This is a genomic window from Gordonia sesuvii, assembly GCF_036350415.1.
Lineage (GTDB): Bacteria > Actinomycetota > Actinomycetes > Mycobacteriales > Mycobacteriaceae > Gordonia > Gordonia sesuvii.
Genome location: NZ_JAZDUF010000003.1, coordinates 56,627 through 112,882 on the forward strand (window position 1 = coordinate 56,627; position 56,256 = coordinate 112,882).

Below are 56,256 nucleotides of genomic sequence, written 5' to 3' on the forward strand. Positions count from 1 at the left end.
GCGACGCGGGATGGGAAATGTTGTGCACACGGGCGAATCTCGATACATGAGCACACCAACACCCACCACCGTCCGAATCAACCCATCGGAGTGGAACGCCCAGTTCCGTTTCGACCATGCCCAGTTGCGGCCGGCGCCGCGCGAGGTCCTCACCATCGCCGGCCAGGCCTCCGTCGACGACGACGGCACCGTTCTGCACGAAGGTGACGTCGGAGCGCAACTCTCACTGGCGATGCACCACATCGAGGAAATCCTCGCGACGGCGGACATGACGCTCGCCGACGTCTTCATGCTGACCATCTATTCGACCGACATCCCCGGGACACTCGCTGCCTACGAGGCATTGACCGAACGCCTCGACGCGCACGGCGCCACCCCTCCCGCCGCACTGATCGGCGTGGCCGCCCTCGCCCTGCCGGGCCTCGCCATCGAGATCACGGCGCAGGCCGGGCGCTGACCGTCCGAGGTCTCGATACGTCCTCGGCTAGCGCCTCGGACTACTCGACCAGCGAGTTGGGGACAACCCTTCCGCCAGCCGAGCGCTCCTCCCGCTGGTCGAGTATCGAGACCTCCCTTCCGCCAGCCGAGCGCCCCGTTTTTTCGTTGGTCGAGTAGCGCGAGGCGCTAGCCGAGCGCGTATCGAGACCCAGACCAGCACCCCCCCACTCTCCCAACCCATCTCCCAGGAGCAATCCCATGTCCCTCACCACCCCCGAAGAACACATCCCACCGTCGATCACCGCGGCCGTCGCACAGCTCGACGCCGTCGTCGCCGGCCCGGTCCTGACCCCCGGCGACCCCGACTACGCGGCCGAACTGGCCGGCTTCAATGTCGCCGGCACCCCCGTTCCGGCGCTCGTCGTCGGCGCCAGGTCTGCCGCGGATGTCGCCGAGGCGGTCCGATACGCCCGGGCCAACGGCATGCGCGTCGGTGTGCGCTCCACCGGACACGGCCCCGTCATCGAAGGGCAGGGCTATCTCACGGTGACGACGTCTCGGATGACCGAGATCCAGGTGGACCCGGTCACCAAGACAGCCCGGGTCGGAGCCGGCGTGCGGTGGCGTGACGTGATCGCGGCGACCGCACCGCACGGCCTGACCGGACTGGTCGGTTCGTCGTCGTCGGTCGGAGTGATCGGCTATACGCTCGGCGGCGGCCTGAGCCCGCTGGGGCGACAGTTCGGCTTCGCCGCCGACCGGGTCCGGCGCATCGAGGTGGTGACGGCCGACGGCACCATCCGTACCGTCGACGCCGGCGCCGGATCCGACCTGTTCTGGGCGCTGCTCGGCGGGCGGGACGGCTGCGGCATCGTCACCGCCATCGAGTTCGACCTCGTCGAGCTCGCCACGATCTACGGTGGCGGCATCTTCTTCGCCGGCGCGGCCGCCGCGGAGGTGCTCCACGCGTGGCGGGAGTGGGCACCGTCGCTGCCCGACGCCGCAGGTACTTCGGTCGCGGTCCTGCGCCTGCCGCCGGACCCGACGCTGCCGCCGCCGCTGCAGGGACAGACCGTTGTGCACCTGCGCTTCACCTACACCGGCGACCCCGCGGTGGGCGCCCAGCTGCTCGCCCCGATGCGCGACGTCGGCCCGGTGCTGCTGCAGAACGTCGACGTGATGCCGGTCGCGGCGATGGATGCGGTGCACATGGACCCGCCCGGCCCGTTGCCGAGCATGGAACGGGGATGCGGCGTGGCGGATCTACCGGCACAGGCGGTCGACGCTCTGCTGACGGTGGCCGGACCGCAGGTCCCGAGTCCGCTCGCCATCGTCGAGATCCGGTTGCTGGGTGGCGAATTGGCCAGACCGCAAGGACTGGCAAACGCGGTGACCGGTCGTGGAGCCGCCTACGGGCTGCTCGCGGTCGGGGTGCCGGCCGGCCCGCTGGGCGATCAGGCGGCGGCGCACGTCGCCGCGGTCAACGGTGCGGTCGCGCCGTGGGCAACCTCAGGCGTCCTCAACTTCGCGGGCCAGACCCCGGCCGCCGAACTGGCGACGCTGTGGTCTGCCGACGATTGGTCCCGGCTCACCGAGATCCGGCAGCGGCACGATCCGGAAGGGATGTTCTCGCGGATCGGGTGAACCAACTGCGGATGGGTCGCGGGATGTCCCGCGGCCCCTCCGCATTAGCCCCGGCAAGTCTCCCACTTATCTGGGATGGACAGATGACCTGCAGAAACGGAGAATCATCGCATGACGCGAAGTCTGGCTGCCGAGCGGGTGCGCAGCGATGTCGACGTGCTCGCCCGCGCCGGACTCGACGTGTGTGACTTCATCGGTGAAGCCGTCGAATCACTCACCCGAGCGGTCCCCCACGCCGCGGCGTGCATGGCCACCGTCGACCCGAACACCCTGCTGCTGACCGGCGCACGGAAATACGGCAGTCTCCTCGGCCGCAACGACCACGACGACGAGTGGGGCCTGATCGAGTACGGGATGACCGAGTCGTCGTCGTTCCGGGAACTCGCGATGTCGGGCGTCGACGCCGTCGGGATGCACCAGCTGACGGCAGGCGAGCCCCAGCGCTCACACCGGATGGGCGAGTTCATGGCGCCGATCTTCGACTTCACCGACGAGGCACGTGTCATCCTGCGCGACGGCGAGCAGGTGTGGGGTGCCCTGGCGATCTTCCGGGAGACCGGCGCAACGGCGTTCACGACCGACGAGGTCGACTTCCTGCGCACCGTGTCCCAGCCGTTGGCGAGAGGGGTGCGCACCGGCCTGCTGGCCACCGTGATCGCCGAGCCGCAAACGCAGCCCTCCGGCCCGAGTGTGTTGATCGTCGACGGGGGCGATCAGGTGATCCAGATGAGCGCAGGCACGGATGATCGTCTCGACGACCTGTTGGCGGGCAGCAACAGTGGCGCCGCGACGTCGGTCATCACCGCTCTCGTCGGCGCGGCCCGCCGCTACGGCCGGGGCGAGACGGATGTGCCTCCCCGACTGCGGGTTCGTGGCGCGTCCGGTATGTGGCTGGTGGTGCACGCCTCTCCGTTGTCGAACACCGACGGCCGCATCGGCGAGGTCGTCGTCACCATCGAGGAGGCCCGGCCGCCGGAGATCGTGCCCCTCGTGGTCGCGGCTTTCGGCCTGACCTCCCGCGAACGCGACGTCACCCAGATGGTGCTGCAGGGCGTGGCGACCAAGGACATCGCCGCGACTCTGCATGTCTCCGCCTACACGGTGCAGGACCACCTCAAGTCCATCTTCGACAAAGCCGGCGTGCGCAGCCGCCGGGAACTCATCGCGCGCGTCTACTTCGACCAGTACGCACCCCGGATGAACGAGCCCCTGCTGCCGTCGGGGTCGTTCGGCGCCACGCCGGCGGGATAGCGCACAGCCGCCTCGCGCCCCCGCCGAGAGAAACCCCGGATCCCGCCGACAGAACCCGGAATCTCGTCGAGAGAACCCGATAATGCGCCGACGGAACCCAGAACTTCGTCGACAGCATCGCGATCGACCGTCGCCTCCGCATCGAGAGTCTGCGGTGACGCCATCTGCGCGGGCACATCGGCGCGGGCTGAGGATTCACTCAGGCGGACAACGGTTCTGTCGGCGCGATCCGGGGTTCTGTCGGCGCGATCCGGGATTCTGTCGGCGCGATTCGGGGTTCTGTCGGCGCGGGTCAGCGGACCATTCGAACGGCCAGGTCTCCGTAGGCGCGTCCCAGCACGACCGGATCGCGGTGGGTGCGTGACGGGAACCATCGGCACACGTCGACGCACAACGACGACAACGCGAGGACGGCATCGTCGGCGGCACCGACGGTGAACTCGCCCGAGGCGACCCCGCGTCGCACGATCTCGGCCAGCACCTCGGTGGTTTCGCGCCGGATGGCCGTGATGGTCCGGTAATGCTCGCGGGTCAGGCCGTGTAGTTCGTACTGCACCACTTTCGCGAGCTCGTGGTGCTCGGCCTGCCATCGCGCGAACTCGTCGACGACGACGCGCAACCGTTCGCTGTCAGGCAGGTCAGCGTCGTCGACCGCGCGCATCGCCGCCAGGACCCCTCGGTGACCTTCCAGAGCGATCGCGTACAGCAGCTCTTCCTTCGACCGGTAGTGCGGGTACATGGCAGCGGCGCTCATGTTCAACCGCTTCGCGATCTGCCGGGTGGATGTACCGCCGTAGCCGACCTCGGCGAACGATGCGATCGCCGCCTGCCGGATGCGCTCGGCCGCGGCGGACTCGCCGGTACGCGTCGCGGCCATCTGACACCTCCCTCGACCTCGGTCCCATTGACCGGATCACCCCGCACGGTGCATCATAAGCGAGCGCTTAGAAATGAGCGACCGCTTAGCTGACGAAGGAGTCCCATGGCCGCCCCACTCTCCCGTCGCGACCTCGAGTTCCTGCTCTACGAATGGCTCGACGTCGAGGAGCTGACCACCCGTGAGCGGTTCCGGGAGCACTCCCGCGAGACCTTCGACGCCGTACTGGACCTCAGCGAGGACCTGGCCACCAAACTGTTCGAACCGGTCAACAAGCTCGGCGACCAGAACGAGCCGTACGTCGGCGACGACGGCAAGGTGGTGCTGCCCGACGAGGTCGAGAGCGGCATCAACGAGTACGTGAAGGCCGGTCTGATGGCGGGCTCCTTCGACGAGTCGCTCGGTGGCATGCAACTGCCCACTGTGGTCAACCGCGCGTCGAGCGCCTGGTTCCAGGCGGCCAACGCGGCGATGTCGTCGTATGCGTTCCTGACCGCGGGCAACGCCAACCTCCTCGCCGAGTACGGCAGCGACGAACAGATCGACACCTGGGTGCGGCCGATGGTCGAGGGTCGTTTCTTCGGCACCATGTGTCTGTCGGAGCCGCAGGCCGGGTCGTCGCTCGCCGACATCACCACCAAGGCGGAGCCGCAGGCCGACGGCACCTACCGGATCACCGGCACCAAGATGTGGATCTCCGCCGGCGACCACGAACTGTCCGAGAACATCGTTCACCTCGTCCTCGCGAAGGCCCCGGGCGGCGGCCCCGGCGTCAAGGGCATCTCACTGTTCGTGGTGCCCAAGTATCTCGCCGACGGCACCCGCAACGACGTCGCGCTCGTCGGACTCAACCACAAGATGGGCAACCGCGCGACGACCAATACGCTCCTGAACTTCGGCGACGGAACCCACTCCCCGACAACCGAATCCGGCGCGGTTGGATACCTGGTAGGAGAAGAGCACCGCGGCCTCTCCTACATGTTCAAGATGATGAACGAGGCCCGGATCGGCGTCGGATTCCTTGCCACCTCACTCGGATACGCCGGCTACCAGGCCTCCCTGGAGTACGCGAAGGTGCGCACCCAGGGACGCCCCGTCGACCAGAAGGACCCGACGTCCAAGCCGGTGCCCATCATCGAGCACGCCGACGTCAAGCGGATGCTGCTGGCCCAGAAGTCCTATGTGGAAGGCGCTCTCGCGCTCGGGCTGTACTGCAGCAAGCTCGTCGACATCCAGCAGACCAGCGCCGGCGACGACAACGCGCGCGCCGGCCTCCTGCTCGACGTCCTCACGCCGATCGCCAAGAGCTGGCCGTCCCAGTGGTGTCTGGAGGCCAACAGCCTCGCCATCCAGGTGCACGGCGGGTACGGCTACACGAAGGAATTCGACGTCGAGCAGTACTACCGCGACAACCGGCTCAACCCGATCCATGAGGGTGCGCACGGGATCCACGGACTCGATCTACTCGGCCGCAAGGTCGTGATGTCGGGCGGCGCCGGATTGACGCTGCTGACCGACACCATCGGCGATACCGTCGAGCGCAGTTCCGCCGACCCCGCCACGGCCGAACTCGGTGTGCAACTGCGCACGGCCGTCGACCATCTCGTCGCCACCACCGCCACCGCCTGGTCCACCGGCGATCCGGCTGTCGCGCTGGCCAACGCCACCGCCTATCTGGAGGCCGCGGGACACATCGTGATCGCCTGGATGTGGCTCGAACAGCTTCTCGCCGTGGGTGATCGGACCGGCGACTTCTATGACGGCAAACGGGCCGCGGCTCAGTACTTCTTCCGTTACGAACTGCCGAAGACCCGCACGCAGTTGGACCTGGTCGCAGCGCTCGACCGCACCACCCTCGACACCGACCCCGCCTGGTTCTGACCAGCACAGGTGACCACCCCAGGAGACAGAGGAGTTTCATGTCCGTGATGGATCTGTTCGACGTGACTGACAAGGTCGTCGTCGTGACCGGCGCGTCGTCGGGTCTCGGCGTCGCGTTCGCCAAGGGCTTCGCCGAGGCCGGCGCCGACGTCGTGCTGGCGGCTCGTCGCGCCGAGAAACTCGCCGACACCGCGGCGGCAGTGGAAGCCCTGGGCCGCAAGGCGCTCAGCGTTCCGGCCGACGTCGCCAACCCCGACCAGTGCCAGGCGGTCGTCGACGGCGCGATGGAGACGTTCGGACGCGTCGACATCCTGATCAACAATGCCGGTGTGGGCACGGCGTTTCCGGCGACCCGCGAGACGCCCGAGCAGTTCCGCTCGGTCATCGACGTCAACCTCAACGGGTCGTACTGGATGGCGCAGGCATGCGGGCGCGTGATGCAGCCGGGCAGCGCCATCGTCAACATCTCCAGCGTGCTCGGCATCACCACCGCCGGCCTTCCCCAGGCTGCCTACGCCGCGAGCAAGGCCGGCGTCATCGGCCTCACCCGCGACCTGGCCCAGCAGTGGGGTTCGCGAAAAGGTATCCGCGTCAACGCGATCGCCCCCGGGTTCTTCGAGAGCGAGATGACCGACACCTACCACGACGGCTACCTCGAGAGCCAACTGCCGCGAGTCCTCCTCGGCCGCATGGGTCAGGGTGAGGAACTGGCCGCGACCGCGATCTGGCTCGCCTCGGCCGCATCGGGATACGTCACCGGCCAGACAGTCGCCGTCGACGGCGGCGTGACCGTCACGTAGACACCACCGATTCACGACAGGGCGTCGGGAGCTACCGGAACCGAGAGCTACAGGAGCACAATGCGTTACGTCGCGATCGGCGACAGTTTCACCGAAGGTGTGGGCGGCGACATCGCCGGTGACCAGGTGCAGGGGTGGGCCGATCTGGTCGCGGCCGGCCTGGCCGCCGAGTACGGCGGCATCGACTACGCCAATCTGGCGGTCCGCGGCCGGCTGCTGGCGCCGATCGCCACCGACCAGATCGACGCCGCGCTGGCGCTCGATCCCCTGCCGACCCTGCTGACCTTCAACGGCGGCGGCAACGACATGCTGCGCCGCGGGATCGACCTCGCCGGACTGATCGACCTCACCCGGACCGCCGTGCAGCGCTGCCGCGACGCCGGGATCGAGGTCGTGTTGCTCGCGGGCGCCGACCCGTCGGGAGGCCTTCCGTTCCGCGACACGATCCGCGCACGCGGCGAGTACCTGACCGCTCAGATCTCGTCGCTGGCGTCGGCCGAGGACATCACCTTCGTCGACATGTTCCACGACGACGAGATCCGTCGCCCGGTGTACTGGTCCGACGATCGGCTCCATCTCAATCCCATCGGACATCAGCGGGTCGCCGCACAGGTGCTGCGGACACTCGGCGTGCACACCGTTCCGGTTCCCGAGCGCCCAACCGTGACGTCACGCGTCCCGCGGGCGGTCGACGATCTGCGGTTCGTGCGAAGCCATCTGACGCCGTGGATGATCCGCCGGCTGCGCGGGCGGTCGTCCGGGGACACCCGGTCGGCCAAGTACCCCGATTGGGTGACGATCGACGCCGCGTCGGTCGGCATCGGCGGAGTGGATTCGTAGACTGTCGGGTGCCATGGCATCCACACCTGCGCTGCTGCGCGAACCCGCCCATCAGGTCGACCCACGCGCCGTCACCATGTGGCGGCTGACGCCCTTGCTCGCCGGGCTGCCGATCCTCGCCGCGTCCGTGGTGGTCGCAGCGCTCATCCCGTCGCCGCAGCGGTGGATCGCATTGGGCGCCGCGATTCTCACGGTCATGCTCACCGCGTTCTACGTGCTCGTCGTACCGGCCTGGCGGTACCGCTTCCACCGCTGGGAGATCAGCGACGACGCGGTGTACACGCAGGCGGGCTGGTTCGTTCGCAGCCGCGTGATCATCCCGATCGCCCGCATCCAGGTGGTCGACACGGCCGCCGGCCCGATCGAACAGCTCCTCAACCTCGCCACGCTCACCGTCACCACGGCATCGTCGGCGGGCACGATCCGGATCGTCGGCCTCGACGCCGATGTGGCGCGCCGGACAGCCGCCGACCTCACCGAACGCACCCAGGCCCACGACGATGACGCGACCTGACCAGGCCACCGACCGGCCCGACGCCCCCGAGCAGTGGCACCGGCTCTCGCCGTGGATGATCGCGGTCAAACCCATCGAGCAGCTGCCCCAGCTCATCCCGTTGCTGATCGCGATCGTCTTCGCCGGTCGCGGTGCGCCCGACCTGGCCATCATCATCGGCATCGTGGTGGTCGCGCTGGTCAGCGTGGTGCCGTGGCTGGTCACCCGCTACCAGGTCACCGACGAGCACGTACGGGTGCGATCGGGGGTGCTCACCCGGAAAGTCGCGACCGCGCGCCGCGACCGCATCCGCAGTGTCGACCTGACCGCGTCACCGGCCCACCGCATCGTCGGGCTCACGAAGGTACGGATCGGCACCGGCGGCGACAAGGAGTCGTCGGTGGTGGAACTCAACGCCATCCCCACGGCCGAGGCGAACGTCCTGCACGGGAACCTGATGGCCACCGCGGCCCGCATCACCGCGCGTGACGCCGAACCGGAGGGTGCCCCCGTCGAGACGACGCCGCCGCAGGAACTGGCCCGACTGCAGCGGTCGTGGCTGCGGTACTCCCCGTTCTCGCTGACCGGATTCGCCGCGGCCGCGGCGATCGGCGGTCTCGCTGCCCAGGTCGCCAACGAAGCAGACCTCTACGAGCGCAGCGCCTCGGTGGTCTCTGACGTCGGCGACCGCTTGCAGGGCGTACCGGTCGCCGCGCTCGTCGTGGCGACCGTGGTGGCAGTTCTCGCGATCGGCGCTGTCCTGTCCGTCGGCGGATACCTGTTCTCCTACTGGAACTTCACCCTCACCCGCAATCTCGACGACGGGACCCTGCGGATCCGCCGTGGTCTCCTCACGACGAACGCGACCAGCCTCGACGAGAACCGCATCCGCGGTGTGCACACCCACGAGCCGGTGCTGATGAGGCCGTTGCGCGGCGCCCGTCTGTACGCGATCGCCACCGGGCACGACAAGCATCCGCTGCTGTTGCCGCCGGCCCCGGCCGCAGAAGTCGTCCGGGTGGGCCGACTCGTCGCCCACCCGACCGACTTCGGGGTGGGCGACGAGCTGACCATGCCGTTGCGGCGTCACGGTCCCGGCGCGTTGTCGCGGCGGATAACGCGCGGCCTGTGGGCAGGCGTCGTCGTCGCCGCGGTGGCGGCGGTCCTGGTGGCCGGCCCGTTGACCTGGCCATGGCTGGTGCTCGGCATCCTGATCGCAGCCATCTCCACCATGCTGGGCGTGGTCCGGTACCACCACCTCGGCGTCGGACTGACGGACCGGTCCGTGGTGATCAGTCCACCGCGGATCGCCCGCCACCGATATGTGGTGGACCGTGCGGGGACCGTCGGCTGGGCATCGCGCGCATCGTTCTTTCAACGTCGTCGGGGCGTGGAGACCCTGTCCCTGGCGACCGCGGCCGGTTCCGAGTCGTACGCGATGGTGGACCTCGAACCCGCGGCGTCCACCGGGGTGATGAGTGCCGTCTCCCCCGACCTGGTCGCGCCGTTCCTGGAGCGCACCCCCGACTAGATTTCGACGGGGACTGCGCTCAGCGGGTCCCGAATCCCCAGCGAATGGGTCGGTCGACCAAGTTTTTCGAGACGATTTCGCGAATCAGTCCCAGACCCCTGCGCAACAGTGGTACACATCACATCAGTCAGAGCTGACTGGTTTGTGAAGGGACGGGGAACCATGGACGAGAACCAGAGCGCTTTCTCCCGACGATCTGCGTTGAAGGGCGCAGGTGCCGCGGCGGTGCTCGCCGGGACCGCGGTGACGATGCCGAATGTGTCGGCGCCATCGGCGCGGGCCGTACCGCCGCCACCGGGTCGAGCACGAGGACGGGAGGTCGCCATCTTCGGCGGCGGGATGTCCGGACTGGCGGCCGCCCAGGAGCTCATCGAGCGCGGATTCCGGGTCACCGTGTACGAGCCTTCCTACCTCGGCGGCAAGGCGTTCAGTCACGACGTTCCCGGCACCGCGCGCGGCGGACGGCTGGCGTTGCCCGGCGAACACGGTTTCCGGTTCTTTCCCGGGTGCTACCAACATGTTCCGGACACGATGGAGCGGATCCCGGTCGCCGGCGGCGGCAACGTCCGCGACCGGCACCTGATCAATGTCGAAACCGCCGTCATCGCCTTCGACGACGCCGGATACGCCCCGACGACGGCCCCGACATCGCTGATCGGTTTCGCCGACCATGCGCCGGCGATCATGTCCCTCGACAATCTCCGCAACGCACTGACCACCGGGTTGCGGTTCATCGTCGACGTCCCGCCACATGAACTCGCCTACTTCGTCACCCGTGAACTGATCATCGCGACGAGTTGCGAGGAACGACGACTCGGCCAGTGGGAGAAGCAGTCGTGGATGCAGTTCGTCAAGGCCAACGGCAAATCGCCTGCCTACCAACGCTATCTGGTCGGCGCCTTGACGCGCGCACTCGTCGCGGCCAAGTCGCACACCGCATCGGCGCGGACGATCGGCCAGATCGGACTCGCCCTGGCCACCTCGGCCACCGGCCTCATCGGCCAGTACGGCACGGATCTGGTGAGCGGCGGCGTCGACCGAATCCTCAACGCGCCCACCAGCCATGCGTGGATCAATCCGTGGGTGCGGTACCTGCGCGGCCGCGGCGTGCAGTTCGTGATGAACGAGGCGGTGGCCGACTTCTCCGTCTCCGGTGGCCGGATCTCCGGTGCCCGACTCGCCTCGGGTGCCACGGTGACCGCCGACTGGTACATCGCGTCGATGCCGATCGACCGGCTCAAGCCGCTCCTCACACCGTCGCTGGTGAACGCCGACCCCTCACTGGCCGGCATCCGTCGCCTGCAGGACGACTGGATGGTCGGCATCCAGTACTTCCTGTCCCGGCGAACCGACCTGCCGCCCAGCCACATCGCCGCTCTGGGCACGCCGTGGGCGTTGACCGGGCTCTTCCAGGCGCGGCCGTGGAACGTCGACTTCGCCAAGACCTACGGCGACGGCCGCGTCCGGGACTGTCTGTCGATCGACATATCCGAGTGGGAGAAGCCGGGCATCCTGTACGGCAAACCCGCCAAACGCTGCACCAAGCGCGAGATCGCCGCCGAGGTGTGGGCACAGATGAAGCGGGCGATGAACTCCGGCGGCAAACCCGTCCTTCGGGACGAGGAGATGGTCACGTGGTCGCTCGACCCGGGCATCACGTGGTCGCCGCAGATCGAGAACGCAACACCCTTGATGGTCAACACCGCTGGCTCGTATCAGCATCGCCCCCAGGCGTATACGAAGATCCCGAACTTCTTCATCGGTGGCGACCACGTCCGCACCAACATCGACCTCGCCACCATGGAGGGCGCCAACGAAGCGGGCCGCCGTGCCGCCAACGCGATTCTCGCCGCCGCGGACAGCCCCGCCGCAGCAGCGCCGGTGTTCCCGTTGTGGGAACTGCCGATGCTCGATCCGATCAAAGCCGAGGACCGCAATCGCTATCGCGCCGGCCTGCCACACTTCCTCGACTTCTGACCGGCGCACGGTGGCCCCGGCCGGTCGGGACAGTAGGATCGCCGGGTGAAGCCAACGTCGCAGGAGTCGTCGCGTGACGTCGCGGCCACGCAGGATCGCGGTGACCGCACGCGTACCCGCATCCTCGACGCCGCGATCCGGGTCCTCGTCGACCGCGGCTACGCGCAGGCGAGCACCCTGGCGATCCAGGCCGAGGCGGGGGTCAGTCGAGGGCGCCTCCTGCACCACTACCCGTCGCGCGACAAGCTGTTCATGGCAGCCGTCGATCATCTCGCCCGCACCCGTATCGCGGAGATGCCTTCCCAGGTCGAGTGGCCCGCCGATCCGGCCGAACGGATCGGCCCCGCCATCGACCTCGGCTGGACGACCTTCCATCAGCCCTACTTCGTCGCGTCGATGGAGCTGTGGATCGCCGCACGAACCAACGAACAGCTGCGCGGCGCCCTGGTACCGACCGAGCGACGACTCGGGCCCACTGTCCGGAGTGCCGTCGCCGGCTTCCTCGGGACCGAGTTGACCTCGCGCCCACGGTATCCCGAGCTGTACCCGCTCCTGCTCTCGAGCATGCGCGGCGTGGCCACCACCTACCTCATCGACCGTCGCGATCCCACCACGGATCCGCACCTGGACCTGTGGAAGGCGATGACCCGCACATACCTGCTCTGAACTGCGGTCAGGGCAGAATCGTCACCGTCGTTCCGACGTCCACCCAGCGATAGAGTTCGTCCATCGCCGGCCTCGGGACGTGGATACACCCTCGTGAGCCCTGGGTCTGATACCGCGCCGTGTCCCCGTAGGCGAACTTCTGCCACGACGAATCGTGGAAGCCGTAGTCGCCGAAGAACGGCAGCCAATAGTTCACGAACACCCGGTAGTCGGAGCCACTCAGATGACGATCCGTTTCCCGGCTGTTGATGTGCCAGGTGCCCAGCGGCGTGCCGTCGCCCAAGCCCACGCGCCCGGTGGTCACCGGTGAGTAGCCGACCGGGGTGTCGTACTCGCACAGCGCGAGGCTCTGCTCACCGAGACTCACCTTGACCAGGCGCGGGTCGGCGTTGCCGTCGCAGTCGACCACGGTGGCCATGGGGATCGACCCGACCGAGCTGGTCTCGCCCGGGTCCGACTCCTGATCGTCGGCTCGGGTCTGCCCCGCCGTGCCCGCTAACTGCGACAGGACGAGAACGGTGACCACGACCGCAGCGAGCACCAGGACCAGCGTCCAGGCATTGTCCTTGGCGCCGATCAAGGTTCGGGATCGAATCGTGTTGGCCCAGTTCATAGTCGATGTGTCAGTCGGCAGTTCGCGACCTGCCTGCCTCCGCGAGGCGCAAGCGACGTCCGGTCGCCCCCCCACGCTACCGCTTGATGGCGTCGATTCCCGACTCGCACTCCGGTCATGGTCTAATGACAATTGTTTCCATTTATGAGGTAGTCGAATGAAGGTGCGCTCGTCGATCCGATCGCTGAAGAACCAGCCCGGCTCGCAGGTCGTCAAACGCAAGGGGCGGATCTACGTCATCAACAAATCGAATCCACGTTTCAAGGCTCGTCAGGGCTGAGGCCTCGGGCGAGGTCGTCCGAGTTCCGGAGCCGGAACGCCGCGGCCGGAGTAGCGTTGTCGCCAGTCGTGCCGAGCTCGTCATCGATCTTTGTTCAGGAGGACACCAGTGCCCATTCACGGATTGTTGGCCAAGGCTGGATCCACGGTCGTCACCGGTCTGGTCGGAGCCGCCGCCTACGATGCCGCACGCACCGTGATACGGAAGGCCCCACTGCGCGAAGGTGCGATCATCGCGACGACCTGGGGTATTCGTGGGACCCGCAGGGCCGAGGAGGTCGCCGAGTCGGTGCGCCTGAACACCTCCGACATCGTCGCCGAGGCCAAAGGACGGCTCGGTGAGGAGTCCACACCACCCGGCGCGGCAGTCGCCCACGACCACGAACACTGACCGGTGAGCGTGACGACACCCGCCGGACTCGACGACTCGGATTCCCCTGCCGGACACATCGTCACACGCTCGGATGCGGCCGGCCGGCTGCGCGTGACCGTCCCGTGGCTGCGCACTCCAAACCGGCGTTCGGCAGACCTGCGAGCGGTGGCCGTCGAGGAGAGCGTTGCCCGCGTCAGCGGCGTGCGTGCCGTCCACGCCTACCCCCGGACGGCCTCGGTCGTCATCTGGTTTCGCGAGGGCACCGACCGTACCGCGGTCGTCCACGCACTCGAGGCCGCGACTCTCGCCGACCCCGACAACCTTCCCGACCGCGCCCCGCACTCGGCGGAGATCACCAACAGCGACCTGCTGCGTATGGGCATCGGCGCGGGCGCACTCGTCCTGCTCGGCGTGCGCCGTTACGTGTTCCGGCACCCACCCCTGCTCGGGCCTGCCGCCCGCACCGCGGCCACCGGAATCACCATCTTCTCCGGCTATCCGTTCCTGAGGGGTGCGCTGCGTTCCCTGCGCGGTGGACGTGCGGGCACCGACGCGCTGGTGTCGGCGGCGACCATCGCCAGTCTGCTGCTCCGCGAGAACGTGGTGGCGCTGACGGTGTTGTGGCTGCTGAACATCGGCGAGTTCCTCCAGGACCTGACGCTGCGGCGGACGCGCCGTGCCATCTCGGACCTGCTGCGCGGCACCCAGGACACGGCATGGGTCCGCATGGACGACGGCACCGAGGTGCAGGCACCGATCGATGCGCTGCACGTCGGCGACCACGTCGTCGTGCACGAACAGGTCGCGGTGGCGGTCGACGGCGAGATCGTCGACGGTGAGGCGGTGGTCGATCAATCGGCACTGACCGGCGAGAACCTGCCGGTGTCGAAACGTGTCGGCGACCGGGTACAGGCCGGTTCGGTGGTGATGACCGGTCGGATCGTGGTCGCCGCGGACGCCGTCGGCGCCGACACCTCGATCGGTCGCATCATCACCCGCGTCGAAGAGGCACAACGCGACCGCGCGCCGATCCAGACCGTCGGAGAGAACTTCTCGCGCCGTTTCGTGCCCGCGTCGTTTGCGCTGTCCGCGCTGACGCTGCTGGTCACCCGGGACCTGCGCCGGGCGATGACGATGCTGTTGATCGCCTGCCCGTGCGCGGTCGGCCTGTCCACGCCGACGGCCATCAGCGGCGCGATCGGCAACGGCGCCCGCCGCGGCATCCTGATCAAAGGCGGTTCACACCTCGAGGAATCCAGCCGCATCTCCGCCGTCGTCTTCGACAAGACCGGCACCCTCACCGTCGGACGCCCGATCGTCACCAACGTGGTGTCCTTCTCCGACGAGTGGCAGCCCGAGCAGATCCTGGCCCACGCAGCGAGTTCAGAGATCCACTCCCGACACCCCCTTGCCGAGGCGGTGATCCGGTCCACCGAGGAACGCCACATCGAGATCCCCACGCACGCCGAGTGTGAAGTGATCGTCGGACTCGGAATGCGAACGCGGGCCGATGACGGACGGGTGCTGCTGTTGGGCAGTCCCTCGCTGCTGGAGAACCACGGCGTGACGATCGCCCAGGATGCATTCGACTGGGTGGACAAACTGCGCAGGAACAGCGAGACACCGCTCTTGCTCGCAGTGGACGGGGACCTTGTCGGCCTGATCAGCCTCTCCGACGAGTTGCGGCCCGAAGCGAGAACAGTTCTCGACGCCCTCCGCGCCGACGGAGTCACGGAGATCGCCATGCTCACCGGCGACCACCCGGTGACCGCCGCGACCATCGCCGAAGCGCTCGGCATCGATCGCTGGGCTGCGGAGGTCACCCCGGACGACAAGCTCGCCGTGGTCCGCGAACTGCAGGCGCTCGGCCACGTCGTGGCGGTGGTCGGCGACGGCGTCAACGATGCGCCCGCACTCGCCGCCGCCGACATCGGTATCGCCATGGGCCTCGCGGGCACCGACGTCGCCGTGGAAACCGCGGACATCGCGCTGGCCGGCGACGACCTCCGCAAACTGCTCGACATCAGGGACCTCGGCGGCCACACCGTCGAGGTGATCCGCCAGAACTACGGCATGTCGATAGCGGTCAACTCGATCGGCCTGGTCATCGGCGCCGGCGGCGCACTGTCGCCCGTCCTCGCCGCGATCCTGCACAACGCGTCGTCGGTTGCCGTGGTGCTCAACAGTTCTCGACTGATCCGCTACCGGGTCTCGTAGCGGTGGGCTATCAGCGTCTGCCGCGTCCTGTGTGTTGATCAACTATCGCATGACATCAGGTCGTTCGGATTCTTGGCGTTCCGTCAACGGAAGTCGTCGCACAATCGACCGAAAACAGCGCCCAGTCAATGAGATTCGGTACCCACTCGAGCGAAATCGGCGCCCACTCGACCGGAAGTGGCGCCCACTCGACGGCTAGGAGCAGCAGTCACAGTCGCGGCCCGTGACGTCGCGGCCGATGGCCGGCGCACAGCATGCATCACCCTTCCAGGCGTTGACGCCCTCGCGGAGCGCGATCCCGGCGATCACCAACGCCGCAATCGGGTCGGCCCAGGACCACCCGAGCAGACTGTTGAGCAGCAAACCGATCAGCAACACTGCGGACAGATAGGTGCACAGCAGAGTCTGCTTGGAGTCGGCAACCGCCGTGCGTGATCCGAGTTCCCGACCGGTTCGGCGTTCGGCCCACGACAACACCGGCATGAAGACGACACTCGCCGCAGCCAATGCGATCCCGATCGACGAGTGCTCGGCCTCTCCACCGAAGCCGAGGAGGGCGAGAATCGAATCGACTCCGACGTACAACGCCAGCGCGAAGAACGAGAACGCGATGATCCTCAGAGTGATCTTCTCGCGATGCTCTGGGTCCCTACCGGCGAACTGCCAGGCAACGGCGGCCGCGGACGACACCTCGATGACCGAATCGAGGCCGAAGCCGATGAGCGCGCCCGACGACACCCGCGCTCCCTCGGAAAGCGCAATCACCGCCTCAATGACGTTATAGGTGATCGTGATCGCGACGAACCATCGAATCCGACGCTGCAACAACTGCCGACGGTCGGCGCTGATAGTCGGGCTGCCGACCGAGGGCATTCTCAATTCGGACGCCATCAGCAACAATCCTCGTCATCGGCGTTGTCACAGCAGGCGGGGTCCACCGCCAGCACCAGCCCGAGCAAGTCGTCGAGCGCGTGCGCGATTCGCTGGTCGGCCAGTTCGTACCGGGTGCGGCGCCCCTCCGGTACCGCGACCACCAGACCGCAACCACGCAGACAGCTCAAATGATTCGAGAGCGACTGCCGCGTGACGCCGATCGAATCGGCCAGTTCAGACGGGTAGGCCGAACCGCTCCGCAGGCGCAGCAACACCTGCGTACGGGTCGCATCCGACAGAGCGTGGCCGAACCTCGTCAACGCATCCCGGGTGGCGACGACTGTTCCCATACATCGAACAGTACATCCAATTATGGATTCAGAAAATCGTGTACTCCGTGCCGACGACTGCGTCGGGAACTCTCATCGCAGAGGTTGCGTAATTTCCCGGGACACGATCCCGAGGTCGAAATCTCAAAGATCGCCGCCGCAGCCTCAAATACCATGGGCTCCATGACCTCGGCCCAGTTGCGCGCCTTCGTCGCGGTTGTGCGGACCGGGTCGGTCAAGCAGGCGGCCGCCGAGCTCGGCCTGACCGAGCAGGCGGTGTCCATGCACGTCGCCCAGCTCCGCAAGAGTCTGGGCGATCAGCTCTTTCGCCGGACGCACTCGGGGCTGGCCTTCACGCCGGGCGGATTGCGACTCGCAGCACGTGCGGTGGAAATACTCGGGTTGCAGGATCAAACGATCAGCGAGGTCGAGGCCGCCGCGGGTGGTCGGCGCACGATCCGGCTGGCGGCGTCGAGCCTGTTCGCCGAACACGCCGCCGGCGGTCTGATCGACCTGTTCACCAAGCGTGCGAAGGACCTCGAGGTCGAGTTGACGGTCCAACCACCAGACCGGTTCGCCTCCCTGCTCGCCGCCCGAGCGGTCGATGTCGCCATCGGCCCGACCCCACTCGAGTCGGAGATGGCACCGCACGGTCCCGCACTGGCCGTCAAGGAGTTCCTGAGCTACGACGTGGAGGTCATGGCCGCGCCGTCCCACCCGCTCGCCGACCGGCGCGTGAGCCCGGAGGAACTCGCCCGCACACCCTGGAATCTCGGCCCATCCGCAGCCGGCAGCCGAGGCGCGATACCGGAGATGCTGTCCCGCCTCGGGGTCGCCGAAGACTGCCAGCGCATCTTCCAGAGCGATGCGGCCGCATGGGAGGAGACCCAACGCGGCACCGGCCTCACATTGGCCCTGACGTTCGCGGTGAACTCCGACCTACGTAGCGAACGGCTCACCCGGGTGACCGGAACCGGGGTGCATCGCCGCGAGACCTGGAGCGCGATGACCCTCGCGCACGATCCCACGAGCACGGCGGGCGAGCTCATGCGGTTCGTCGCGACTCCCAAGGCGATGCAGGCGATGCTGCGCGGATCGGGCGTTCCGGTGAAGAACTTTCGGCCGGCCGTCTATGTCACGCTGTGGAACTGAGGCGATTCGCGATCATCTCCGGCGTAGCTCGGTGATGGCGGTGACCACGCCCGCCAGATCGTGGACGGTGGCGGCGGGCACCATCCGATCGCAGTACGGCAGGGCGGCGGCCATCCCGCCCACCAGGGGTTCGTATCCCTCCTCGCCGGCCCGCGGGTTGAGCCAGAGCACCGCGAACGCGCGCCGCGCGATGCGCGACATCGCCTTGTCCATCCGCGCCGGATCATCGGAATCCCAGCCGTCGGAGGCGATCACGCAGACAGATCCGCGCAAGGTCTGGGCATGACGCGAGGCAACCAGCGCATCGAGGCTGGCCGCGATCCTGGTGCCGCCGAACCGGTCCACCACCTTCGCCCCGGCTTCCTCGATCGCGTCGTCGACCGACGACCTGGCCAGGATCGGCGTCATCCGGGTCAGTCCGGTGCCGAATACGAAGGTCTCCCCGCGTCCACGGCGCGACAGGGCTCGCATGACGTGCAGATACGCGCGCGTGTAGGCCTGCACGGATTGCGACACGTCGCAGATCATCACGACGCGTCGGTCACGGGGCGTCGGTCCCTTGTAGACCACATCGGCGACCTCCCAACCGGTGTGGCGCGAGCGCGCCAGAGTCCGGCGCAGATCGATGCGCCGACCGTCGGCGAGCGGTCGCTCACGACGGCCCCGGCGCCGCGGCCAAGCGGCGATCGCGCTGTCCAGCCAGGCCTCGACCTGGCGGAGTTGATCGGGGTCCAGCCGATCGAACGGCAGTCGGGAGATCGACTCGATCGAGCTCGGCCTCGGGATCCAGACCGGCGCGCCGGCCTCGTCGTCGACGGAATCGCCGTCGGCCGACATCCGGGGCAAGGTCGCCCACGGCAGTTCCTCCGACTCCGCCTCCTCCGAGTCTGCCGCGGCACCGCCCCGGGCGCCGGTCGCCGCATGCTCGAGACCTCCGCGTGGAGCAGACGCCGAGCCGCGCATCGCGACCGGATCGAGAGAGAACACCGCATCGTCGAACACCGCCGCGAACACCGCGTCGAAAGTTCGGAGATCGGATCGTCTGCACACCAGCGTGATTCGCGCGCACCAGTACAGCGTTCGCCGGTCGGACACCCGGCCGCGAGGCAACTCGTCGAGAGCGCGGCAGAACACTGCCGCATCGGAATGACCGACGGGGACACCTGCGGTGCGGAGTCGGTCGGTGAATCCGGCGGCGAACGCGGCGCGATCCACCCGGGCCAGAACCGGTGCGCCGGTCATGGGGTCACCGCACGTCCCCGCTCTCGAGCGCGCCCACCAGGGTGTCCCGATCGTCGGGGGTCTTGACCAGCGTGCCGAGCGCCGGTGCGACGGCAGCTGGGACCAGTTCGGCGACTCCGAGAGTGATGAGAGCCGACACCCAGTCGATCGCCTCGGCGATGCCCGGCGGTTTGTCCAGGTCAAGTCCGCGGACTCGACCGACGAACACCGAGGCGTCGGCGATCAGACTCTCGGGTGCGCCGCGCACGGTCCGCCGCAGGATCGCGGCCACCTGCGCTGCACCGGGATAGGCGATCCAGTGATACAGGCAACGACGCCGCAGGGCCTCGTGCAGTTCGCGACTGCGGTTGGAGGTGAGCACGACCAGCGGACGCCGCTCGGCCCGAATCGTGCCGATCTCGGGGATGGTGACCGCACCCTCACCGAGGAACTCGAACAGCAGCGCCTCGAATTCGTCGTCGGCACGGTCGATCTCGTCGATCAGCAACACCGGCGGTCGCGGCCCACGGTGTCGGATCGCCGCCAACAGCGGACGTTCGGACAGATACTCGGGCGCGTAGAGGTCGGCGTCGGCGAGTGCGTGACCACGGGTCTCGGACATCTTGATGGCCAGGAGTTGACGCTGATAGTTCCATTCGTACAGGGCATCGTGGGCCCCGAGGCCCTCATAGCACTGCAGGCGGATCAGATCGGTGTCCAGAACCGTCGCGAGAGCTGTGGCGGCCGACGTCTTGCCCACGCCCGGTTCACCTTCCAGCAGAATCGGCATCCCCATCGATGTCGCAAGGAACAGCGCGGTCGCCAGTCCCTCGTCGGCGAGATAGTCGACGGCATCGAGATCCCGCGTGACCTGCTCAGGCGAGTCGAACAGCCGGGCACCGCTCATCGCAGACGCACCTCGGCGGACCGCTCGACAAGCCTGCGGTAGTCCTCTTCGGTGTCGACATCGAGTGGGGTGTCCTCGTCGATGTCGACGGTGACGAGCGCGGGACCGGCCGCGTCGATGAGCTTCCAGACCCCTTTGTCGCCATGCAATTGCTCGATGTCGGGAAAGATGCTGCGCCCCAGCCAGAACGGATGGCCGAGACCGTCGCGATAGCGGACGGCACCGAGGCGCGTTCCGGGTGCCGCAGCCAGCAACGCCCGAACCGCTGTCCGGCTGATCCCGGGCTGATCGCCCAGGAGCAGCACGGCGCCGTCGGCGGCGGGGTCGAGGACTCCGACCGCCCGGCGGATCGACGACGAGCAGCCCGATCGATGAACATCGTTGCGCACCACGGTGACACCACGCAGATCCACCTGCTCGACGATGCCGTCGGCGAACGCGCCGAGGGTGACGATGATCTGGTCGAAACCCTGGTTCCGCACGGTGTCGAGCGTCGCACCCAGCAACGTCGTCCCCGCATAGGGCAGCAACTGTTTCGGACGCCCCAGGCGACGGGATCCGCCTGCCGCGAGCACCACGGCGCACACCGGTGCTGTCATCGGGCCGCCTGCAGACCACCGGCGGAACGGGCGATGAAGGTGTCGCGGCATCCCGTACAGCAGAACCAATGTCGGCCGGTGTCGTCGACGTGCTCCGGGGTGTCGTCGGCGACGAGGATGGTCATCCCGCAGATCGGGTCGATCTCCCGCCGCGCCGCCGCGCCCGACCCGGCGAGCCCGTCACGGCGGACGGCGGCCACCAACTCCGCGAACACCGACAGCGCGATCTCGGCCGGGGTGCGGGCACCGATGTCGAGGCCGACCGGCGTGTGCACACGTTCGCGCTCTGCGGTCGTCAGACCCATCGCGTCCAGCACCGCGGCGCCACGCTTCCGACTGGCCACCAACCCGACGAACGGGACGCCGGAATCCAAAGCCCGGCGGATCATCCCGCTCTCGTCTCCACCATGGGTCGCGACGATCGCGGCGACCGCACCACCGAACCCATCACGATCCGCACCCTCGAGCTCATCGCCGCCCACCTGGGCGATGTCGAAACCCAGCAGCCGCCCCTGGTCGACGACGCCCCGAGCGATGGGTGTGTCCCCGACGACGTGCACGACCGGCGGTGGTAGCACCGGTTCGATGAAGATCTCCAGGGCCCCGCCGGACAGGCAGGGATTGACCGCCACTCGCGCGCCGGGTGCCTCGGGGTAGGGCTCGGCGTCACCCGGCAGAATCCGCAGCAGGACCCCGTGGCCCTCGGTGATCGCGTCGACGGCGGCGAGGCGCACCGACTCCGCCGCACACTGACCGCCGGCGAAGCCGTCCATCCGACCGTCGGCTGTCACCAGCGCATGATCACCCGGATGTGCCGACGTCGGCTGCGCAGCGCGCACCACGGTTGCGTGCGCGAACGGAATCCGTTGTCCCGCGTAGTCGGCGGCCAACTCGGCCAGCGATCTCCGATCGTCGGGTGTCATGACGGCTTCCTCTCGTCGCAGTTCACGCGCGGGTCGGGGTCAGATCGGCGGCCGCGCCCGTCCTTGCATCGCCTCCCACACCCGTGATGGGGTGAGCGGCATGTCGGCGTGCCGGATCCCGTAGGGCGCCAGCGCGTCGATCACGGCGTTCACCACCGCCGGTGGTGAACCGACCGTCGCCGACTCCCCGACCCCCTTGGCGCCGATCGGATGATGCGGCGACGGTGTCACCGTGTACCCCGTCTCCCAGTGCGGCACCTCGAGAGCGGTCGGGATCAGATAGTCCATGAGCGAGCCGTTGAGGCAGTTGCCGGACTCGTCGAACTCGATCACCTCCATCAGCGCCATCCCGACGCCGTCGGTCAATCCGCCGTGCACCTGACCTTCGATGATCATCGGATTGATCCGGGTGCCGCAGTCGTCGACGGCGACGAACCTGCGCACCTTCACGACCGCGGTGTCGGGGTCGATGTCGACCACGCAGATGTAGGCACCGAACGGGTACGTGAGGTTGGCCGGGTTGTAGACCACCGATGCGTCCAGCCCGCCCTCGACACCGGGCGGAAGATCACCGGCACCGTGTGCGGCCATCGCGATCTCCGCGATCGTCACCGACGTACCCGGGTCACCCTTGACCCCGAAACTCCCCTTCTGCCACTCGAGGTCGGCCACCGACACCTCGAGCATGCCCGACGCGATGAGTTTCGCCTTGTCCCTGATCTTGCGTGCGGCCATCGCCGCAGCCGCGCCGGACACCGGGGTGGACCGACTGCCGTAGGTACCCAATCCGAAGGGCGTGTTGTCGGTGTCGCCGTGGACCACGTCGATGTCGTCGGGCGCGATGCCGAGTTCCTCGGCGACGATCTGCGCGTAGGTGGTTTCGTGGCCCTGCCCCTGCGACTGCACCGACAGCCGAACCACCGCCTTGCCCGTGGGATGTACACGCACATCACACCCGTCGGCCATGCCCAGACCCAGGATGTCCATGTCCTTGCGGGGGCCGGCGCCGACCGCCTCGGTGAAGAACGCCACCCCGATGCCCATCAACTCGCCGCGCTCGCGTTTCGCGGCCTGCTCCGCAAGAAGTCCGTCGTAGTCGGCGATCCGCATCGCCTCGGTCATCGCCGCGTCGTAGTCACCGGAGTCGTAGACCCACCCGGTCTTGGTGGTGTACGGGAACTGGTCGGGTTGGATGAAGTTCTTGCGCCGCAGGGCGATCTGGTCCATGCCGAGTTCGGCGGCGAGACAGTTCACCAGGCGTTCGACGAAGTAGACCGCCTCGGTGATCCGGAACGAGCACGCGTACGCCACGCCGCCGGGCGCCTTGTTGGTGTAGACCGCGGTCATCGCGCAGTGCGCGGCCTCGAGTTGGTAACTGCCGGTGAAGACTCCGAAGAAGCCGGCGGGGTACTTCACCGGCGCGGCGACACCGTTGAAGGCGCCGTGATCGGCGAGCACGTTGCTGCGGATGGCCAGGATGCGGCCGTCGCGGGTGGCGGCGATCTCGCCGCGCATCACGTAGTCGCGGGCGAATCCGGTGCTCGTCAGGTTCTCGGTGCGGTCCTCCATCCATTTCACCGGCTTGCCCGTCACAATCGACCCGACGACCGCGCAGACGTATCCCGGGTAGATCGGTACCTTGTTGCCGAATCCGCCGCCGATGTCCGGGGAGATCACCCGGATCTTGTGTTCGGGGATGCCGGCGACGATGGCGTACAGGGTGCGGTGGGCGTGCGGCGCCTGCGAGGTGGACCAGAGGGTGAGCTTGCCATCAACCCTATCGAAATCGGCCACCGCACCGCAGGTTTCCATCGGCGCGGGATGCACGCGCGGGTAGACCATGTCCTGGGTGACGACCACCTCGGCCTCGGCGAACACGGCATCGGTGGCCGCCTTGTCGCCGGTCTCCCAGTCGAAGATGTGATTGTCGGTCTTGCCGTCGAGGTCGTCGCGGATCACCGGCGCCGAGGGTTCCAGGGCCTTGCGCACATCATGCACCGGGTCGAGGATGTCGTAGTCGATGTCGATGAGTTCGAGGGCATCCCGTGCCGTGTAGCGATCTTCGGCGACGACCGCGGCGACCTCCTGCCCCTGGAAGCGGACCTTGTCGGTGGCGAGCACCGCCTGGACGTCGCCCGACAGCGTCGGCATCCAGTCCAGGCCCAGCCCTTTCAGCGTCTCCCCGGTGATGACGGCCTTGACCTTCGGCAGCGCCTCGGCCGCCGTGGTGTCGACGTTGACGATCCGGGCGTGGGCCACGGGCGACCGCAGGATCGCCATGTGCAGCATGCCGGGCAGCTGGACGTCGTCGACGTATCGGCCGAGGCCGCGGATGAAGCGCGGATCCTCCTTGCGGAGCATCCGCCCGTAGCCGACCGGTTTCTGGTTGTTGTCGACGAGATCCGCCGCAGCGGGTTCGGGAGGTGTCGTGAGAGTCATCGGACCGCTCCTTCGGTATCGGCTGCGTCCCCGGCATGCCGGGCCGCCCACTGCACCGACCGCACGATGGTGGTGTAGCCGGTGCAGCGGCAGATCTGACCGCTGATCGCCTCCCGGATCTCGTCCTCGCTGGGATCGGGGTTCTCGTCGAGCAGTGCCCGCGCGGTCATCAGCATGCCGGGTGTGCAGAAACCGCATTGCAGCCCATGGCATTCCATGAATCCCTGCTGCAGCGGGTCGAGGGTGGTGCCCTGCTCCAGCCCCTCCACGGTGCGCACCTCGTGCCCGCCGGCCATGACGGCGAGAACGGTGCACGACTTCACCGGCCGCCCATCGATCTGCACCACACACGTGCCGCAGTTGCTGGTGTCGCAGCCCCAGTGGGTCCCGGTGAGAGCGAGATGGTCACGGAGGAAATGCACCAGCAGCAGGCGCGGCTCGACGTCCCGGGACACCGATTCGCCGTTGACGGTCATCGTCACTTGCATCGAATTCTCCTCTGGGTCAGGGCTGTCGGGAGTTCAGGTTCCGGCGCCCGCGGTGGCGTCGATGCCGAGTCGCCGGGCACTGCGCCGCAGCGCCCGGCGGGTCAGTTCGTCGGCGAGATGCCGTTTGTACTCGACGGTTCCGCGGCCGTCGGTGACCGGCTCACATGCCTGCGCGGCGATCTCGCCCGCGCGGGTCCACGCGTCCTCGGTCGGCGGCCGACCGCGCAGCGCCTCCGAGATCGCCGGAATCCCGGTGGTGTTGGCGCCCACCGCCGCCAGCCCCACCCGGGCATCGGCGACCACGCCGTCGGCCAGCCACAAGGCCGCACCCGCGGCGACGACCGCCCAGTCCCCGGCCCGTCGTTCCACCTTCTCGTAGGCGCTCGAGCCACCGGCCCGGATCGGAATCCGCACCTCGGTGAGCATCTCGTTCTGTTCGACCGCGGTCTCGTACGGACCGCGATGGAATTCCTCCATGGTGACCACTCGCTCGCCGTCGGCGCCGCGGATGACGCAGCTCGCGTTGAGGGTGGTGCACACACTGGACAGATCCTCGGAAGGGTCTGCCTGACACAGCGATCCGCCGAGAGTCCCGCGATTGCGGACCACCGGGTCGGCGATCACCTTCTCCGCGTCGCGGAAGATGGGGAAGGCCTCGAACAGTGGTTCGTTGGCCAGGAGTTCGCAGTGGCGGGTCAGCGCGCCGATACGCACGTCGTCGTCGGTGAAGCGGATGTAGCCGAGTTCGTCGTGCAGGTCGTTGATGTCGATCAGGTACTCGGGGGTGGCCAGACGCAGCTTCATCATCGGCAGCAGGCTGTGCCCGCCGGCGATGAGCCGCGCCTCGTCGCCGAGCCGGCCGAGCAGTCCGATGGCGTCGTCGACACTGGTCGCGCGCTCGTACTCGAAGGGTGCCGGAACCTGCATGATGTCTCCTCTAGGGCGAGCTGACGGGGCTGCGGACGACGTCGGGATGGATGTGGTCGGCGAGGCGGGTGAGGTTGATCCCGCTGCCGCCGCGTCGGACGGCGATGATCTCGGCGACGATGGAGACCGCGGTCTCGGCGGGGGTCCGTGCGCCGAGGTCGAGGCCGATCGGCGAGTGCAGCCGAGCGAGGTCGGCCTCGGTTGCCCCGTCGTCGCGTAGCCGGCGCAGGCGGTCCTCGTGGGTGCGCCGCGAACCCATGGCGCCGATGTAGACGCCCGGCGGTGTCTCGAACGCCGCCCGCAATGCCGGTACGTCGAACTTCGGGTCATGGGTGAGCACGCAGATCGCCGCCCGCGAGTCGACCCGGCCGGCCGCCAGTTCGTTGCGCAGGTAGCGATGGGGCCAGTCCACGACGACCTCGTCGGCGGCGGGGAACCGGTGCCGCGTGGCGAACACACCGCGGGCATCGCACACGGTCACGTGGTAGCCGAGCGCGGCACCCGCCTCCGCGACGGCCGCGGCGAAGTCGACCGCTCCGAACACGATCAGCCGCGGCGGCGGGGCGAAGCTGTTGACGAACACCGCGATGTCCTCACCTGTCCGGAGCCCGCCGGCGCCGTACCGCAGCGTCGTCGACTCCCCCAGGTCCAGCAGACCCCGCGCATCCTCCGCCACCACGCGGTCGAGGTCCGCGTCGCCGAGCGTGCCGCCCACACCGTCGGGCGTGACGACGAGATGACCGCCCACCGGTGGGTCCGCGTGCGCCGAGGAGGTCACGGTCGCAGTCGCCACGGGCCGTCGTGCCGCGACGGCGTCGGCGAGCTGGTCGAGTGCGGGCCAGGTCGTCGCGGTCACCGGTTCGCAGAACACGTCGAGGGTGCCGCCGCAGGTGAGGCCGACGGCGAAGGCGTCGTCGTCGGCGATCCCGTACCGCTCGGCGGTCGGCCGTCCCGTCCGCATCGCCTCACCGGCGAGTTCGTACACGGCCCCTTCGACACACCCGCCCGACACCGACCCGACGACCGTGCCGTCCTCCAGCCGCAGCATCGCGGCCCCCGGCTGCCGCGGGGCCGATCCGAAGGTCGCCACGACGGTCGTCAATCCGACCGTCTCGCCGTTGCGCCAGCGTTCCACCAGCACGGGCAGGACGTCTTTCATGTACACATCCTCGATTCAGCGGACAGGGCTGTGTTCCGCATCACAGGGCCGTGATGGTGTCCAGTCTGCGCCGGTTCCGCCCGGCGTCAACCCAAACCTCAGTATTCGCTGAAGTCAGGGCACCCTCATCGGGTTCGGCACCGATCACAACGCCGACAGGAGACGGTCGACGAACGCCGCTTGGGCGGGATTGAGCGCCGAGCGCGCGGTCGCGGGGTCGACCCACTCGGCGCGATCGATCTCGGGGAACTCCTGAAACCGTCCGGACCGCGGCGGCCACTGCATCTCGAAGGTGTTGCTGACCAGCGTCTTCACGTCGAAATCACCTTCGATCGCGAACCCGGTGACCACCTTGCCGCTCTTCAGCGTCACCTCGCCGAGTTCGATGACCGGCCCGTCGGGCGGCGGGCTGCCCATCTCCTCGGCGAACTCACGACGCGCCGTCGCCAGCGGTGTCTCGTCGAGTTCGTACAGACCTTTCGGGATCGACCAGGCGCCCGCGTCCTTGCGCGCCCACAGCGGCCCGCCGGGATGCGCGATCAGCACCTCGATGCCGCCGTCTGCGCCACGGTCCGGGCCCCCGTCCACCCGCCGATACAGCAACAGACCCGCACTTCGCCGACTCGTCTGACGTGCCATCGCACCATTGTGCGCGCGCCGGCGCGACGACGTGCCGCACGATATATCTTCGCCGAAACATCACCGTCATACGATTGCGCCACAACGGAAACGACCGGCTCGTACACACTGCATATGGCGGTTCTCGACACGATCAAGCGCGGCAAGACGACACCTCATCCGGTGGATGAGATACCGCCGTTGGCCAAGCTCCTCCCCCTTGGTATCCAGCACGTTCTCGCGATGTACGCCGGCGCCGTCGCGGTGCCGCTGATCGTCGGCGGAGCGATGGTCAGCGCGGGTCAGCTCGAACAGGGGGACATCGTCCACCTGATCATGGCCGACCTGTTCGTCGCCGGTATCGCGACGATCCTGCAGGCGGTCGGTTTCTGGCGATTCGGTGTGCGGCTGCCCCTGATGCAGGGCGTCACGTTCGCCGCCGTCGGGCCGATGATCACCATCGGTCAGAGCCACGGCATCACCGCGATCTACGGATCGGTGATCTGTTGCGGCCTGTTCATGATCCTGGCCGCACCCGTCGTCGGGAAACTGATCCGGTTCTTCCCGCCGCTGGTGACCGGCACCATCATCCTCATCATCGGCGTCTCGCTGATGCGCGTCGCCGCGGGCTGGTTCGGCGGCGGCACCGCGGCCGGCGAGGACTTCGGCGAACCCAAGGCCATCGCCTTCGGCTTCTTCACCCTCGCGGTGATCATCGCGCTGGAACGGTTCGCACCGGGCCCGATCAAACGCGTCTCGGTGCTGATCGGCCTGGTCGTCGGCACGCTGGTCTCGCTGCCCTTCGGGATGGCGAACTGGGATGCCGTCGGCGAGAACCCCTGGATCGGCATCCCCCAGCCCTTCCAATTCGGTGCGCCGACCTTCGAGATCTCCTCGATCATCGCTCTGATCATCGTGGCGCTGGTGATCATGACCGAGACGACCGGCGACATCGTCGCGGTCGGTGAGATCGTCGACAAGAAGATCACGCCGCAGAAACTCGCCGACGGTATGCGCGCCGACGGCCTCGGAACAGTGCTCGGCGGTGTTTTCAACACCTTCCCGTACACCGCGTTCGCGCAGAACGTCGGCCTCGTGGCGATCACCGGCGTCAAGACCCGTCACGTCGCCACCTGCGCGGGCATCATCCTGGTGATCCTCGGACTGCTGCCGAAGATGGCGGCCGTCGTCGAAGGCATCCCGATGCCGGTGCTCGGCGGCGCCGGTGTCGCGCTGTTCGGCATGGTCGCCGCCAGCGGTGTGCGGACGCTGAGCAAGGTCAAGTTCAACAACACCAACGTGCTGGTCGTGGCCATCTCGGTGGGTGTGGCGATGCTGACCGAGGCGAAGCTCTACTACACCAACCGCGACCTGGGCGACGCGCCGGTCAACGTGTCGCTGGATCTGTATCACCAGTTCCCGGACTGGTTCCAGACCATCTTCCACTCCGGCATCTCCGCCGGCGCCCTGACCGCCATCCTGCTCAACCTGTTGCTGAACACCCGCAGCACCTCACCCGACCCGGTCGACTACCACAACACCGGCGAGATCGAGGTCGCCGACCCGACCGGTGCGAACCTCGCCGCCTCGGACTCGATCCGTGCCGCCGCGTTCGATCCGCGCGACGCGCTCGCCGCCGCCGACCCGGATTCGCCGCCGGACACCCTGCGCTACCTCGCCGAACACGATCCGGATCTGCATCCGTTCATCGTCACCAACCCGTCGGCGCCGAAAGACCTGTGCGACTGGATCAAGGAGCAGGGTGACCCCAAGGTCCTCCGCTTGTTCGAGACGTGGGACTCGCACACCGACGGCGGGTTCACCAGGCGCGGTTCCTGACCCTGCTCGGGTAACCCCTACTCGGGTAACCCCTATGAGGGGCCATCTCGGTTTATCGTTGGTTCATGTCCGACAGCCCCCGCGACGATCACCATCCGGCCGACGCCCTCATCGACGACGACCCGGACAAACCGCACGAGTACCCGCACGACTCGGCGTTCGCCTTCGGTGACGCCAAGGCCATCGGCGAGACCGCCCGGATCGCCAAGGAGAAGGCGATCTACGAGGCCTCCCGGCACGGCCACGACATCAATCGGGGCCACGCGGTGGGCGGCACCGACGGGTCGACCGACGGACAGTAGGCGTGGAGGTTCTGAGCAGCCGGGTCCTGCTGCGGTCGGCCGATCCCGAGCGGCTGCAGACGTTCTACCGACACCGGCTGAAGCTCGCCGTGGCCCGGGAGTATCCGGGTGGGGTGGTGTTCCATGCGGGCAACGGGCTGATCGAGGTGCCCGCACACATGAGCGACGACGTGGGGACCGGCGGAGGCGCCGACGCCGCGCTGTGGCTACAGGTCCGCGACATGTCGTCCGCAGAAACCGAGCTCCGCGCAGCCGACGTCGACATCGTGCGGGAGGCCCGCACCGAACCCTGGGGCCTCGTCGAGATGCACATCGCCGACCCCGACGGCCGGACGATCATCCTCGTGGAGATCCCCGCCGATCACCCGCTGCGGCGGGACACCCGGTGACCGCGGCGACCCGGTGACAGCAGGCACGGTGACCGGGCGATCGACCATGACAGACTGGACCGCATGAGTATCTGGGGTGCGCCCACCGTGACGTCGCCGGTCGAGGCCACCGTGGAGCTGCCCGGCTCGAAGTCGATCACCAATCGGGCGTTCATCCTGGCGGCCCTCGCGGACGGTCCCTCCACCGTGCGCGGCGCGCTGCGCAGCCGCGACACCAATCTCATGCTCAGCGGGCTCAGCGGCCTCGGCACCGGTGTGCAGGTCGATCCCGACGACGAGACCACGGTGCTGATCACCCCCCGGACCATGCGCGGCGCCGACGTCTATTGCGGCCTGGCCGGCACCGTCATGCGGTTCCTGCCGCCGGTGGCCGCCTTCGCGACCGGAACCGTCACGTTCGACGGCGACGAACAGGCCCGTACCCGCCCGCTGTCCACCATCCTCGACGCGCTGCGCGACCTCGGTGTCGCTGTCAGCGGAGAACGACTGCCGTTCACCATCGACGGCACCGGCGCCGCGCCCGGCGGCGAGGTCACCATCGACGCGTCGGCGTCGTCGCAGTTCGTGTCGGGTCTGCTGCTGTCGGCGGCCCGATTCGACGACGGTGTCACGGTGCGCCACGTCGGCCCGCCGGTCCCGTCGATGCCGCACATCGACATGACCGTCGACATGCTGGCCGAATCGGGTGTCGTCGTGCAACACCCGAACCCCGAGACGTGGCAGGTGTCGTCGTCGACGATCGCTGCGCTTGACCGTGACATCGAGCCGGACCTGTCGAACGCCGCAGCATTCCTCGCCGCCGCAGCCGTCACGAACGGGTCGGTGACGGTGCCGCGCTGGCCGTCGGCCACCACCCAACCCGGCGCCCAGATCGTCGACGTCCTTGCCGAGATGGGTTGCGCCATCGATCATTCCGGCGGCGACCTGACCGTCCGCGGCCCGGAGAAGTTGACCGGCATCAACATCGACCTGCGTGCCATCGGCGAGTTGACCCCCACCATCGCCGCGCTGTGCGCGCTCGCCGACGGCGAGTCGGTGTTGTCGGGTATCGCGCACCTGCGCGGCCACGAAACCAACCGCCTGGCCGCCCTGACCACCGAGATCAACCGGCTCGGCGGCGACTGCACCGAGACCGACGACGGACTGCGGATCGCACCGGCGACCATGCACGGCGGGGTGTGGGAGTCCTACGCCGACCACCGGATGGCCACCGCCGGAGCGCTCGTCGGCCTGGTGGTGCAGGGTGTCACCGTCGCCGATGTGGAGACCACGCAGAAGACGCTGCCGGACTTTCCGGGCATGTGGCAGAAGATGATCGGGCATCCCTGACGTGAGCCGGCGCGCCTCGAGCTACGACGAGTCCGACGTCCGGATACGTCCCGGCAAGGGCAGCCGACCACGCACCAAACAACGACCCAGCCATGACGACGCGGTCGACGCCATGGTAATCTCCGTCGACCGCGGCCGCTGGGGCTGCGTGCTCGACGGTGACCCCGGTCGACCCGTGGTCGCGATGCGGGCTCGTGAACTGGGCCGGACGCCGGTCGTCGTCGGCGACGAGGTCTCTGTCGTCGGGGATCTGACGGGACGCCCGGACACGCTGGCGCGAATCGTGCGAGTGGCCGACCGTACGACCGTGCTGCGCCGCACCGCCGACGACACCGACCCGTATGAACGCATCGTGGTGGCCAACGCCGACCAGCTGCTGATCGTCACCGCGCTCGCCGACCCGCCGCCGCGGACCGGGTTCGTCGAACGCGCCCTCGCCGCCGCCTACGTCGGCGGGCTCACACCGATCCTGTGCCTCACCAAATCGGATCTGGCCGACCCGGCCGAGTTCGCCGGCGCGTTCGACGACCTCGGGCTGCCCATCGTCCTCGCCGGGCGTGACGACCCGATCGATGCGGTCAGCGAGATCCTCGACGGACACGTCACGGCGCTGATCGGGCATTCCGGGGTCGGCAAGTCGACATTGGTGAATCGTCTTGTGCCGGAGGCAGAACGGGCCACCGGCGAGGTGTCCGGCGTCGGCAAGGGGCGCCACACGTCCACCCAGTCGGTGGCCCTTCCGCTGCCCGGTTCGCGGTCGGCGGAGCAGGGATGGGTGGTCGACACTCCGGGCATCCGGTCGTTCGGCCTCGCACACGTCGGACCCGACGACATCGTCGACGCCTTCGACGATCTCCGCGACGCCATCGAGGAATGTCCGCGTGGCTGCACACATCTGGGTCCGCCCGCCGATCCGGAGTGCGCGCTCGACGAGCTGAGCGGCGCGTCGTTCCGTCGCGCGATGGCCGTGCGGCAACTGCTGCTCGCGGTGTCCGGACAGGTTGCCGAGGAGACCCAGATCGCCACCGATCAGCCGACCGAATAAACCCGAGCCGCAGGTCACTAGCCGCTGGGCGAGGACATGGCGAGACCAGCCCACGAGGAGATCCGATGGTCGCGCGTTGCCGCGGATCTCACAGTGCCGCGTGTAAATCTCCGAACATGTCGACCAGAGGCGCCAGCTCGGGCACGGCGGCCGCCTCCTCCAGCGCAGTCTGCAGTGCCTCGTCGTAGGCAGGACGGGCCTGCTCCAGCAGGCGCTGACCGTCGCGGGTCAACTCGGTGTAGATCCCCCGCCGGTCGTCCACACAGATGAACCGCGCCAGCAAACCGCGCGTTTCGAGCCGATTCACGAGACGGGTGGTGGCGCTCGTCGAGAGCGCTGTCGCGCGCGCGAGTTGCTGCATTCGCATATGCAGTTCCCCGTGCTGGCGGCTCAGGACATCGAGCACGCTGTACTCGACCACGGACAGGTTCGTACCCGATTGCAGAGCAGCTTCCAGCTTGTCCTCGACCAGGTGGTGAAACGCAGTCAGCGCACGCCATCCCTGTGCGCGCACCTCAACCGCGTCGTCAGAGAACGCCATTCGCGACTCCTTTCGCCCGATGGCCCATCATACGCAGGCGAAAGCCCACCGATCGGCCGACGCGAGGTCACACCTCGCTGAGCACGGGATAATCGACGTACCCTGCAGCACCGCCACCGTAGAAGCTCGACGGATCGGGGGTGTTCAACGGCGCGCCGGCGGCAAGGCGCTCCGGCAGGTCCGGCGTGGCGATGAAGTCCCGGCCGAATGCCACTGCGTCGGCCACACCATCGCGCAGCATGCGTTCCGCGTCGTCAGAAGACATCTCCTCGTTCGCGAACACCGGGCCGCCGAACGTCTCCTTGATGCGCGGCAGGACACTATCCGCTGCTTCGATCTCGCGGATGAACAGGAAACCGACGCCCCGATCACGCAACTCGGCTGCGACGTGCGTGAAGAGCGCGCGCGGGTCGCTGTCGCCCATGTCGTGCTCCTCGCCCCGCGGCCGCAGGTGCACACCCACATTGTCGGCGCCCCACACAGAGGCGACCGCGTCGACGATCTCGAGCAGGAATCGCGATCGGTTCTCGATGCTGCCGCCATAGTGGTCGGTCCGCTTGTTGGTGCTGTCCTGGAGGAACTGGTCGATGAGATAGCCGTTGGCTGCGTGCACTTCGACGCCGTCGAATCCGGCCGCCTTGGCATTCACCGCACCACGGCGGAAATCATCCACGATGGAAGGGATTTCGGCCGTATCGAGCGCACGAGGCGTCGGGTATGGCCGGTGCGGACGCAATTGCCGGACGCGTCCGGCCGCCGCGATGGCGCTGGGCGCCACCGGGAGTTCGCCGTCGAGCAATTCGGGATCCGAGATGCGACCGACGTGCCACAGCTGCAGGAAGATGCGCCCTCCGGCGGAGTGGACGGCGCTGGTGACCTGTCGCCACCCCTCGACCTGCTCGTCCGACCAGATCCCCGGCGTGTTGCGGTAGCCGACGCCTTGTGCGCTGACCACCGTCGCCTCACTGATGATGAGGCCGGCTCCGGCTCGCTGGGCGTAGTAGGTCGCCATCAGCTCGGTGGGTACCCGCCCCTCCCCCGCGCGGCAGCGGGTGAGGGGGGACATCACCACACGATTCGGCATGGTCATGTCGCCGATGGTCAGCGGGACGAACAGTTCCGACATCGATTCGGTCTCCTGACGTTGGTTGTGTCGACGCACCACTGGATCGAGGTGAGTGATGCGTACGTGGTGCGGGCGCTGGCGCACATTTAGTTGCACGCGCCTGCTATATCGTTTCATAGCGCAATAGAGGGCGCAAGCAACTACTTTGCGACTGCGGCCACGCAGGCGCCGTCAGACGATGCTGCCGATCGAGCCGCCGTCGACTCCGTAAACACTCGACGTGACATACGACGCGAGGTCAGACGCAAGGAACACCACGACATTCGCCACTTCGTGAGGCTGGCCGATCCGGGCGAGGGGTAGAGCTCGAGACCGCATCTCGGCCTCGATCGATTCGTCGCGCGAAACCTGATGAATGGCCGCGAAGGTATCTGCCAGCCCTCCGGGCATAGACCACATCGGGGACATCGTCGCACCGGCCGCCACGGCGTTGACCCGGATATACGGTCCCTCGGACTTTGCGAGCGACGTGGTGAACGAGAGGATCGCCGCTTTCGAGGCCGCGTAGTCCGGTCCACCAACAATCGGTTGACGGCCCAGGTCCGAAGCGTTGTTGACGATAACCCCCGACTTCGCCTCTCGCATGCGCGGCAACAGGTGGGTGGCGGCACGCACCTGACTGAGAAAGTTCAACTGCAGGGTGTCGACCCAATCCTGATCTGTCAGTGTGTCGAACAGACCGAGGCTTCCCGCACCCACGTTGTTGAACAACACATCGACGTGGCCGTCGTAGGGCGCAAGGGCCTCGTCGATACCGGTGGTGACGCCTTCCGATGTCGCGAGATCAGCGACCGCAAAACTCATCGACGCGCCGAGTTCATCGGCGAGTTTCTCCAGTCCCGCCGCATCTCGGTCGACGACGGCGAGCTTAGCGCCTTCGGCTGCGAACGCACGCGCGCTCGCAGCGCCGATACCCGAGGCGCCGCCGGTGATGACGACCACCTTGCCGCCGAGTCCTGTCTCCATGATGAGACCCTTCTTTCCTAGATTGGTAGAGCCCGATCAGATCGGGGTTGGTTGGTAGGCCAGCAGCTTCCACTCGCCGTCGAGTACCTTCCACACGGCGAGGCACCGGTTACGAAGTACCTTCTCGACGCCCCCTGCGGTGATCGCCGCGTTCATCTCTCCGACCACCAGTGCGACGTCGCCGACGATGCGGATGAAGTCAATCGGATGATCGACCTGGTGGTAGACGTAGAATCCCTTGCTGCACTTGTCCATATAGGACTCGAGCGTGTCCGTGGCACCATTGGAGTGCGTGTAGACCAAACTCGGATGGGCGAGCGCCGCGAACGAATCGAAGTCGCCTGAGGTGATCGCGTCATATCGCCGGTCCTCCAAGGACCGGATCAGCATGTCGGTCGTCGTCATGCGAGATTCTTCTCTGCTGCGCTGAGGACATCCCGGGTGGCCGCCGCGGTGCGCTGCACCGCTTGCTCGACTGGCAGCCGACGTTGCGCCTCGGCGATGATCTCCACGCCCCAATGTCCCTTCCAGCCGGCGCGAACCATTTCCTCGACGAAGCGGACCGTGTCGAGTTGGCCCTCGCCGGGGTTCTGCCGACGATCGCATGTGTCATCCCACAGGGTGCCAACCGGTTCGGCAGGGGCGTCGTCCAGTTCCACGACGAAGACATGCTCCATCGGAAGAATCTCCGGGAGGCGGCCGAAATCCGTTCCGCCGCGGGCCACATGCCAGGTATCCACGACCAGTCCCCCGTGCCGGTTGCCGACCGTGCGGATGAAGTCGGAGCCAGCGTCGATGGTCGTGATGTTCGACATCGGCATCGGCTCCAGAGCGACCCTGACGCCGTGGCTTCCCGCCACATCTGCGAGTACGTCGAACTTCTCGGCGAACACGTCCAGCGACACACTGCCGGTGGTGGCCCCGAAGGACTGCAACTCCGCGCCCGTCTTGACCGTGCGGGCACCGAGGATCGCCGCGGCCTCGAACAACTCGTCACGCACCCGGTCCGACTCTCGCTTCACCTCACCGTCGGCCCACCAGTTGGTGATGAACTCGAGTTCGACGATCGTGATGTCGTTGGCGTCGAGTATTTCCTTGAGTTTGGGTAGGCCGATACCAGCACCGATGGTCGTGAGGTCCGCGTGCACAAGGCCCACTCCCTGCCAGCCGGCCTCTGCCACGGCTTCGATGCGCCGACCTATCTCCACCGGGCTGGTCTCGTCACCACGCGCGGGAGCTGCGTCGCCCGCCCATGTCCAGCATGTGGCCAGGATGTCCTTGTTGATGGTGGTTTTCATGGAGCGCTCTCCTCGAGTTCGGCGGAAATCGCACGCGCAGGATCGGGATCGTCCGGCGCGAGCATGACTTTCACATGGGTGGTGGTGTCTTGGGCGGCGGCCAGCGCTTCGACTCCCCGCGACAGCGGGAAGACCTCCGACACGATGGCGGACAGGTCGATACGGCTGTTGCGCACATGACGAATCGCCGCCGGCCAGACCGCGGCGGGCGCACCGACCGATGTCCGGACCACAAGGCCGCGTTCCTGAATCAGGCCGAGTCGAGCGGGTACGGCCTGCGGGCGGGAGACCCCCATGAGGATGACGCGGCCAAGATTGGCGGCGCCCTCGAGGGCGTTCGCCTGCGCGTAGGCGTTTCCTGATGCCTCCACGACGAGATCGGCATCGGGACGACCATCGACCGCGGCGGCCAAGTCGGGGACCTCCCCGACGAGCGGGTCGATAGCACCTACCGCACCGAGGTCGAGCGCCCGTTGGCGACGGAGGGGGCTCGGGTCGAACACGATCACCTGTGCGCCCGCGTGACGGCACTGCATGAGGGTGGTGAGCCCGATCGCGCCGAGACCGTGGACGTGCACGGTGTCGGCGGCGCTGACGCCGCCGGCCGTGGTCAACGCCTGCAACACGCACGCGAACGGCTCGATCACCGCGGCACTCAGCATTGACGTGACGTCCGGGACATGAAAACACATAGCCGCAGGTACGGTGAACACCTCAGCCGCAGCCCCGTCGTGAGTGACTCCGAACCAATCGTTCCCGCCCAGATGACCATGTCCCAGGACACGGTCACCCCGACGAAAACCCGTGACGTGCTCACCGACCGCCTCGACCACTCCGGACCATTCGTGACCCAACGAATGGGGGTAATTGATCCGAAAGGTGTCGGGCAGACGCCCGTGCAGGATCTCCGCGTCGGTGCCGCAGATCCCGACGAACGCCAGACGCACGCGCAGATCGACGGGGCCGATGGGTGCAGGAGCCTGCCGATGGACGAAGGGTTTCACCGTCATCTGGTCACGGCCAACGCTGAGCGTCATGACGCCGGTGTCCGCAACCTCTTCGTCGAGCGTCGACGCTTCCACGCTGCTCATTCGGGCTCGCTCCCGCAGAACGCCGCCTCGAGCAGCCCGACGAGGTCGGACTCGGTGACCGGGCGCGGATTGCTGTAGGGCGCGTCTACCGCTTGACGGACCACCTCGTCGATGCCGTCTTCGGGCATCCCGATCGCTGCGAGCGACGGCGGCACATCCAGCGATCGTTCCAGCTTGCGCACGGCAGTGGCAGGCGAATCGCTCCCGGTCGCCTTCTCCATGGCCCGCAGCGCATCCGGTGACGACTGTAGGTTGAATGCCATCACGTACGGCAACACGATCGCATGCGTCTCGGCGTGCGGGAGGTCGAAAGTGCCTCCGAGAATATGGCAGAGCTTGTGGTGTAACCCCATGGTGGTGGCGCCGAGGACGGCCCCACACAACCACGCCGCGTACAACGCGTCCGAGCGTCCGGTGGCATCGGCCGGGTCGCCGGCGATTCTGGGAAGCGCCTTCAGCATCTTCGCGACCCCCTCGGCCGCCATCAGCGAGAGGACCGGCGACGCGTCGGGGGCGTACAACGCCTCGACTGCGTGAGCGACTGCGTTGAGTCCACTGGTCACCGAGATGCCAACCGGCAGACCAACGGTCAACGTGGGGTCGTACACCACCGATCGCGGTAGGACGCGCAGGTTGCGGCCCGTTCTCTTGACCGACTCCTCTGTCATTCCCCAGATGGGGGTCATCTCCGAACCCGCGTACGTGGTAGGAACCGCGATGATCGGGAGATCCGAGTCGAGCGCGATCGCCTTACCGAGCCCGGTTGTCGAACCCCCTCCGGCGCAGATCAGTGCGTCCGCCCCGACGCGGGCAGCGTGCTCGCGTGCCGCGGTCACGGTGGCCACCGGGACGTGCATGGCCGCGTGCGGATACACGCCGGCCCCTGCTCTCCCTAGAAGGCCATTGACCTGTTCGCCCAGGTCGGCTTGTTGCGGTGTGGTCAGGACAAGTGCGGTCGACGCACCCAGCGCCCCCAGTTCGGCCGGGAGTTCCTCGAGCGAGTTGTCACCGAAACGAACTCGCATCGGTAAGGCTTCGTACAGAAAGTGATCCATCAGGTGTCGTCACCGCTTTCGTCGTGCAATGTGATGTCGATCTGCGCTTCGACGAACGGTTCGACGAGACCGCACGGATTGTCGGTGCCGGCCGGCCGAGGAGTGAAGTCGCGCACGAGTGAGCTCTTCACCGCGAACACCGCATCGCTACCCAGGTACCGGCTGTGCTCGACGAAAATGTGAGTGGTCAGCTCGCGGAATCCCGGTGCACCGACGATGAAGTGGATATGCGCGGGACGGTACGCGTGGCGGCCTGTAGCGGCGAGCAGTTCCCCGACCGGCCCGTCGGTGGGGATCGGGTAGTGCGAGGGCACGACAGACTGAAAGTGGAACCGACCGTTCTCGTCAGCTGTGAACAGGCCACGCCCGTTTCCTTGCTGCTGGGATTCGGGCTGCTGCACGTCGTAGAAGCCCTCCGCGTCCGCTTGCCACACGTCGATGACCGCGGATGGCACTGGAACGCCCTGCTCGTCGCGGATGGTGCCGTGAACGACGCATTTCTGGCCGCTACTGTCGGGCGAGATGTTCTCGCCCAGAGCTCGTCTCGGCGAATCGATCATATGGAAAGGGCCGAGGACGGTGGAGTCGGTGGCTTCGGGAGTCTCGATGTCGTTGAGTGTCTCGACCAGCATCGACACTCCCAAGACATCAGAGAGCAGGATGAACTCCTGCCGCACGTCGTCGCATTTCTGACCCGTGCGGGTCAGGAAGTCGATCGCGGTCTCCCATTCCTCCAAACTGAGGTTGACGTCGACGACGAAGTCGTGGAGGTGCCGGGTCAGACTCTCAAGGACATGTTTGAGCCGCGGGTTCTCGGTGTCGGCGAAGCTGTCGACAACGGCCTGAGCCAGGGAATCCGGGCGCATGAGGTCAGTGGTCACGTTGCACCTCCAGTCGGCTGCGGCCGTGGGGTGGGCTGGTAGGCCAGCAGCAGCCAAAGCCCATTCTCGCGGACCCAGACGGCAATACAGGTGTTGTCGATGTTTTTCCTCCGGCCCCCGACGGTCAACTCGGCGCGCATTTCCCCGATGACCACCGCGGTGTCTCCGGAGATCACCACATCGGCGATCGGGTGCTCGATCGAGTGATAGTCGAGGGCACCGCTGACGAGCTTGGCGAGATATTCGTCAAGGGTGTCGCGTCGGCCGTCCGAGTGGGCGTATGTCAGGGCTGGGTGGGCAATCCGCCGGAAGGCGTCCTCGTCCGCGGCGATCGCCGCTGTGTATCGATCGTTCTCGGCGGCCACGAGACTGGTGATGTCGGCGTCACTGCTGTTGAGGGTGCTGGTCACGGGTGTCTCCTGAGTTCGAGGTGCCGGGGTGATCACGCGGAGGAGCCTTCCGCCCCGGTACGAAAGTCGAATCCGGTCGTGAGCCCACCGTCCGCGATCACCGTCGTTCCGAGCAGCGCCGACGATGCCGGGCTGAGAAGGAACAGCGCGGCACGCGCCACCTCGTCGACACCGGTGATCCGGCCGCGGGGTTGGCGGGCCTCGCGCGTAGCGAGGAACCTGCCGGGATCATCTGCAGAGGCCAGGTGGCGTTCGAAGAGTCCAGCACGCATCGGCCCCGGGGCGAGCACATTGAACTGGACGTCGGTGCTGGCGTAATCGAGTGCCACGGTGCGCATTGCGGCACTCATCGCCGCCTTGCTGGAGGCGTAGGCGGCAAGCTGCTGTTCACCGAAGTCAGCATCGATGCTGCTGACTGCGACGACTGCGGCGTGTGGTGCCTGCACCATGACGGGCAGCAACGCACGCAGGGCGAGGACGTTCCCCAGGACGTTCACCTCCCAGCTGTCGCGCCAGGTGGCCAAGTCTTCGTCGAGGAGGGTCCCGACCCTCAAGACGGCGGCCGAGCCGACGTAGCCGATGCTGCCGGACGGGTCGAGAGCGCTACGCACCTTTTCCCACGTTTCGGCTTCACTCACGCTGCCCTGAACATGCTGATACTTGTCGTGCGCCTCGTGGTCGGGGGCGTTGAGATCCACTCCGATCACGGTGGAGCCGCAGCGAAGCAACTGTGTGCTGATCTCGTTTCCAAGGCCGCTGGCGGTTCCGCTGACGACCACGGTGTCAGGCAGGTCGATGGTCCAGAATGTCACGGGGTGCTCACTTTCCGACCGCTTGGTCGCATGTGTTGATATTGGATTCGGTGACCGGCCGTGGATCGAGATATTGCACGTTCTCGACCTCTTGTCCGGCCAGGATGTTCTCAGCGGCGCGAGCCGCGAGATCTGCATCTTCGATCGGGCTCTGCAAGACCGTCGCGTACTGGCTGCCGGCCTTGATGTTGGTGTAGCCCTCGATCGAGCAGTTGTGCCCGACCATCACCAGCTTCGACGGGTCGATGCCCTGGCGCTTCGCGGCGACCAACGCACCAGCCATCATGTTGTCGGCCTCGGAGTACATGCCTTTGATGTCGTCGCCGCGAGTCTGGGTGAACAGGGTCGCCGACGCTGACGTCGCGATTGTTTGGTCCCAGTTTCCCGGCTGGCTGCCGACCACCTTGATTCCGGGGGCCAGCTTGGCCAGTTCGTCCTCGAATCCCTTGAGGCGGTCGATGGTCGGTGGGGCGCCCGGCGGCCCCACGAGAGCCACGATGTTTCCGGAATCGCCGTAGCCCTTGGCCTGGAATCCCCCGACCAAGGCACGGGCGGCGGCCCGTCCGTTCGCGATGTCGTCGGGTCCGGTGTACGCCGTCCACAGACTGGTGTCCTCTGTCTGCGGGTACGAATTGGTGACCACCACCGGAATACCGGACCTCTTGATGCGGACCAGGGACGGGATAATGGCACGGGAGTCGGCCGGCCACACCACGATGGCATCCGGTTCGGTGCTGATCGCCTGTGTCACCTGCTGCGCCTGCTCTGCTGCATTGAACTCGTTCACGACCACTCGCAGATCGATTCCGGCGTCGGCCATCGCTGCTTTGAAGGTGTCGGTGTGTTTCGCGCAGTAGTCGCAGGTCTGCGAGACCGTCAGCAGGACGACCTGCTTACGCTCATTCTGTGCGGCACCAGCATCCTGGCTGCAGCCCACCACAATCGCGGCGACGAGCGCGAGGCACCCCAGTGCCAGTACAGACCGACTTCGCTTAAGTAGTTGCATGATGAACCTTTTCGATCTTGGTGGAGACTTGTTCCAGTGCGCGCCCGACCAGCCGGTCCAGTGGCACATCGAGAAGAAGAATGGCCAGAAGGATCACACCGGAGACGAGTTGGACTGCGGCCGTGGGGGCTCCGTGGTAACTCATGGCGTTGCCCAGGACAGCGAGGAGCAGCGCGCCGGCCACTACACCACTGAGCCGACCTTTGCCGCCACTCAGTGCGACGCCGCCAATGATCGCCGCGGTGACCGTTTGAAGGAGGAAGTTGAGATTGCTGCCGGGCTGGCCTGCGGCCAGCGACAGCGCCTGCAGCGACCCGGCCACACCTGCGAGCACGGCACTCATGATGAACACGGTGACCATGGCGCGGCCGGTCGGCAGGCCGGAGAATCGAGCTCGATTGATATCGCTGCCGACAGCCCGAACGGTCATGCCGAACCAGGTGCGGCTCATCACGAGCATGACGGCGGCGATCAACACCAGCGCGACCAGGCTCCGTGGGGAGAAGATGCCGCCTACCGGACTGTCGAGCCACAGACCGAATTGATAGTTGGGCATGGTCACCACGTCACCGCCGGTGACCCAGTACCCCAAACCGGTTGTCATGACCAGTGTCCCGACAGTGACGGCGAGCGAGGGAACCGCAAACCGCCACGTCAGATATCCGTTGAGGACTCCGACAGATGCCGCGACGATCAACGCGACGATGATGCCGACCGCGATACCGGCGCTCTGACCCACCTTGACGGTGATGAGACCGGCCAGCGGCATCACGCCCGCGATCGATAGATCGAACTCACCGGCGATCATGACCACCGCAAGACCTCCTGCCACCAATGCGAGTGTCGAGAAGCTCTGCACAAGGGCGAAGATGTTGCCCGGGTTGGTGTATCCGGGTGTGACAGCGATAGCGACGATCAGCGCGAGCAGCGCGGCGCCGAGCGCAATCCAAGTTCGGACGTTCCAATAGGTATTGACCATGAGGGTCACCGCTTTCCGGCAGCTGCAGACTTCGTGGTGGCTCCGGTGACGACGACCGCGATGAGCACCAGGATGCCCTGGAAGATGAGTTGGTCTTCATACGAAAGACCCATGAGGACAAGCATGTTGGCGAGCAGGCCGACCAGAAGGGCGCCGACTGCCGCGTTCATGGGGTTGCCACGCCCGCCTTTGACACTGATCCCGCCGACCACCACAGCGATGATGGCGTCGAATCCGTAGCTGGCACCCAGGGTCAGATTGCCCTGCCCCGATTCAGATGCGAGTAGCGCACCGGCCAGTGCGGCAAGGGTGCCCGATATCACGAAAGCCGAGAGGACTCGCGGCCAAGCGCGGAGTCCCGCAACCGCTGAGGCCCTTTCGTTCAGGCCGATCAGTGTGATGCCGCGACCGATCGTCGTATAGCGATGGAGTACGGCGGAGAGGCCCGCCACCGCAACGAAGATCACCACCTCGAGTGGGATCGCGCCGAAGATCATCGAGGCAAATACCGACGAGTCGCCTTGACCGATGACGTTGAGTCCGCCGGTGACCAGTTGGGCGACACCCAGAATGATCGCCGCGGCCGCGATGGTTGTGACGATGGGATTGGTCTTCGCGACTCCGACGAGGACGCCTTGGACCACGCCCGTCAGCGCACCGAATACGAGAGACAGCCCCATGGCGGTCCACGGCCCGAGGTGAAGAGTCCCCGCAAATATGATCGCCGACGTGGCGACCACCGCACTGAGCGACAACGAGAACATCCGTCCCACGATGGTGATCATGCTCATTCCGACGGCGGCGATCCCAACCAGCGAGACCGACAAGAACAGTGCACGAAGGTTGTTAGCTGTGGCGAATCCGGAAACGAACAATGACGCAAGGACGAACAGAAGGACGGTGAACGCGACGATCACGGCCGGGCCGGTGAGGTTCGGCATCGAGACTCGCACTCGTGGTCGAGAGTCGACCTTGGCGGGACCGACACTCGCGGCTTTCGCCGGATTGAGTTGCGATGAGGTCATGCTGCTACTCCATGCAGGATTTCGGACAGCAGCGCGGCGTCGTCGACGCTCCTGATGGGACGATCGCCGACGACGCGACCACGAAACATTGTGATGACCCGATCTCCGAGCTCGCGAAGTTCGACGATGTCGCTCGAATAGACGATCACGGCCACGTTCTGGTGAGCCAGTGCCCTGATCACCTTGTAGATCTCGGCACGCGCCCCCACATCCACCCCTCGCGTCGGTTCGTTGAGTACCAGCACTCTGGGCGAGGTTGCCAACGCACGAGCGATGGCGATCTTCTGCTGGTTACCGCCGCTCAGTGCACCCACGGGCATGCCAACGCGCTCAGTGTCGAAAGCGACCAAACCTGCGTACTCTGTCGCGAGCCTTCGCTCGCGCCGCGCGCTCAGCAATCCGCGGCGTGACACCTTCTCCAATGCTCCGGAACTGATGTTTCCGGTCACTGATGAGTCCAAGAAGACTCCTTCGACGGTGCGGTCGGCGGACACGTAGGCAATGCCGTCCGCTTGAGAAGCGGGCCGTGAGTTCAGATGCACTTTCTCGCCATCGATGGCGACGGTGCCGGACGCAATGTTCACGAATCCCGCGAGCGCTCGAATCACTTGGTCCGCACCGGAACCGATCTGACCGAACACGGTCAGGACCTCACCTGCGCGGATCTCGAACGACACGTCGGTGAACTGATGCGCCGCGCTCAGACCGTGGACCCCGACCCGCCGGCGGTCGCTCACCGGCGGCAACCCACCAACCGGTTCCGCTGCAACGGAGGTGTGTTCGTGACCGAGCATCATAGTCACGACTTCGTTCATGGTGAAGTTCGCCGTTGGCGCGGACGCGACGACCGTACCGGACCGCATGATCGTGATGCGATCGGCGAGCGCGAACACCTCGCCCAATCGGTGGGTGATGTACACGATTCCGTGTCCCTGCTCCACGAGATTGCGGACGACTCCGTGAACGCGCTCGATCTCGATATCGGACAGGGTGGCCGTAGGCTCGTCGAGAATCAAAACCTTGGCGTCGGCGTACAGCCCACGCGCGATCTCCAGCAACTGTCGTTGAGCGAGCGGGAGCGCTTCGACCGGCATATCAAGATCGAGATCGCCAAGACCTGCCGACTCAAGCGCCGATCGGAGACCCGGCTCGAGTGCTCGATGGTCAACGAAGACCCGGCGGTTCTCGAAACGGCTGATCTCCATGTTCTCGCGCACCGACATCTCCGGCACCACGGACAGTTCTTGAAACACCATGGCCACATCGAGTTCTTGGCCGCGCGAACCGACCAACTCACCTTCGTCGGCCGAATGAACACCTGCGATGACTTTCATCAGCGTGCTCTTGCCCGCCCCGTTCTCACCGAGCAACGCGTGCACCTCGCCCGCGTAGAAATCGATCGAGACATTCTCGAGGGCCCTGGTGCCGCCGAAGGTCTTGCTGATCCCTTTCACCTGCATCAACGGGGCACTGTCGACCACTGTCCGTGACACATCTATCTCCTGACTTCGAGGTGTGCGCCGCATCACTTGCAAGCGCTCGCATACAGAGTGGCAATGCAAGCGCTTGCTGTCAAGTCCCGACCCGCTGCGCATTTGGCTTAGCGAACAACCTGGGCCAATGCCATTCGAAGAGACAACACCATCGAAAACCGACGGAACGACTGCATGCGCTCGCAATCCTCTTGCATGTCTCATATGCTGGGTGACGAACGAAAGTGACACCGACAACATGGAGGAGTTTCATGCGCGCACGACTGGAGGACGTCGCCAGACTTGCCAACGTCCATCCCGCCACGGTGTCGCGCGCGCTCAACGAACGCACCCGAAACCTGGTCAGTCAGGAGACGCTCGATCGCGTCCGGAAAGCCGCCGAAGAGCTGAACTACCTACCCAACAGCGTCGCACGAAGCTTGGCGTCAGCGCGAAGCTACTCGATCGGAGTGATCATCGGCGATCTCGCGGTCCCACTCTTCGCCCAAATGCTCCGAGGAATCGACGACATCGCTTCTGCCGCAGGCTACTCAACGCTCATCGTGGACACCAACAACGACCGCGAGCGCGAGATCACCCATCTTCGTAATCTCGAGGCCCGCAGGGTCGATGGCCTCATCGTCACCACTTCGACCGTGGGCGATCCGGACGGCTCGAGTCGCTTCACCAAGGTGGCGCCGGTCGTGAACCTCCTGCGCGCATCGGAACTCGCTTCCGAACCGGAGGTGATCAGCAATGACGATCTCGGGATGCACCAGATCATCGATCACCTTGTTGAATTGGGCCATTCGCGCATCGGGCTGATCGCCGGGCCGCCCATGGTCAGCACCGCCAAAGCACGCGTACGCGGTTACCGGGCCGCGTTGCTGGATCACAACGTGCCAGTGGATGAAGATCTCGTAGTCGCCGTCGACCACATCGATGCCGCGCAGGGTCGAAAGGCTGCCGGACACCTGATCGAGACCACTGACTGCACAGCAATCGTCGGATTCAACGACCTTGTCACTTTTGGAGTGCTCAAAGAGCTCCGCGAGCGCAACATCGATTGCCCCCGCGGGATAAGCGTCGTCGGATACAGCGACGTCCCGACCGCCGACTTGGTCTATCCACCCCTCACGACCGTCGCCGTCGACCACTACGCAATGGGAGCAGAAGCGGCACGCATGTTGCTGAGAGTTCTCGACGAACCCGAGCACAGGTCAGCGCCCTCCGTGCAGTTCCCTGCCCGGTTGGTCATCCGCGAATCCACAGGGCCACGCAACATCGGCTCACGTCCTCCGATCGCCGCCCGACATCCCTCCGAATCCCCCGGTCCGGATTAGCCCTCTGCGTTGGCCGCGACACCGTGACGACTTGCCTGGTCGAACGTAGGTCGCCACCACGCATGCACTCCCGCCGACCACACCGCACCGTGAATCGACTCAGCGATCCACCACCGTCGTCTCGAAGAAATACCGATCCGCGCGATACGCGTGCCGACCGACCTCCACGACCTTGCCGGCGTCATCGAACGCGGTGCGCTGCATGGTCAACAACGGCGCGCCCGGCTCGTCACCCAGCAGTGCGGCTTCCTCTTCGTCGGCTGCTCGTGCACCGATACGCTGACGGGCCAGCCGGATGTGCACACCGCGGCTGCGCAGCCCCTTGTACAGACCACCGTCCTCGAGTTCGCCTGCGGGCGGGCAGATCTCGGCGGGCAGGTGATTGATCATCAGTGCCAGCGGTTCACCGCCGGCGCGGCGCAGGCGCTTCACCGTGACCGCCTCCGCGCCGACCGGCAGACCCAGTTCGATGCGCAGTTCGTCGTCGGGGGTACCGATGCGGTACTCCAGCAGCTGGGTGGTGGGATGCATTCCGGCCGTCGACAGGTCGTCGTAGAGGCTGGTGAGTTCCACGGAACGGTGGACCGGGTTCTGCACCACCTGGGTGCCCACCCCGCGCTTGCGCACCACGACACCCTTGTCGACGAGTTCCTGAATCGCCTGACGGATGGTGGGACGAGACAGCTTGAGCCGGCCGGCCAGGTCGAGTTCGTTCTCCAGCCGGTCGCCCGGCGCGAGATCGCCGCGGACGATCGCAGCCTCGATGGCCTGTGCGAGCTGGTGGTAGAGCGGGACCGGAGTCGACCGGTCGAGCTCGACCGGAATCTGCATGATCTGGGCCGCCATCGTGTCAGTATGTCATAACAAAATGCGGTCGGCGTGGATTCGTCGGCTGCACCATCCGATCAGGAGACCGACTCGGCCACCGATCCGCCGGCGTCCCGGCGGCGCGACAGCGCAGCGGTCGTCAGCCACGCGGCGATGACGCCGAGCACCGCGGCCGGCACCGCATCGAGCCCGACCGAACCGGTCAACAACATGCTGAAGAGCAACGCGCTGAACACGAATCCGGTCCCGGCAGTCATTCCGGCGGCCGCCCCGACCGCCAGCGCCCAGGTGATCGAGCAGTCGAACAGCAAGCAGCCGATCGACGCGATCGCCACGCCGATGAAGATCGCCGGGAACACCGGACCACCACGGAATCCACAGCCCAGGCACACCGCATACGCGATCGCCTTGAACGCGATGATCACCACGAGCGCGCCCACGCCCGTCTCGGCCAGCACCATGGGGACCGCGCTCTGGCCGGAGAACAGGACGTCGTCGATGTCGGCGCCGAGAGCGCGGGCGGTCAACGCCAGCAGCCCCACCGCCAGGCCACCGAGCACGAGCAACCCGTAGCGGCGGCGCTTGTTCTTCGACGCCGCCCGGTCGACGAACTCGCCGGACTTCTTGACCTGGAACATGATCAGACTCGCCAGCACACCGACGACGATCGCCAGCAGCAGATCCACCACCCGGGTACCCACGTAGTCCGGCATCTCCGGGACCGCCATCGACATGACACCCAGGCCGCCCCAGTCACCGAGGCCGATGAAGACGACGTAGCCGACGGCAGCGGCCACCAGGCCGGGCAACAATGCGGGCAACAGCGCGGCACCGGCGGCGAGACCGGCCTCGAGCAGCAACAGGCCGGCCACGAGCGGCCCGCCGAACAACGCCGACACCGCCGAGAACGACCCCGCGGTCGCGAGCACCCGTTGTCCCTGCTCGGGGATGCGGACGAACGGGACCACGACCATGCCGACGGCCGAGCCGAGCGCGATGAGCGGCGCTTCGGGGCCGAGCACCGCGCCGAACGCGAGCGTGCCCAGTGCGGCCAGTGCGATCCCGGGGGCGTACTGCCACGGGGTGGGGGTCACGCCGACGCCGTCGAGCGGTGAATGCCCGCCACCACCAGGCAGAAACGCGGTCGCGGCCGCCACCACGATGGCGCCGGCCAACGGGAGGCCGAGCACCAGGTACCAGGGCGCCTCGTCGGCACCGAGATGCCGCGGCAGCTCCGTCCACAGCAGCTCCTCGAGCCAGTGCACCAGGCCGAGGAATCCCCACGCCAGCAGGGCGGCCGGGATGCCGATGACGGCGCCGAGCCCGATCAGCTTCAGGTAGACGACGCCTTCGGCGCGGTCGGGGTGCAGCTCGGCGGTGGTGCTGGGGCGCATGCTGTCCGCGGACACCGCCGACTGGTCGGCATCGTGATGGTCCGCATCGTCGGTCGAGCTCATGCGGCTGTCCCCTTCCCCGAGCAGTTGTGCGGCCGACTCACTGTATCGGCGATGGCGGTCCCGGGCGGCGCTGCAGCCTCGTCGTCAGCCTGCGGGCAGGTTGTGGGGCGTGATCACCTGGATTCCCGACGTCGTCGGCCGCTGATCTCCCGGTAGCGCACCGTGATACCGCATCACCAGCTGCGCGATCTGGCGCATGTCCGCGCGCAGGTCGTGGTGCAGGACGGCGGTGAGGTGCCCACTGAGCAGCAGGGTGCGATTCGCGTCGCCGAGGTCGTGGCCGATGAAGACCTCGCAGGACCGGCCGGCGGCAGCGAACGCCTCGACGATGCCGCGGTTGCCGCCACCGATCGAGTACACCGCGCCCACCGACGGATTGGCGGCGAGAGCGCGTGCGGTCAGCGGGCCGCAGGTCTCATCGAGCCCGTCCGAGTCGGTGACCTCGATGATCCGGCGGTGCGGGTCGTAGGTTCGCATCGCCGACCGGAAACCCATCTCGCGTTCTTCCTCACCCCGGAACATGGCGCTGCTCGTGATGACCAGGACGTCGGTCTTCGTGTGCCGCAGCCATTGGCAGATGAGGTACGCGGCGGTGGCCCCCGCGGCACGGTTGTCCATCCCGACGTAGGCGATCCGGGTGCTCATCGGGACGTCGGTCACCAGGGTGATCACCGGAATCCGCGCGGCGGTGAGCCGACCGATCGCAGCGGCCACCTCCGGAGTGTCCGGTGCCTTGAGAACCACTCCGTGACTGCCTTGACGGGCGATCACGTCCAGTTGCGCGATCAGTTCGGCGGTGTCCCACGTCTCGCGGAGGTGGAACCGGGCACGCATCACCGCCGGACGCAGTCCCGGCAGCTCCTGCTCGAGCGCATCGCGCACCAGCCCGGAGAACTGACGCGGAGTCTCCATGACCAGGTCGATGAGGAACCGGCGACCCGAGAGACGCAGCTGGGTGCGCTGTCCGTCGAGGTCGGCGATCGCCTGTTCGACCTGCAGCACGGTGCCTTCACGAACGCCCGGGCGGCGGTGCAGGACGCGATCGACCGTCGCTTCGCTGACGCCGGCCTGGCGGGCGATCTCGCGCACCGGATAACGATGTGGCACAGCCCACTCCTGAGGGATTCTTGATGGAAATACGCTCTTGTCCAGACAATAGGATCTTGCCATTGTTGGTGACGTGATCGCGACGGAATCGCCCCTCCCGATCCGCCTCATCCACCTCGACCCGAGAGGAACGCACGCGATGACGATGCCCAGCGCGGAGCAGATCAGACCTGCGGGCGCACCCCGCGCGAATCGGATCACCGAAAGCGAATGCAGCCTCGACGACTTCATCATCGCGACCCGCCGGACCACCGACCTGGCCGACTATCCGCACGCCGTGCGCACCGAACGTGGTGTCCTCTTCTACGACGCCGCCGCGGTCACCGCGCCGACCGGAGACGCCCGGGCCGCACTCGCCGACGAGCTGGCCGACGCGCTGCTCAACGGACCGGGCATCGTCGTCTTCTCCGGTGCGTTCGACGACCGGCACGGCCTGGCCGAGTCCACCGACGTCTTCACCGAGATCATCGCCGATCAGCGTGCCGCCGGCGTCGCCAACGGCGATCATTTCGCGAAGCCCGGCGCCAACGACCGTATCTGGAACGCCCTGCAGAAGTTCGCCGAACGCTCACCGGAACTGTTCACCCGCTACTACGCCAACGACGTTCTCGCCCTGATCAGCGAGGCCTGGCTGGGGCCCTGGTATCAGGTGACGTCGGCGATCAACGTGGTCAACCCGGGCGGCGAGGCACAGAACCCGCACCGCGACTACCACCTCGGGTTCATGTCCACCGCGACCGCCGCAACGTTCCGTGCGCACATCCACCGCCTGTCCCCCGCACTGACACTGCAGGGCGCGGTCGCACACGTGGACATGCCGATCGAATCCGGCCCCACGATGTATCTGCCCTACTCGCAGACCTACGAGCAGGGGTATCTCGCCTTCAACCTGCCGGAGTTCCGCGAATACTTCGCCCAGAACTACGTTCAGCTGCCCCTACGGGCCGGCGACGCTGTGTTCTTCAACCCGGCGTTGTTCCACGCAGCCGGCCACAACACGTCGCCCGACATCAAGCGGATGGCGAACCTGCTGCAGATCTCGTCGGCCTTCGGACGCGCGATGGATGCCGTGGACCGCTCGGCCATCATGCGCCGGATCTACCCGTCGGTGCGCGAACTCGCTGCCGCCGGCCACACCCGCGCCGTCGCGAACGTGATCGCAGCCTCCGCCGAGGGCTACGCCTTCCCGAGCAACCTCGACCTGGACCAGCCGTTGACCGGACTGACCGGCGAGTCGCAGGCCGAGCTGTTCGCACGGGCCGTCGCCGACGGCTTCGACCCGCAACGCTTCGACACCGAACTGTCCGCTCTGGACGCCCGACACATCGCGTGACCCTCGAGACAAGGACATCGCCTCATGGCTGATTATCCCCACGACGACCGACACCTGTTGGCAGGCAAGACCGTGTTGGTCAGTGGCGGCACCCAGGGCGTCGGAGCGGCGATCGTCCGCGCCGCCGTGCAGGCCGGCGCATCGGTCGCCTTCAGCGGTCGCAACGCCGAAATGGGTAAACAACTCGAATCCGAATTCGACAGCGCCCCAGTACGATTCGTGCAGGCCGACCTCACCGATCCGCGGGCGGCGACCGACACGGTCGCGGCGACCATCGCCGAGTTCGGTCGGATCGACTGCCTGGTGAATGCCGCGGGCACGACCTCACGCGGCACTCTGCTCGACACCACACCTGAGCTGTTCGACAGTCACGTCGCCGTCAATCTGCGAGCGCCCTTCTTCACCATGCAGGCCGCGGTGGCCGACATGATCGGCCGCAAGGCCCCGGGCAGCATCGTCAACATCATCACGATGTCGTCGCACGGCGGCCAGCCCTACCTCGCGCCATACGTGTCGTCGAAGGCCGGACTGATCGGACTGACCAAGAACGCCGCCCACGCGCATCGCTGGGACCGCGTCCGGATCAACGGACTCAACATCGGATGGACCGAGACCGACGGCGAGGCGGACATCCAGAAACGGTTCCACGGCGCCGACGACACCTGGATCGAGCAGGCAAACGCGTCGGTACCGATGGGCAAACTCGGCCAACCCGACGAGATCGCCGAGTTCGTCATCTTTCTGCTGTCCGATCGCAGCGGCGTGGTCACCGGATCGGTCATCGACTGGGACCAGATCGTGATGGGAGGTATCGACTGATGGGATTGACCGTAGGGGTCATCGGACTCGGGCGGATCGGCGGGTTCCACGCCGACACGTTGACGGCGTTGCCGATGGTCGACGAGATCGTGGTGACCGACGCGAACCCGGCAGCGATCGCCGCCACCACCGATCGGCTGGCATCGGCGCGCGCGGCGTCCGATGCCGACGCAATGCTGAACGCAGGCGTCGATGCCGTGGTCATCGCCAGCGCGACACCGACGCACGCCGCACTGATCGACAAGGCCGTGACAGCAGGTGTCCCTACCCTGTGCGAGAAGCCCATCGCGCTGTCGGTGAGCGACTCGGCCGCGGTCGTCGCCCGGGTCGGAGACGCCGACGTTCCGGTGACAATCGGCTACAACCGGCGCTTCGACCCCGCCATGGCGGCCGCCCGCTCAGCGGTGGCCGGCGGCGAACTGGGCTTCATCACCACGGTCCGTTCCACCACGCTGGACCCGGCCCCGCCACCCGCCGAGTACATCGCCGCATCGGGCGGCATCTTCCGCGACTGCGCGGTCCACGATTTCGACACCGTCCGTTGGCTTCTCGCAGACGAGGTGGTCGAGGTGTACGCCATGGGCAGCAATCAGGGCGATCCGTTCTTCGCCGACGTCGGCGATGTCGACTCCGCGTCTGTGCTGCTCCGCTTCGCCGGTGGCAGCACCGGCGTGGTGTCGGTGAGTCGATACAACGCACGCGGATACGACTGTCGGCTCGAGGTACACGGCAGCAAGGACTCCGTCGTCGCCGGCTGGGATCCCGGAACCCCGGTACGGAACCTGCAGCCCGACTGCGGTTTCCCGGCCTCGGCGCCACACGGATTCTTCATGGACCGCTTCGCGGCCGCCTACCGCGCCGAGCTCGCCGCATTCTGCGCGACAACGATCGACCCGACACCGACGACCTCGTCGGCGTGCACCGTGCACGATGCGCTCGAGGTGGCGCTGATCGCCGAGGCGGCCACCCGATCCGTCGCGACGCACCGACCCGTCACCGTCGACGAGATCAGAGATGCGCTCGTACCGAGCGCCCGATGACGCGGCCGGTTGCCCGCACCCGATTCAGACATTCCGCGAACACACAATGAGTAGGATTCTCCGATGAGCACCAACGACATCCGCATCGCCGCGGCGCCGATCTCCTGGGGCGTCTGCGAAGTCCCCGGCTGGGGACACCAGCTCAGTCCGGAACGGGTACTCGGTGAGATGCGCGAACTCGGCGTCACCGCGGCCGAGACCGGCCCCGAGGGCTTTCTGCCCACCTCCCCCGCCGAGCTTCGTGACACGCTGGCGACCTACGACCTGCGCTGCGTCGGATCGTTCGTGCCGGTGGTGCTGCACCGGCCCGACCACGACCCCGCACCGGCGGTCGAGGCCGTCCTCGACCGGCTGGAGACCTCCGGCGGCGACGTCCTCGTCCTCGCCGCGGCCACCGGTGTCGATGGCTACGACGCTCGGCCCGACCTTTCCGAAGACGAGTGGAACGCGTTGCTGGCCAACGTCGACCGACTCGATGAACTCGCCCGGCGCCGCGGCGTCACCGCTGCGCTGCACCCACACGTCGGCACGATGATCGAAAGGCGTGACGAGGTCTACCGCGTGCTGGAGAACTCGTCGATCGGGCTGTGCCTCGACACCGGGCATCTGCTGATCGGGGGCACCGATCCGCTCGAGGTGACCCGGGCGTACACCCATCGGATCACCCACGCCCACCTCAAGGACGTCAAGGTCGACCTCGCCGAGCAGGTGCAACGCGGCGAGATCACCTACACCGACGCCGTCGCACAGGGTATGTACGTGCCGCTCGGCGCCGGTGAGGCCAAGGTCGGCGAGGTCGTGTCGACATTGGTCGACGCCGGGTTCGACGGGTGGTACGTGCTCGAGCAGGACACCATCCTGGGTGACGAGGCCGACGGCGATGCCGCCGCCGGCAACGTCGCGGTGTCGATGTCGTTCCTGCGCAAGGCGGCACAGCGTCCGGTGCGGGCGTGAACGAACCGGTGCGACCGCTTCGGATCGGTGTCTTGGGCGCGTCCCGGATCGCCGAGTCGGCGATCGTGGGGCCCGCACGCGAACTCGGCCACCGACTGGTCGCCGTCGCCGCGCGCGACCGTGACCGGGCCGCCGGGTTCGCCGACAAGTACGGCGTCGAACGCGTCCACGACACCTACGACGACGTGATCGCCGACCCCGACGTCGACGTGATCTACAACCCCCTGGCCAACGCGTTGCACGGCCCGTGGAACCTCGCCGCGGTCCGGGCCGGCAAACCTGTCCTGTCGGAGAAACCGTTTGCCCGCAACGAGTCCGAGGCACGTGAGGTGGCCGCGGAGGCGCGTGCTGCCGGTGTGCCGGTCCTCGAAGGGTTTCACTATGTGTTCCATCCCCTGATGGCGCGAACCGCCGAGCTGCTCGACGCGGGCGCGATCGGTACGGTGCGGCACATCGAAGTGGTGATGGCCATGCCGTCGCCCGCAGCCACCGACCCGCGCTGGTCCTACGACCTCGCCGGCGGCGCACTGATGGATCTCGGATGCTACTCGCTGCACGTGTCCCGCGTGCTGGGTCGGTGGTGCGGCGGTCCGCCCGAGATCATCGGCGGCACAGCCGCTCTGCGCGACCCGCAGGTCGACGAGTCGTGCGTGCTGGACCTCGGCTACCCGAACGGCGCGCAGTGCCGCCACGCCGTGTCGATGGTGGCCGGCGAGTTTGTGTTCAGCCTGCAGATCGTGGGTGACGAGGGAAGTCTGTACCTGCACGACTACCTGGCGCCGAACCGGGACGACCGACTGACGATCGTGTCGTCGCGGGACGGCACAGTGCAGGTCGAGCGGCTGGGCACCCGGTCGACCTACACCTATCAGCTCGAGGCGTTCGCCGATGCCGTGCGCAACGGCACCGAACTGCCCATCGACCTCGACGACGCCGTGGAGAACATGCGCTACCTCGACGATGCGTACCGGTCGATCGGTCTGCACCCGAGGTGAGTGGACCGAGGGTCCCCGAGGAATATCCGGTCGCGCCGCGGCCGTTGCGTTCGGTAGCATCAAAAATCGCGACTGGCGTAGCCGGGATCGACCGGCGTGGAGCGAACTGAGTCAGACATCGACCGCCTGGGTGTCTGCGACAGTGAACGCTGGAGGACAGTTGCCATGAATTCCCGCACGCAGACCGGCATGAACGACGCCCGCCACCGGGTCGTCATCATCGGATCGGGCTTCGGCGGACTGACCGCCGCACGCCGGCTGGCGAAGGCCGACGTCGAAGTCACGGTGATCGCCCGCACCACCCATCACCTGTTCCAACCGCTGCTGTATCAGGTGGCCACCGGAGTCATCTCCGAGGGACAGATCGCTCCGCCGCTGCGGGTGATCCTGCGCAAGCAGGACAACGTTCGCGTGGTGCTCGGTGACGTGGAGTCCATCGATCTCGACGGTCACACCATCACCAGCCGGCTACTCGAGCGCGTCACCACCACGCCCTACGACAGCCTCATCGTGGCCGCGGGTGCCGATCAGTCCTACTTCGGCAACGACCGGTTCGCCGAGTTCGCCCCGGGCCTCAAGACCATCGACGACGCACTCGAGTTGCGTGGCCGTATTCTGGGCGCGTTCGAGCAGGCCGAACTGTCCACCGACCCCGAGGAGCGGGCGCGCCTGCTGACCTTCGTGGTGATCGGTGCCGGTGCCACCGGTGTGGAGATGGCCGGGCAGATCGCCGAGATGGCCAACCGCACACTGCGTGGCGCGTTCCGCAACATCGACTCGGCCGATGCCCGGGTGATCCTGCTCGACGCCGCGCCCACCGTGCTGCCGCCCTATGGCGGAAAGCTCAGCAAGCGGGCCACGGACCGGTTGGCGCGCAACGGCGTCGACATCCAGCTGGGTGCGATGGTCGTCGACATGGACTACCACGGTCTGGTGGTCACCGACGCCGACGGCACGCGTCGGCGCATCGAGAGCCAATGCAAGGTGTGGTCGGCCGGTGTGGCGGCCAGCCCGCTGGGACGCCAGTTGGCCGAGCAGAGCGGCGTCGAACTCGATCGGGCCGGCCGGGTGAAGGTGGGCCCCGACCTGACGGTGCCCAACCATCCCGAAGTCTTCGTCGTCGGCGACATGATGGCCGTCGACGGCGTCCCAGGGATGGCGCAGGGTGCGATCCAGGGCGCGAAGTACGCCGCCTCGGCGATCAAGGATGGCCTCAAGGGCACACCACCCGAGGCGCGGAAACCGTTCTCGTACTGGGACAAGGGCTCCATGGCCACCATCGCCCGGTTCAGTGCGGTG

General features: G+C 67.1%; 56 protein-coding genes and 1 riboswitch (1 of these 57 running past the window's edge). Of the genes, 26 read left to right on the plus strand and 30 right to left on the minus strand.

Annotated features, from left to right (window positions below):
* Positions 1-46 precede the first annotated feature (46 nt).
* From VZC37_RS11180 to VZC37_RS11190, 3 genes are all read left to right on the plus strand, one after another.
* The gene (locus VZC37_RS11180) at positions 47-457 is read left to right on the plus strand and encodes a RidA family protein (RefSeq protein WP_330432578.1); all 411 of its coding nucleotides are present in this window, start codon (positions 47-49) and stop codon (positions 455-457) included.
* A 239-nt stretch (positions 458-696) separates the two neighbouring features.
* Positions 697-2,082, plus strand: coding sequence for an FAD-binding oxidoreductase (locus VZC37_RS11185; RefSeq protein ID WP_330432579.1), 1,386 nt, complete (start codon positions 697-699; stop codon positions 2,080-2,082).
* A 111-nt stretch (positions 2,083-2,193) separates the two neighbouring features.
* Positions 2,194-3,333, plus strand: a complete 1,140-nt coding sequence (locus tag VZC37_RS11190; protein WP_330432580.1) for a LuxR C-terminal-related transcriptional regulator — start codon at positions 2,194-2,196, stop codon at positions 3,331-3,333.
* Between the two features lie 292 nt (positions 3,334-3,625).
* Here the strand turns inward: VZC37_RS11190 and VZC37_RS11195 are convergent, their stop codons facing one another.
* Entirely contained in the window at positions 3,626-4,210 is a 585-nt protein-coding gene (locus VZC37_RS11195; RefSeq protein WP_330432581.1) for a TetR/AcrR family transcriptional regulator, read from the minus strand.
* A 105-nt stretch (positions 4,211-4,315) separates the two neighbouring features.
* On the opposite strand from VZC37_RS11195, the gene VZC37_RS11200 reads away from it, so the two are divergent.
* The 7 genes from VZC37_RS11200 (at position 4,316) to VZC37_RS11230 (ending at position 12,398) form a co-directional block, all read left to right on the plus strand.
* Positions 4,316-6,091, plus strand: coding sequence for an acyl-CoA dehydrogenase (locus VZC37_RS11200; RefSeq protein WP_330432582.1), 1,776 nt, complete (start codon positions 4,316-4,318; stop codon positions 6,089-6,091).
* A gap of 38 nt (positions 6,092-6,129) precedes the next feature.
* On the plus strand, positions 6,130-6,891 hold the full coding sequence (locus tag VZC37_RS11205) for an SDR family NAD(P)-dependent oxidoreductase (protein ID WP_330432583.1): 762 nt from the start codon (positions 6,130-6,132) through the stop codon (positions 6,889-6,891).
* Between the two features lie 60 nt (positions 6,892-6,951).
* Entirely contained in the window at positions 6,952-7,731 is a 780-nt protein-coding gene (locus tag VZC37_RS11210) for an SGNH/GDSL hydrolase family protein (RefSeq protein WP_330432584.1), read from the plus strand.
* 13 nt (positions 7,732-7,744) lie between these two features.
* Positions 7,745-8,245 (plus strand): PH domain-containing protein, encoded by a 501-nt coding sequence (locus VZC37_RS11215; RefSeq protein ID WP_330432585.1) that lies wholly within the window; start codon positions 7,745-7,747, stop codon positions 8,243-8,245.
* A complete protein-coding gene (locus VZC37_RS11220) occupies positions 8,232-9,755 on the plus strand; it encodes a PH domain-containing protein (protein ID WP_330432586.1) in 1,524 nt (507 codons plus the stop codon). The genes VZC37_RS11215 and VZC37_RS11220 overlap by 14 nt, the downstream gene beginning before the upstream one ends.
* A gap of 162 nt (positions 9,756-9,917) precedes the next feature.
* On the plus strand, positions 9,918-11,732 hold the full coding sequence (locus tag VZC37_RS11225; protein ID WP_330432587.1) for a hydroxysqualene dehydroxylase: 1,815 nt from the start codon (positions 9,918-9,920) through the stop codon (positions 11,730-11,732).
* Between the two features lie 45 nt (positions 11,733-11,777).
* Complete coding sequence (locus tag VZC37_RS11230) at positions 11,778-12,398, plus strand: TetR/AcrR family transcriptional regulator (RefSeq protein ID WP_330432588.1); 621 nt, start codon at positions 11,778-11,780, stop codon at positions 12,396-12,398.
* Between the two features lie 7 nt (positions 12,399-12,405).
* Here VZC37_RS11230 and VZC37_RS11235 read toward each other — a convergent pair whose 3' ends face one another.
* Entirely contained in the window at positions 12,406-13,011 is a 606-nt protein-coding gene (locus VZC37_RS11235) for a L,D-transpeptidase (protein ID WP_330432589.1), read from the minus strand.
* Between the two features lie 157 nt (positions 13,012-13,168).
* Between VZC37_RS11235 and ykgO the strand changes: the two genes are divergently transcribed.
* The 3 genes from ykgO to VZC37_RS11250 all read left to right on the plus strand — a co-directional run bounded on the left by ykgO (position 13,169) and on the right by VZC37_RS11250 (position 15,880).
* A complete protein-coding gene (gene ykgO, locus VZC37_RS11240; RefSeq protein WP_330432590.1) occupies positions 13,169-13,291 on the plus strand; it encodes a type B 50S ribosomal protein L36 in 123 nt (40 codons plus the stop codon).
* A gap of 108 nt (positions 13,292-13,399) precedes the next feature.
* Positions 13,400-13,681: a DUF1490 family protein gene (locus tag VZC37_RS11245; protein ID WP_330432591.1), complete on the plus strand. Its 282-nt coding sequence runs from the start codon at positions 13,400-13,402 to the stop codon at positions 13,679-13,681.
* 9 nt (positions 13,682-13,690) lie between these two features.
* Complete coding sequence (locus tag VZC37_RS11250; RefSeq protein WP_330433124.1) at positions 13,691-15,880, plus strand: heavy metal translocating P-type ATPase; 2,190 nt, start codon at positions 13,691-13,693, stop codon at positions 15,878-15,880.
* A 195-nt stretch (positions 15,881-16,075) separates the two neighbouring features.
* Here VZC37_RS11250 and VZC37_RS11255 read toward each other — a convergent pair whose 3' ends face one another.
* Positions 16,076-16,771 carry a cation efflux transmembrane domain-containing protein gene (locus VZC37_RS11255; RefSeq protein WP_330432592.1) on the minus strand — a complete coding sequence of 232 codons (696 nt, stop codon included), beginning with the start codon at positions 16,769-16,771 and terminating at the stop codon, positions 16,076-16,078.
* On the minus strand, positions 16,771-17,103 hold the full coding sequence (locus tag VZC37_RS11260) for an ArsR/SmtB family transcription factor (RefSeq protein WP_330432593.1): 333 nt from the start codon (positions 17,101-17,103) through the stop codon (positions 16,771-16,773). The genes VZC37_RS11255 and VZC37_RS11260 overlap by 1 nt, the downstream gene beginning before the upstream one ends.
* A 162-nt stretch (positions 17,104-17,265) precedes the next feature.
* Between VZC37_RS11260 and VZC37_RS11265 the strand changes: the two genes are divergently transcribed.
* Positions 17,266-18,234 carry a LysR family transcriptional regulator gene (locus VZC37_RS11265; protein WP_330432594.1) on the plus strand — a complete coding sequence of 323 codons (969 nt, stop codon included), beginning with the start codon at positions 17,266-17,268 and terminating at the stop codon, positions 18,232-18,234.
* Positions 18,235-18,246: 12 nt separating this feature from the next.
* On the opposite strand, the gene VZC37_RS11270 is transcribed toward VZC37_RS11265, so the two are convergent.
* The 9 genes from VZC37_RS11270 to VZC37_RS11310 form a co-directional block, all read right to left on the minus strand.
* Positions 18,247-19,476, minus strand: coding sequence for a vWA domain-containing protein (locus VZC37_RS11270; protein ID WP_330432595.1), 1,230 nt, complete (start codon positions 19,474-19,476; stop codon positions 18,247-18,249).
* A 4-nt stretch (positions 19,477-19,480) separates the two neighbouring features.
* Positions 19,481-20,362, minus strand: coding sequence for an AAA family ATPase (locus VZC37_RS11275; protein WP_330432596.1), 882 nt, complete (start codon positions 20,360-20,362; stop codon positions 19,481-19,483).
* Positions 20,359-20,961: a nucleotidyltransferase family protein gene (locus VZC37_RS11280; protein ID WP_330432597.1), complete on the minus strand. Its 603-nt coding sequence runs from the start codon at positions 20,959-20,961 to the stop codon at positions 20,359-20,361. Before VZC37_RS11280 ends, VZC37_RS11275 begins: the two co-directional genes overlap by 4 nt.
* Positions 20,958-21,884 (minus strand): XdhC family protein, encoded by a 927-nt coding sequence (locus VZC37_RS11285; RefSeq protein WP_330432598.1) that lies wholly within the window; start codon positions 21,882-21,884, stop codon positions 20,958-20,960. The genes VZC37_RS11280 and VZC37_RS11285 overlap by 4 nt, the downstream gene beginning before the upstream one ends.
* A 39-nt stretch (positions 21,885-21,923) precedes the next feature.
* A complete protein-coding gene (locus tag VZC37_RS11290; RefSeq protein ID WP_330432599.1) occupies positions 21,924-24,323 on the minus strand; it encodes an aerobic carbon-monoxide dehydrogenase large subunit in 2,400 nt (799 codons plus the stop codon).
* A complete protein-coding gene (locus VZC37_RS11295; protein ID WP_330432600.1) occupies positions 24,320-24,811 on the minus strand; it encodes a (2Fe-2S)-binding protein in 492 nt (163 codons plus the stop codon). The genes VZC37_RS11290 and VZC37_RS11295 overlap by 4 nt, the downstream gene beginning before the upstream one ends.
* A 33-nt stretch (positions 24,812-24,844) precedes the next feature.
* Positions 24,845-25,738, minus strand: a complete 894-nt coding sequence (locus tag VZC37_RS11300; protein WP_330432601.1) for an FAD binding domain-containing protein — start codon at positions 25,736-25,738, stop codon at positions 24,845-24,847.
* Between the two features lie 10 nt (positions 25,739-25,748).
* Positions 25,749-26,897 (minus strand): XdhC family protein, encoded by a 1,149-nt coding sequence (locus VZC37_RS11305; protein WP_330432602.1) that lies wholly within the window; start codon positions 26,895-26,897, stop codon positions 25,749-25,751.
* Between the two features lie 144 nt (positions 26,898-27,041).
* The gene (locus VZC37_RS11310; RefSeq protein ID WP_330432603.1) at positions 27,042-27,536 is read right to left on the minus strand and encodes an NUDIX hydrolase; all 495 of its coding nucleotides are present in this window, start codon (positions 27,534-27,536) and stop codon (positions 27,042-27,044) included.
* A 114-nt stretch (positions 27,537-27,650) separates the two neighbouring features.
* Between VZC37_RS11310 and VZC37_RS11315 the strand changes: the two genes are divergently transcribed.
* From VZC37_RS11315 to rsgA, 5 genes are all read left to right on the plus strand, one after another.
* The gene (locus VZC37_RS11315) at positions 27,651-29,354 is read left to right on the plus strand and encodes a nucleobase:cation symporter-2 family protein (protein ID WP_330432604.1); all 1,704 of its coding nucleotides are present in this window, start codon (positions 27,651-27,653) and stop codon (positions 29,352-29,354) included.
* A 65-nt stretch (positions 29,355-29,419) separates the two neighbouring features.
* Positions 29,420-29,656: a hypothetical protein gene (locus tag VZC37_RS11320; RefSeq protein ID WP_330432605.1), complete on the plus strand. Its 237-nt coding sequence runs from the start codon at positions 29,420-29,422 to the stop codon at positions 29,654-29,656.
* A gap of 2 nt (positions 29,657-29,658) precedes the next feature.
* The gene (locus VZC37_RS11325) at positions 29,659-30,045 is read left to right on the plus strand and encodes a VOC family protein (RefSeq protein WP_330432606.1); all 387 of its coding nucleotides are present in this window, start codon (positions 29,659-29,661) and stop codon (positions 30,043-30,045) included.
* 63 nt (positions 30,046-30,108) lie between these two features.
* Positions 30,109-31,374, plus strand: a complete 1,266-nt coding sequence (gene aroA, locus VZC37_RS11330; protein WP_330432607.1) for a 3-phosphoshikimate 1-carboxyvinyltransferase — start codon at positions 30,109-30,111, stop codon at positions 31,372-31,374.
* 1 nt (position 31,375) lies between these two features.
* On the plus strand, positions 31,376-32,419 hold the full coding sequence (gene rsgA / locus VZC37_RS11335) for a ribosome small subunit-dependent GTPase A (RefSeq protein ID WP_330432608.1): 1,044 nt from the start codon (positions 31,376-31,378) through the stop codon (positions 32,417-32,419).
* An 88-nt stretch (positions 32,420-32,507) separates the two neighbouring features.
* On the opposite strand, the gene VZC37_RS11340 is transcribed toward rsgA, so the two are convergent.
* From VZC37_RS11340 to VZC37_RS11405, 14 genes are all read right to left on the minus strand, one after another.
* Positions 32,508-32,960 carry a MarR family winged helix-turn-helix transcriptional regulator gene (locus VZC37_RS11340; protein WP_330432609.1) on the minus strand — a complete coding sequence of 151 codons (453 nt, stop codon included), beginning with the start codon at positions 32,958-32,960 and terminating at the stop codon, positions 32,508-32,510.
* A gap of 67 nt (positions 32,961-33,027) precedes the next feature.
* Positions 33,028-34,086 (minus strand): alkene reductase, encoded by a 1,059-nt coding sequence (locus VZC37_RS11345; protein ID WP_330432610.1) that lies wholly within the window; start codon positions 34,084-34,086, stop codon positions 33,028-33,030.
* 171 nt (positions 34,087-34,257) lie between these two features.
* Positions 34,258-35,028, minus strand: coding sequence for an SDR family NAD(P)-dependent oxidoreductase (locus VZC37_RS11350; protein ID WP_330432611.1), 771 nt, complete (start codon positions 35,026-35,028; stop codon positions 34,258-34,260).
* Positions 35,029-35,088: 60 nt separating this feature from the next.
* Positions 35,089-35,457 (minus strand): nuclear transport factor 2 family protein, encoded by a 369-nt coding sequence (locus VZC37_RS11355; protein ID WP_330432612.1) that lies wholly within the window; start codon positions 35,455-35,457, stop codon positions 35,089-35,091.
* Positions 35,454-36,350 (minus strand): sugar phosphate isomerase/epimerase family protein, encoded by an 897-nt coding sequence (locus tag VZC37_RS11360; RefSeq protein WP_330432613.1) that lies wholly within the window; start codon positions 36,348-36,350, stop codon positions 35,454-35,456. Before VZC37_RS11360 ends, VZC37_RS11355 begins: the two co-directional genes overlap by 4 nt.
* Positions 36,347-37,441 carry a zinc-dependent alcohol dehydrogenase gene (locus tag VZC37_RS11365; RefSeq protein WP_330432614.1) on the minus strand — a complete coding sequence of 365 codons (1,095 nt, stop codon included), beginning with the start codon at positions 37,439-37,441 and terminating at the stop codon, positions 36,347-36,349. Before VZC37_RS11365 ends, VZC37_RS11360 begins: the two co-directional genes overlap by 4 nt.
* On the minus strand, positions 37,438-38,496 hold the full coding sequence (locus VZC37_RS11370; protein WP_330432615.1) for a maleylacetate reductase: 1,059 nt from the start codon (positions 38,494-38,496) through the stop codon (positions 37,438-37,440). Before VZC37_RS11370 ends, VZC37_RS11365 begins: the two co-directional genes overlap by 4 nt.
* Positions 38,496-39,362, minus strand: coding sequence for a dioxygenase family protein (locus VZC37_RS11375; protein ID WP_330433125.1), 867 nt, complete (start codon positions 39,360-39,362; stop codon positions 38,496-38,498). The genes VZC37_RS11370 and VZC37_RS11375 overlap by 1 nt, the downstream gene beginning before the upstream one ends.
* 11 nt (positions 39,363-39,373) lie before the next feature.
* Positions 39,374-39,787, minus strand: a complete 414-nt coding sequence (locus VZC37_RS11380; protein ID WP_330432616.1) for a nuclear transport factor 2 family protein — start codon at positions 39,785-39,787, stop codon at positions 39,374-39,376.
* Between the two features lie 32 nt (positions 39,788-39,819).
* The gene (locus VZC37_RS11385) at positions 39,820-40,599 is read right to left on the minus strand and encodes an SDR family NAD(P)-dependent oxidoreductase (RefSeq protein ID WP_330432617.1); all 780 of its coding nucleotides are present in this window, start codon (positions 40,597-40,599) and stop codon (positions 39,820-39,822) included.
* Between the two features lie 7 nt (positions 40,600-40,606).
* Positions 40,607-41,605: a sugar ABC transporter substrate-binding protein gene (locus VZC37_RS11390; protein WP_330432618.1), complete on the minus strand. Its 999-nt coding sequence runs from the start codon at positions 41,603-41,605 to the stop codon at positions 40,607-40,609.
* Positions 41,592-42,584 (minus strand): ABC transporter permease, encoded by a 993-nt coding sequence (locus VZC37_RS11395; protein ID WP_330433126.1) that lies wholly within the window; start codon positions 42,582-42,584, stop codon positions 41,592-41,594. Before VZC37_RS11395 ends, VZC37_RS11390 begins: the two co-directional genes overlap by 14 nt.
* Positions 42,585-42,589: 5 nt before the next feature.
* Positions 42,590-43,609 (minus strand): ABC transporter permease, encoded by a 1,020-nt coding sequence (locus VZC37_RS11400; protein WP_330432619.1) that lies wholly within the window; start codon positions 43,607-43,609, stop codon positions 42,590-42,592.
* Positions 43,606-45,069, minus strand: a complete 1,464-nt coding sequence (locus VZC37_RS11405) for a sugar ABC transporter ATP-binding protein (RefSeq protein WP_330433127.1) — start codon at positions 45,067-45,069, stop codon at positions 43,606-43,608. The genes VZC37_RS11400 and VZC37_RS11405 overlap by 4 nt, the downstream gene beginning before the upstream one ends.
* Positions 45,070-45,353: 284 nt before the next feature.
* On the opposite strand from VZC37_RS11405, the gene VZC37_RS11410 reads away from it, so the two are divergent.
* On the plus strand, positions 45,354-46,424 hold the full coding sequence (locus VZC37_RS11410; protein WP_330432620.1) for a LacI family DNA-binding transcriptional regulator: 1,071 nt from the start codon (positions 45,354-45,356) through the stop codon (positions 46,422-46,424).
* A 99-nt stretch (positions 46,425-46,523) separates the two neighbouring features.
* Here the strand turns inward: VZC37_RS11410 and VZC37_RS11415 are convergent, their stop codons facing one another.
* The 3 genes from VZC37_RS11415 to VZC37_RS11425 form a co-directional block, all read right to left on the minus strand.
* Complete coding sequence (locus VZC37_RS11415) at positions 46,524-47,255, minus strand: GntR family transcriptional regulator (RefSeq protein ID WP_330433128.1); 732 nt, start codon at positions 47,253-47,255, stop codon at positions 46,524-46,526.
* 74 nt (positions 47,256-47,329) lie between these two features.
* Entirely contained in the window at positions 47,330-48,709 is a 1,380-nt protein-coding gene (locus VZC37_RS11420; protein ID WP_330432621.1) for a chloride channel protein, read from the minus strand.
* A gap of 84 nt (positions 48,710-48,793) precedes the next feature.
* Positions 48,794-49,816 carry a LacI family DNA-binding transcriptional regulator gene (locus VZC37_RS11425; RefSeq protein ID WP_330432622.1) on the minus strand — a complete coding sequence of 341 codons (1,023 nt, stop codon included), beginning with the start codon at positions 49,814-49,816 and terminating at the stop codon, positions 48,794-48,796.
* 139 nt (positions 49,817-49,955) lie between these two features.
* Here VZC37_RS11425 and VZC37_RS11430 point away from each other — a divergent pair, with 139 nt between their 5' ends.
* The 6 genes from VZC37_RS11430 to VZC37_RS11455 form a co-directional block, all read left to right on the plus strand.
* On the plus strand, positions 49,956-51,149 hold the full coding sequence (locus tag VZC37_RS11430) for a phytanoyl-CoA dioxygenase family protein (RefSeq protein WP_330432623.1): 1,194 nt from the start codon (positions 49,956-49,958) through the stop codon (positions 51,147-51,149).
* Between the two features lie 24 nt (positions 51,150-51,173).
* Complete coding sequence (locus VZC37_RS11435) at positions 51,174-51,968, plus strand: SDR family oxidoreductase (RefSeq protein WP_330432624.1); 795 nt, start codon at positions 51,174-51,176, stop codon at positions 51,966-51,968.
* On the plus strand, positions 51,968-53,008 hold the full coding sequence (locus VZC37_RS11440) for a Gfo/Idh/MocA family protein (protein WP_330432625.1): 1,041 nt from the start codon (positions 51,968-51,970) through the stop codon (positions 53,006-53,008). The genes VZC37_RS11435 and VZC37_RS11440 overlap by 1 nt, the downstream gene beginning before the upstream one ends.
* Positions 53,009-53,071: 63 nt before the next feature.
* Complete coding sequence (locus tag VZC37_RS11445; protein WP_330432626.1) at positions 53,072-53,962, plus strand: sugar phosphate isomerase/epimerase family protein; 891 nt, start codon at positions 53,072-53,074, stop codon at positions 53,960-53,962.
* On the plus strand, positions 53,959-54,957 hold the full coding sequence (locus tag VZC37_RS11450) for a Gfo/Idh/MocA family protein (protein ID WP_330432627.1): 999 nt from the start codon (positions 53,959-53,961) through the stop codon (positions 54,955-54,957). Before VZC37_RS11445 ends, VZC37_RS11450 begins: the two co-directional genes overlap by 4 nt.
* Before the next feature lie 58 nt (positions 54,958-55,015).
* A riboswitch (ZMP/ZTP riboswitch) is annotated at positions 55,016-55,096 on the plus strand.
* Positions 55,097-55,122: 26 nt separating this feature from the next.
* Positions 55,123-56,256, plus strand: partial view of an NAD(P)/FAD-dependent oxidoreductase gene (locus VZC37_RS11455; RefSeq protein WP_330432628.1) — the 5' portion only. The gene runs 249 nt beyond the window's last position; the window shows 1,134 of its 1,383 coding nt (coding positions 1-1,134); it begins with the start codon at positions 55,123-55,125; its stop codon lies beyond the right edge, outside the window.

What these genes read in the sequence shown, in the direction of transcription:
- VZC37_RS11185 (WP_330432579.1), top strand. Translation starts at nt 697, where the DNA reads ATGTCCCTCACCACCCCCGAAGAACACATCCCACCGTCGATCACCGCG.
- VZC37_RS11215 (WP_330432585.1), top strand. Translation starts at nt 7,745, where the DNA reads ATGGCATCCACACCTGCGCTGCTGCGCGAACCCGCCCATCAGGTCGAC.
- VZC37_RS11320 (WP_330432605.1), top strand. Translation starts at nt 29,420, where the DNA reads ATGTCCGACAGCCCCCGCGACGATCACCATCCGGCCGACGCCCTCATC.
- VZC37_RS11415 (WP_330433128.1), bottom strand. Translation starts at nt 47,255, where the DNA reads ATGCAGATTCCGGTCGAGCTCGACCGGTCGACTCCGGTCCCGCTCTAC.
- VZC37_RS11345 (WP_330432610.1), bottom strand. Translation starts at nt 34,086, where the DNA reads ATGTCGGAACTGTTCGTCCCGCTGACCATCGGCGACATGACCATGCCG.
- VZC37_RS11290 (WP_330432599.1), bottom strand. Translation starts at nt 24,323, where the DNA reads ATGACTCTCACGACACCTCCCGAACCCGCTGCGGCGGATCTCGTCGAC.
- VZC37_RS11235 (WP_330432589.1), bottom strand. Translation starts at nt 13,011, where the DNA reads ATGAACTGGGCCAACACGATTCGATCCCGAACCTTGATCGGCGCCAAG.
- VZC37_RS11180 (WP_330432578.1), top strand. Translation starts at nt 47, where the DNA reads ATGAGCACACCAACACCCACCACCGTCCGAATCAACCCATCGGAGTGG.
- VZC37_RS11260 (WP_330432593.1), bottom strand. Translation starts at nt 17,103, where the DNA reads ATGGGAACAGTCGTCGCCACCCGGGATGCGTTGACGAGGTTCGGCCAC.
- VZC37_RS11410 (WP_330432620.1), top strand. Translation starts at nt 45,354, where the DNA reads ATGCGCGCACGACTGGAGGACGTCGCCAGACTTGCCAACGTCCATCCC.
- VZC37_RS11360 (WP_330432613.1), bottom strand. Translation starts at nt 36,350, where the DNA reads ATGAAAACCACCATCAACAAGGACATCCTGGCCACATGCTGGACATGG.
- VZC37_RS11390 (WP_330432618.1), bottom strand. Translation starts at nt 41,605, where the DNA reads ATGCAACTACTTAAGCGAAGTCGGTCTGTACTGGCACTGGGGTGCCTC.
- aroA (WP_330432607.1), top strand. Translation starts at nt 30,109, where the DNA reads ATGAGTATCTGGGGTGCGCCCACCGTGACGTCGCCGGTCGAGGCCACC.
- VZC37_RS11405 (WP_330433127.1), bottom strand. Translation starts at nt 45,069, where the DNA reads ATGCAGGTGAAAGGGATCAGCAAGACCTTCGGCGGCACCAGGGCCCTC.
- VZC37_RS11435 (WP_330432624.1), top strand. Translation starts at nt 51,174, where the DNA reads ATGGCTGATTATCCCCACGACGACCGACACCTGTTGGCAGGCAAGACC.
- VZC37_RS11295 (WP_330432600.1), bottom strand. Translation starts at nt 24,811, where the DNA reads ATGCAAGTGACGATGACCGTCAACGGCGAATCGGTGTCCCGGGACGTC.
- VZC37_RS11310 (WP_330432603.1), bottom strand. Translation starts at nt 27,536, where the DNA reads ATGGCACGTCAGACGAGTCGGCGAAGTGCGGGTCTGTTGCTGTATCGG.
- VZC37_RS11200 (WP_330432582.1), top strand. Translation starts at nt 4,316, where the DNA reads ATGGCCGCCCCACTCTCCCGTCGCGACCTCGAGTTCCTGCTCTACGAA.
- VZC37_RS11195 (WP_330432581.1), bottom strand. Translation starts at nt 4,210, where the DNA reads ATGGCCGCGACGCGTACCGGCGAGTCCGCCGCGGCCGAGCGCATCCGG.
- VZC37_RS11255 (WP_330432592.1), bottom strand. Translation starts at nt 16,771, where the DNA reads ATGGCGTCCGAATTGAGAATGCCCTCGGTCGGCAGCCCGACTATCAGC.
- VZC37_RS11305 (WP_330432602.1), bottom strand. Translation starts at nt 26,897, where the DNA reads ATGAAAGACGTCCTGCCCGTGCTGGTGGAACGCTGGCGCAACGGCGAG.
- VZC37_RS11445 (WP_330432626.1), top strand. Translation starts at nt 53,072, where the DNA reads ATGAGCACCAACGACATCCGCATCGCCGCGGCGCCGATCTCCTGGGGC.
- VZC37_RS11440 (WP_330432625.1), top strand. Translation starts at nt 51,968, where the DNA reads ATGGGATTGACCGTAGGGGTCATCGGACTCGGGCGGATCGGCGGGTTC.
- VZC37_RS11315 (WP_330432604.1), top strand. Translation starts at nt 27,651, where the DNA reads ATGGCGGTTCTCGACACGATCAAGCGCGGCAAGACGACACCTCATCCG.
- VZC37_RS11285 (WP_330432598.1), bottom strand. Translation starts at nt 21,884, where the DNA reads ATGACACCCGACGATCGGAGATCGCTGGCCGAGTTGGCCGCCGACTAC.
- VZC37_RS11210 (WP_330432584.1), top strand. Translation starts at nt 6,952, where the DNA reads ATGCGTTACGTCGCGATCGGCGACAGTTTCACCGAAGGTGTGGGCGGC.
- VZC37_RS11395 (WP_330433126.1), bottom strand. Translation starts at nt 42,584, where the DNA reads ATGGTCAATACCTATTGGAACGTCCGAACTTGGATTGCGCTCGGCGCC.
- VZC37_RS11375 (WP_330433125.1), bottom strand. Translation starts at nt 39,362, where the DNA reads ATGCGCCCGGATTCCCTGGCTCAGGCCGTTGTCGACAGCTTCGCCGAC.
- VZC37_RS11270 (WP_330432595.1), bottom strand. Translation starts at nt 19,476, where the DNA reads ATGACCGGCGCACCGGTTCTGGCCCGGGTGGATCGCGCCGCGTTCGCC.
- VZC37_RS11400 (WP_330432619.1), bottom strand. Translation starts at nt 43,609, where the DNA reads ATGACCTCATCGCAACTCAATCCGGCGAAAGCCGCGAGTGTCGGTCCC.
- VZC37_RS11340 (WP_330432609.1), bottom strand. Translation starts at nt 32,960, where the DNA reads ATGGCGTTCTCTGACGACGCGGTTGAGGTGCGCGCACAGGGATGGCGT.
- VZC37_RS11205 (WP_330432583.1), top strand. Translation starts at nt 6,130, where the DNA reads ATGTCCGTGATGGATCTGTTCGACGTGACTGACAAGGTCGTCGTCGTG.
- VZC37_RS11300 (WP_330432601.1), bottom strand. Translation starts at nt 25,738, where the DNA reads ATGCAGGTTCCGGCACCCTTCGAGTACGAGCGCGCGACCAGTGTCGAC.
- VZC37_RS11355 (WP_330432612.1), bottom strand. Translation starts at nt 35,457, where the DNA reads ATGACGACGACCGACATGCTGATCCGGTCCTTGGAGGACCGGCGATAT.
- ykgO (WP_330432590.1), top strand. Translation starts at nt 13,169, where the DNA reads ATGAAGGTGCGCTCGTCGATCCGATCGCTGAAGAACCAGCCCGGCTCG.
- VZC37_RS11265 (WP_330432594.1), top strand. Translation starts at nt 17,266, where the DNA reads ATGACCTCGGCCCAGTTGCGCGCCTTCGTCGCGGTTGTGCGGACCGGG.
- VZC37_RS11275 (WP_330432596.1), bottom strand. Translation starts at nt 20,362, where the DNA reads ATGAGCGGTGCCCGGCTGTTCGACTCGCCTGAGCAGGTCACGCGGGAT.
- VZC37_RS11365 (WP_330432614.1), bottom strand. Translation starts at nt 37,441, where the DNA reads ATGAGCAGCGTGGAAGCGTCGACGCTCGACGAAGAGGTTGCGGACACC.
- VZC37_RS11420 (WP_330432621.1), bottom strand. Translation starts at nt 48,709, where the DNA reads ATGAGCTCGACCGACGATGCGGACCATCACGATGCCGACCAGTCGGCG.
- VZC37_RS11190 (WP_330432580.1), top strand. Translation starts at nt 2,194, where the DNA reads ATGACGCGAAGTCTGGCTGCCGAGCGGGTGCGCAGCGATGTCGACGTG.
- VZC37_RS11370 (WP_330432615.1), bottom strand. Translation starts at nt 38,496, where the DNA reads ATGGATCACTTTCTGTACGAAGCCTTACCGATGCGAGTTCGTTTCGGT.
- VZC37_RS11225 (WP_330432587.1), top strand. Translation starts at nt 9,918, where the DNA reads ATGGACGAGAACCAGAGCGCTTTCTCCCGACGATCTGCGTTGAAGGGC.
- VZC37_RS11430 (WP_330432623.1), top strand. Translation starts at nt 49,956, where the DNA reads ATGACGATGCCCAGCGCGGAGCAGATCAGACCTGCGGGCGCACCCCGC.
- VZC37_RS11280 (WP_330432597.1), bottom strand. Translation starts at nt 20,961, where the DNA reads ATGACAGCACCGGTGTGCGCCGTGGTGCTCGCGGCAGGCGGATCCCGT.
- VZC37_RS11220 (WP_330432586.1), top strand. Translation starts at nt 8,232, where the DNA reads ATGACGCGACCTGACCAGGCCACCGACCGGCCCGACGCCCCCGAGCAG.